The organism is Pararhizobium sp. O133 (genome assembly GCF_051669845.1).
Classification (GTDB): domain Bacteria; phylum Pseudomonadota; class Alphaproteobacteria; order Rhizobiales; family Rhizobiaceae; genus Pararhizobium.
This window is the reverse complement of sequence record NZ_CP196430.1, coordinates 1-56,636: the sequence shown is the minus strand read 5'-3', so window position 1 is coordinate 56,636 and position 56,636 is coordinate 1. Positions and strand designations below refer to the sequence as shown.

The window sequence follows — 56,636 nt, the reverse complement described above, 5'->3', positions numbered from 1 at the left end:
CAGGACAACAAGCGATCCATCGTCAATCTCGTCCTGCACAATCCGTTTCAGGACGTGCGCCGCGCCCAATCCGCGTTTTGCCGCCTCCTTGATCGCGGTCGCCGAATCCAGATCCAGCCGGCCTTGGGGCTTAACTTCAAGCCCGCTTGCGAACCGGACGGGATAGGGCCGACCCTGGATCGAATACCGTGCAAAGGGGATCTCGCGAAGATCATTGATCGTTTCGACGCTTCCGCAGCGCTCCATCAGAGACGGAGCTGCCACCAGAACCATATCGAGATGCGCGAGGGTCTTGGACATGAGGCCATTGTGGTCGGACTGGCCGGCCCGGAAGGCGATATCGTAGTTGTCCCGCAAGATATCCACGTGACTGTCCGTCATGCCGATCTCAAGCGTTATGCCCGGATAGGACTGCATGAAGTTGCCAAAGATCGGCCCCACCAGAAGGCGGCCCATTTCTCCGGGCAAGCTGATACGCAGATGGCCGAACACGGCTCCATGAGATTGCACGGCATCGGTCGAGTTTTCGATGTCGCGAAGCAGGGGCATGACGCGCTCATAAAATGCTTCTCCCTCGGGGGTCAGCATCAGAACACGGGTCGACCTGCGAAACAGCTTCGCCCCCAACAGGGTCTCCAGACGGGAGACACTTTTCGAAGCCGATGAAGGCGTCGCACCCAGGCTTTTGGCGGCTGCACTGAAGGAACCCGTTTCGACGGTCCGTACAAACGTCACGAGTCCCGCGGTTTCTGACAAAAGTCCTTGCATGCTGGTGCCCTCGCTCGATCGTTGAATACCTGTCTTGAATTGCCCCTAAGCCGGATGCTCCTGACGCTCTCTATTCTCGTCAATCGGTCGGGGGGACGTAAACGCGGTGACCTTCGGCACTTCCGTGGCGAGGAAATCGACGAGAGCACGAACGGCGGGAAGCAGCCCATTCCGGTATGGGATCAGCGCACTCATACGCGCATCGTCGGCGATCCATCCGGGCAAAATCTGGCGCAGTTTGCCGGCCTCTATTTCCGCACGGCAGATATATCCGGGAAGTGCGACAACTCCCAGATCGGAGCAGGCCGCTTCCTTGAGCGCAATCATGTTGTTGCTCAGAAATCTTGGCTCGATCGGGATATTGATCTCCTCGTTTGCAGGCCCCTTCAGACGCCAAAGATCAGCACCATGGTAATCCAGAGACAGGGTTGAATGGGACGACAAGTTTTCGGGTTCAACTATTGCGCCGGCGCGCTTCAGATATCCGGGGCTGGCGAACATGTGCCATGGTACGCTGGCAATTCCGCGCTGTACGAGCGTGGAATCTTGTAACGAACCGACATGTCCCCTGAGAGCCAGATCGAAGCCTTCGCCGACCAGATCGACAAGCCGGTCAGTGGCAATTTCCACTATCCTGACTTTCGGATAGCGATTGAGAAACTCGGGGATGAGGTCTTTCAATGCAAATTGGGCAATCTCCACCGCCGTCGTGATCCTTATCGTGCCGCTTGGCTCGACCAGGCGCTGACGCACGAATTCTTCTGCCAGGTCTGCGCTGTGCAGAACCTGCAGGGCATACTGGTAAAACTCGGCGCCGACATCTGTCGTTCCGAACCGGCGCGATGTCCTATTGATAAGACGCACGCCGAGCGACATCTCCAGTTCGCGCACCCGATGGCTTAAGGTCGATTTCGGCACTCTCAGGTTGCGGCTGGCGGAGGTAAAGCCTCCCCGGTCTACGACCTGAACAAAGAAATAGACGTCTTTGAGATCAAGCATCGGTATCCCCCTCAGGCGCTGCCGAATGCAGACCGGATTGTCCGGATCAGGTCCGCTCGGGCATGGTCGGACACGACAGGAACGCCTCCATTTGCGCGCATGGTGCGCGCCTCGTTCATTCGGCACAAGAAATCCTCGGCAATCTCGGATCGCTCGGAAAAAAGCCTTTTAAGCGCGTCCTTCTCGATCTGAAAAAACGTAACGCGCGTCAGTGCCTTGGCCTCATGAAACTCCGGCTCGTCTCGGAGAATGCTTCTCGCCCCCAGATAGTCCCCCGGTGCAAGCCGCGTGATCTCCTCGCTGCCATCCATCAAGGTGACGACCCCCGAGCCGATAAAGATGAGTTGGCGTGATTTCTCTCCCTTGGCGATGATCGTCGCACCCGCGATCGCGTCTCCAAACCTCGCCGACGTTGCCAGGAAGCCGCGTTCCTCCGCAGTCAGGCCGGCAAGAAGCGGGGCCGATTCAAACAATCTTTCGACTGCCGAGGGCTGCGAATTCGTCGCCTCGACACTGCCCGACATCGGTGCACCCAAAGGCTTGGCCAGCATCAGACCGTTGGCACTGCAATGTTGGTAAACCAGGTCGATGACTTCGTTTCGTGCGATCGCGCGCTGGGCGGGTCCCCTCACCCGAAACTGAAGCTCCAGCTCGAGCGCGGCGCCGTTTAATCCGACAAGGGAGGCAGTCGGGGGCGGTTCGTGGACGATGCCGTTACAGTTGTTCAATGCCTCGTGCAAAATATTGATGACGAACTTCGGCCTCTTGGTCGGCACGATACTGATCGGCAGCATCATCTGATGGTTTTCGTCGGGCTTGCTGACATTCGTCAGCCCCTGTTTGGCGAGAACGCTGTTCGGCAAAACAACCAGATTGTGCATGCTGGTAAAGATGTATGTGGAGCGCCAGTTGCTCGCCACGATCCTCCCCTCCGTACCATCGCCGAGAACGATCCAGTCACCGATGACATAAGGCCGCCCCAACGTGAGCGCGATGCCCGAAAACACGTCGCCCAGCGTATTCTGGAGCGCCAGACCGAGGATAATCGCAACGACGCCGGATGTTGCCAGCAAGGTGCCGATCGGAACGCCGAAAACAAACGCCATCACCGACAGGAATACACCGAGATAGACCAGCGCGACCAGAAGGTCCTGAATTAATCTCGCCTCGTGAGGACGCCCGTCCAGCACGATGTAGAGCCTTAGAAACCCGATCGTTGCCCACGCCATGTGGGTCCACCACAGAATTTTGGCGGACACGATGAGTGTTCCGTCATTATCCGCCTGCGCAGCATCGAAATGGAATGGATTAACCTGAGCAAAAATCAGGCTCCCGGTCATGGCCGCAAAGAATGCGATCTGCGCAATGAGCCGCCCGGTCGGCCGCGACCGGCCTTGAAGGTGCCAGACGATGATCCCCGCAACCCCAAGGACATCCAGCAGGATTACCCACAGATTGTATTCCGCCATGAATTGCTCTCTGCTTGAGGTTCGTTCGACACTGTCGGCGTCCGGGTTGAACCCTCACCTCGGAAAATATCTCAACCAAACTACCCGCGGAAAAAGGGGCCGTATATTAACCGTATTGGTAGGGGCTTCGTTCGAAGAGACCCAGCCAACCCGGCTGCGACCTAACGCTTTCCAGCCACCGATCGATGGATTGAAAGCGCTCCATCTGGTAGTTACCTTCATGAGCCAGTGAGACATAAGCGAACACCGCCAGATCCGCGACCGTGTAACGGTCACCCGCCAGCCACTCGCTTTTCTGGAGCCAGCGGTCGAGTTTTTCGAGCCCGACATAGCCATCGGCATGCAGCCCGTCGATCCGCCGAGCCATTTTATCCGCGATACCTTGGAGGTGATAGACGCGGGCAAGGGCAATGGACTTCTGCAGGTCCCCCTGCTCAAAAAACAGCCACCCGGCAACCTGCGAGCTGAGGTACGGATCGTCGAAAAGATAGTCCGTTCCTTCCGCAAGATAGAGCAGGATCGCAGCTGACTCCACGATCGTTCTGCCATCCGGCAATTGCAGAACCGGGATGCGGGCAAACCGGCTAAGATCGATGAACGATTCTGTTTTTGCTTCCCCGGCACTGAGGTCGAGGGTAAGGCGCTCGAAAGGACGCTGAAGCTGGTTGAGGAGAATTCTGATCTTCCAGGAATTCCCGGAAAAGCGGCTGTCATAAAGTCGAAGCATAAACAGGCTCCTTGAATTGCCGGGCAATTCGCATCTTGATGATGTTACCCAAGGTTTGACTAACTCGCTGCTACGCGCAATCCCCGCTGCACGCAGATCGCTGAGAACAAACAAATTTCTTCTTTCAATTGCAATAAGATAGCAAACGTTGGTTTACTTGTGCGATCCGGATTGGCTGGTAGAATACAAGAACAAACGAGACCGCTATTCCGGTTGGAGGAACAACCATGCCAGCTGTTGCCACCATTCTCGAGAACAGTACTCCCCCGCGTCAAATTGTTCATATCGTGGAGGACGACGAGCAGTTTCGTCTATCGCTTCAGGATCTGTTTCAATCCTTGGGCATCGAGGCCGATGCTTTCGAAGACGCCGGCGATTTTTTTGCGCACGCATCCCGCGACACTGGCGGTTGTGTCCTACTGGACGTCCGTCTGCCCGGCGTAAACGGCATCGAGTTTCAGCGCGAACTCGAGACCAGAGGATACGAGCATCCTGTAATCTTCATGACCGCACACGGAGACGTGGCGACCAGCGTGAACGCGATGAAAGCCGGCGCCATCGACTTCCTCCAGAAACCGCTGCGCACCTACGAGCTCCTTGAGGCGATCAATGCGGCCTTCGCCATCGACACGAGACAACAAAAGCAGCGGGCGTATCGTCAACGGGTGCAAGAGCGCGCAGCAACGCTGACGCCTCGAGAAACTCAGGTCTTGGGGCTGGTGACCAGCGGCTTGATGAACAAGCAGGTCGCCTATGAACTTGGCATCAGCGAGATCATGGTGAAGCTGCACAGAGGCAGCGTGATGCGCAAGATGCAGGCGTCGTCCCTGGCCGAACTCGTGAGACAATTCGAGCTGATAGACTAGCGACGCCCAACCGTGTTGGATCCATCATCGGAACACAGCAGCTATGTATCTGAGGTCATATGAAGTCCGAGCCACAAAAGGCGGTAGCCATTGTCGATGACGACCCATTTCTGCTTGAGTCCCTGCATGATTTTTTCGATGCCGTTGGGATCACGAGCAGAACTTACAGCTCGGCCGACGTCTTCCTGGCCTCCGGTGAACTGCATCTCGCCCATTGGGTGCTTGCCGACCTGAAAATGCCCGGCACGAATGGGTTGGAGCTTTTGGAGTTCCTCGTAAAACAGGGCGGCCCGCCAGTCTGTATTATGACCTCGTTTTCGGACAATAGAACCAGGGCGGCAGCCGAGGCCAGCGGGGCGGCCGGCTTCCTCGAAAAACCAATCGGCTCGGTGGACCTGCTGACGTACATTGAGAGGTTTGGCGGAAAGTGACGCGCTCGCATAGCCCGCCGCTTCCAATTTGTGACCTAGCCCCATTAAATCAAGGTATTACAGACTGTTGAAGGAGATATCTGTATAGAGTGGCGGTGTTTGGCTAATCAGAGATGGAAAGCATGCCTTCCAAGTATGACGACGTTCGGAACGTGCTCCTTGGCTGGTTGTCCACGGGTGTTCGCGAAGAACCCAGCACGGCGGCCATTTTCCTCCAGCTTTGCAATCGCCTCCAAGACTGCGGTATCTGCCTCAGCCGTTCCACGCTCCATTTCCGTGTCCATCATCCGCAGTGGCTTGGCACACGAATTATCTGGTGCCGCGACCAGACACAGGTGGACGAGCAGACGGTTGCCTACGATGTCGAGGCGACCGACGCCTTCCAGCGCAGCCCGTTTCACCGCGTCATCCTGACCGGCAAACAGGTCCGGCAAAAAATCCAGATCGTCGGTCCCCATGTCTTCCCGATTTACGAAGAGCTGCGAGCCCAGGGACACACGGACTACTCGGCCTGGCCCCTGGATCACACGCAAGGCCGCCGGCATCTCACTACCTTTGCGACCGACCAGCCCGAAGGCTTTAACGACGATGAAATCGCGCTGATCTGCGATATCCTCCCTGTGTTTTCGTTGGTAACGGAAATCAGGTTGAAGAACCAGCTCGCCCGCACCTTGCTTCAGACCTATGTCGGACCACACGCAAGCGAACAAATCCTTGATGGCGCGACCACCCGGGGCAGCGGAGTGACCGTCAGCGCGGCGGTGATGATGTGCGATCTGCGAAACTTCACGCAATTGTCGGTGCGCAGGCCGCGGGATGAAGTCATCGCCATACTGAACGACTATTTTGACGTTATCGCCGAGCCCATCGAAAGACATGGCGGCGAAATCCTCAAGTTTATCGGCGATGGCCTGTTGTCCGTATTCCCGCTGGACCGTCCCGACGCCTGTGGCCGTTTGCTGTCGGCCGTGACCGAAGCCCATGAAGAAGTTGCCCGACGCGCGGCAATCCATCACCAGATACGTTTCGGGACGGGCGTTCATGTCGGGGAAGTGATGTACGGGAATATCGGCTCGACGAGGAGGCTCGATTTCACCGTTATTGGACCTGCGGTAAACCTCGCGTCGAGGCTGGAGAGCATGACCAAGGCCCTCCAACGTCCAGTCTTGATATCGGGAGACTTCGTCAGGGCGGCACAATGCGAACCGCGAACCGAATATCTCGGACTTCAGCACATCGTCGGTTTCGATGACGCAGTGGAAGTTCACGCGCTCAGTCTTGATCCGAGGCTTGGTATTCACTGAAAGAGGCGGGTTAGGAAAAACAGAGGCGCGCAAAAATCCGTGTCGGTCTTGGCATTTATCGATTCCAGGAAAGTAAAATTTATTGAATCCTCCGTGTGACGGTGGCTAAATTGAGCGGGCGCATCTACTGGTACGTCGCGACGTGCCTCTTCCTCAAATATATTAGAATAATCTTTCTCAGCAGGAAAGTGATAGGACAGGTGGTGATGAACGTCTGGTCTGCTCGTCCGCGACTATCGCACGCCGCTCTGTTCATTCTTGGATATATACTGGGCGGCGGGTTCGCGCAGGCCCTGGCGACCGTACCGGGAACCGGAGTATCAATCTGGCCCCCGAGCGGTCTCTTTCTCGCGACCCTGATCGTCGCGCCGAAGAAAAGCTGGCCGTGGTGGATACTGGCGGCGTGGTCTAGCGAGCTTTTCGGAAACCTCTTCTGGTTTCACAACCCGGTGTCTGCCGCATCGCTGATTTTCGCGGGAAATGCCGCAGAAGCGTCTTTCGGCGCATGGATACTCCGCCGGTTGTACGGGCAACCCATCAGGCTCCAGACGTATGGAGAGGTTCTTGCGCTCATCCTGGTGGCGCTTGCATCAGCCCGGTTATCAGCGCCACGGTCGGCAGCCTCACTCTCGCGGCCTACGGCATTCAACCGTTTGGCGCAGCCTGGGTCCTTTGGTGGATCGGAGACGCCACCGGGGTTGCGACGATCGCTCCCCTGGCGCTCGTCGTTTTCCAAAACTGGAACTCGACGTCTCAGGTCTCCACCGCCAGATGGGCTGAAGCATGCGTTTTGGCAAGCATCTTCCTCGTCGTCGCCATTCTCTCGGCCACCGGTTATGAGCCATATGCCTATATTGTCCTGCCTCCCCTGCTCTGGGCGGCCGTGCGTTTCGAGTTCAAGGGAGCGGTTCTTGCGCTGGTCCTGCTTGCGGTAATCGCAACGGTCGTCACCATATCGGGAGCCCACCAATTTGCCGATGACCCGGAATCGCAACGGCAAAAGCAGATCATGCTTCAGCTTTTCCTCGGCATTTCTGCATTTTCAGCTCTGATCGTGGCGGCCATCTCCCGGCAACATCAGCAGGCTCTGGCTACGCTCAAGAAGAGCGTAGCGGCTCTCAAGGAACGCGAACGAGAACTCTCGCAACTTGTCGATATGCTGCCCATTCATATCAGGCGCCTCACGCCCCGGGGTGATCCCATTTTCTTCAACAAGCGCCTGTTGGATTTTTTCGGACTGGGGGATGTATCCCAACTCGACCAGCCCGGAATAAGCCGCCTGGACGCGGCGACAAAATCGCTCGTACATCCCGAAGACGCCGACAGGTTTTCCGCAACGATGCGTCACACGCTCACAACCGGCGAACCCTACACGATGAGATATCGGATGAGGCGCGCGGACGGGGTTTACCGCTGGGTAGAAGGACGCGGCGAACCGCTGCGCGACGAGGAGGGAACAATCGTCCAATGGCTGGCGGTCTCGATTGATATCGATGATTCCGTGCATGCTCAGGAAGCTTTGCGGGAAAACGAGAGACGGCTTCAACGGCTTGTCGATGCGGTGCCGGCGCAAATCTGGTGCTCCAGCCCGGAAGGCGACCCGATCTATATCAATCAGCAGCTGCGAAAGTACCAGGGGCTGGAACTCGAAGATCTTGACGTTCCCGACGAGCCCCGACGCCAGGTTGCGCAACGCAAGCACACACATCCGGATGACGTCGTTGCGGTCAGCGAACGTTTGGCCGAATGCAGACGGACGGGCGAGCCATTCCATATGAAATACCGTATGCTCCGCGCCGACGGTGTCTATCGATGGGTAGAGGGCCGATCGGAGCCCTATCGCAGTGAGGATGGTTCGATCATCCAATGGTACGGTGTCCTGTTCGACATCGACGACCAGGTGAAGGCCGAGGAAACATTGCGGGAAAAGGAACGGTTTCTCTGGCAACTGGTAGAAACCCTGCCCGCCATGATCGATTGTGCCGGGCCGGATGGCGAACCGATTTTTCGTGGCAAGGGTCTGCGCGAATTCCTCGGTTACGAACTCGACACCCTGGACGGTGTCGGCAAATCCCGCCTGGACGGAACGCTCGATGCCGTTCATCCCGACGAAATCGAGGGTGTCAAGCAGCACTACGCCCGCTGCCTTGCGACAGGTGAGCCCTATGCGCGGCGCCATCGCTTCATGCGGTTTGACGGCCAATATCGCTGGATTGAGACCAGGGCTGCGCCCATGCGGAATGCCGACGGGGCGATTATTCAATGGAACGTGGTTTGCCTTGATGTTGATGCGGAAGTCAAAGCGGAAGAAAATCTCCGGCTGGCGCGCGAGGGGCTGGCGCGGGCAAGCCAGGCCGCCAGCATGGCCGAGCTGTCGGCTTCCATCGCTCATGAGGTCAATCAGCCTCTTTCCGCTGTGATCAATTCGACGACAGCATGTTTGAGCTGGCTACAGGCTAACCCCCCGAATATCGAGCGAGCGAAGAAATCTGCGGACCGGATCATTCAGAGCGCCCATACGGCGGTCGATGTCGTTCGGCGCGTTCGATCGCTGTTTCAACAGTCCATGGATGTGCGGGACTCCACGTCACTTGACGCTGTCGTCGGCGAGGTCCGCGACCTCGTTGCCGCTGACGCCGCCAAACATGGCATTTCCATACAGGCCGATATCGAAGGCGGGCTGGAACTCGTGGCTTTCGACCGTATCCAGATTCAGCAGGTGCTGATGAATCTCGTGAAAAACGGCATCGATGCGATGGAACCCGAAATGGAAGATCGTCTTTTGCGGATCCGGACATACCGGATGGATGATCGCGTCTGCATCGAGGTCAGCGACCGAGGCACAGGGGTTAAACAACCGGAGAAGATATTCGATCCCTTTTTCACGACGAAGGTCAAGGGAATGGGCATGGGGCTTGCCATCTCCCGCTCTATCATCGAGGCGCATGGCGGAAAACTCTGGGCGGAAGACAATCAGCCAAGCGGGGCAAAATTCATCTTTTCCCTGCCCGCAGCGGTGATGGCTGTGGCGTAAGGACAGGAACCGGCGCGGCCCCAAGGTTTGAACCTCCGCGACAGGTCCTTGCTCTTGTTCTGTCGCGCGCGTAAATGCGTATGGCATGCACCAGCCGCAACCGACCAAAGACGCAATCCTCTCCTTGCTTCGTCATCGCAGCATGACGATCACGGAGCTATGCCAAGCCCTGAGCCTGACGAGAAATGCAATTCTGGTTCCGCTGAAGGATTTGAGGATGCGCGGTCTGGTGCGGCCACAGGACATCGTTCGCACTGGGCAAAAAGGAAAACCCTCGCTTTCCTACGAGATCGTCCCGGAGCAAGTCGAACAGATGTCCGCGGCGTATCAGGCGATAGCTCCCCTCCTCCTCGAGGCTCTTTTGAGCCAGGCGGGCGAAGAGGCTCCGAAGGTCATGAGGCGATTGGGCGAGGATCTGCATGCTGCGTTGATGACATCGGTTCACGGCGAGGATCGAGGCCTTGAAACGGCGCTCCGCATTCTGGAGCAGCACGGCGCCCAGATCGAGACCTCGGTCGATTGTGGCCGGAAAACCATCGTAAGCCATTCCTGCCCGATCGGAAGACTTGTCCGGGCCGACAGGAGGATCTGCAGCGCGGTCGCGTCGTTCCTCACCGCCGCCGGCGGCAAGGACGTAATCGACAACTGCGAATACGATGAGAAGCTGACCTGCCGCTTTGAAATTGCGTCAGATCAAGCCGAATGAGCCGAAGCCGAAATCGTCGCAGAAAGCCGCCCCCCTCACAGCTTGAGCCGGGGCCGTTCATCGAACTGGACGTCGCATTCCAGCCGGTAACCCGCTCCTCGCTCGGTCAGGATCAACTGAGGCGCTGCCGGATCGATCTCGATCTTTCTTCGAAGCCGCAAGATGAGGGCATCAAGGCTTCGGTCATGGATTTCGCCGGAGTGTACACGGCTCGCCGATACCAGTTCCTCGCGCGTAAGCACCTGGCGGGGCGCATTCAGGAATGCCGTCAGCAAATTGAACTCTGCGGTCGTAAGTTTGATAGTCGCGACGTCCGGACGCGTCACAAGACGTGTTTGAACCGCAAGCTCATAATTGCAGAATTTATAGGATCGCCGCTGGCGCTCCGTTCTGGGGTCAAATTTCCTGCGCATTGCCGCATTGAGCCGAGCCGCCAGTTCTCGATATCCGAAAGGTTTGCAAACATAGTCGGTTGCGCCGGCTTCGAACCCACGCACCTTTTCATCTTCACTTGTCCGGTCGCCGCTCAGGATCAGCACGGGCACATCGGTAAGTGACGAAACGTATCGTACGAGTTCCACATCCTCGTCCGCCTTCACATCGATCAGAACGGCGTCGATGACGTCACGCGACAAGATGGGCCGTAGGTCCTGACGCTCGGCCAGTTGCGTCACTCTGAATGTCTGCAACACCAGAAACCCGGCCAGATCAACACGCGCAACGTCATCGCTATCCAAGACAACAATGTGCTTCATCGGCTCCTCCGTGAGATGCCACGGAGATATATAAGAGTCTTTAATTTATGACAATAAATATTGTCGTTTATGACGTTAACTCAAATGAACGCGCATTCTCGGTGTAGCGGCCCAAACCTCCGTATAGCTTCAGCAGCAACAAACATCCTCCTAACGTCCGCAGACGCGCGATGACCAAACTCGGCACATTACACGAAGTGGATACCGGGATGCCTGCCACGTCATATACGGACTACCTACGTGGCCTCAGAACGCTCCTTGACCGGGTTCGCGACAAGCCGTTCGAATACAGAAACGCCCTGATCGAGATGGCGATCTACCGGAACGGTTACGGCTACAGGAGCCGTGAATTGCTCAGCGGCGGGCGGCTTGTTTCCGAATACCACGCCGGTCCGCTCAACGCTCAAAACTGGCTGCCTGACAATAAAAGAATTGGCCGAACCGAGATTGAAGGGTTCTTCAACCTGCCCGAGATTTATGCTTATTCCGATAACGCTTTAGCAGTTCAGCAGAGCCCGCTGTCAACAGCGCACTGGAATGCGACGGTCGGATTATTCGATGTGCTCATATGTGAGCGCAACAGCACACCCAGAAGACAACGGATGCTGTTTGCAGGCTTTGCCGACAAAATCCACGCCGAGTTCTTCCTCGCAACCGACCATGACCTGATCGTGCATGATCATAGCACCGGCGCCCAGCTGTTTGAATGGCGAACGGACGAGCCGAACCAGATGCTACCCCAGGACGCTTGGGGCGAGCCCGGGACAGACGATCGACACTCCCCACGCCTGCTGATCACAACGGACTTCAGAGCTGCCAAGTTGGCCACCAAGGCCATATCGAGCGAAACCAACGTATAGTTTCCCTTGATAATACAAATTGTTAGCCTGAATCGCTACACCGCCGCCAGCACCATTTCCTGGCCCGGGTTAGCGCGTTTTCCAATTTCTCGTTTCAGGAGATCCAAAATGATTCTGCATTCCATTGCCTCCACGCGGAGGAATATGATGGCGGGGACGATGACCCTTGCAGCGACGGCCGCTGCCATGGGTGCCAAGACGGCAGAAGCCGCGACCAAGCAGACGGCGACGAGCGGCGCTTCCGGTAAAACCGGGCGCGTTACTGCAAAAGACGGCACGGTGATTTTCTACAAGGACTGGGGTCCGAAGGACGGCGAGCCGATCGTCTTCCATCACGGCTGGCCGTTGAGCAGCGACGATTGGGACAACCAGATGCTCTTCTTCCTGTCGAAGGGCTACCGGGTGGTTGCCCATGACCGCCGTGGCCATGGCCGCTCGGGCCAGGTCAGCGAGGGACACGACATGGACCACTATGCGTCAGACGTTGCCGCAGTGGTGGAACATCTCGACTTGCGCAACGCCGTGCATGTCGGACATTCGACGGGCGGCGGCGAGGCAACCCGTTACACGGCGAAACACGGCAAGGGTCGGGTTTCCAAACTCGTGCTGATTGGCGCCGTGCCGCCGATTATGATCAAGACTGCAGAAAATCCGGGCGGATTGCCTGTCGATATCTTCGACGGCTTTCGTGCAGCTTTGGCAGCAAACAGGTCCCAGTTCTACTACGATGTCGCCAGCGGACCGTTCTACGGCTTCAACCGCGATGGCGTTAAGGTCTCGGAGGCGATGATCCAGAATTGGTGGCGGCAAGGCATGACCGGTGCGGCGAATGCTCACTATCTCGGTATCAAGGCATTTTCCGAAACCGACTTTACCGAAGACCTGAAATCCATCGAGGTGCCGACCCTCGTATTGCACGGTGACGACGATCAGGTCGTTCCGGTTGCCGATTCCGCCGTGCTTTCCGCAAAGCTCCTGAAGAACGCAACCCTCAAGATTTACAAGGGTCTGCCGCACGGCATGGCGACAACCCATGCCGACATTATCAACGCGGACATTCTCAACTTCATCGAAGGCTGAGCATGATTAGAGGATGCCCGCGCCGGGCATCCTCTTTTTGGCGCGATGCGCGGCCGGTTTTCGTGCAAATGTTGCTTCATGGGAAAAAATGCAGAACGATCCCCTCGGCGGCCGGGATCAGAGACCCAAATGGCTGAACGACGGTAGGCAAAAGAAGAGGAGACCGCAGCACCTGCGATCCCCTCCGTCGATAATCTCCGATATCGACCCACATTCGCTGGTCCAGCGAATTTCGAACGCCTAGCGCGGCGGCGGCGGCGTGGCGGTCTTGACCCATTCGGAATAGGCCGTCTTGCCAACCCGCACGCCGATACCTGGCATAAGGGTCTTATCATCGAGCAATGCGCCGAAATACTTCGTCTTGTCATCCACGACAATCTCACGACGATCGCCGATCTGGCGCAGGTACTTTTCAACCGCGTTCGAAATGCGGATAGGTTCCGGGCCGGCAATCTCGACGAGTCCGTTGACCGGAGCGCCCAACACCAGATCGGCAAGCGCCTCTGCCACGTCATCCGAGAAGATCGGCTGCATCATCGCAGGCGAGAGATGGACCTTATCGCCCTGAGCACCGGATTGAGCGATACCGAACATGAACTCGAAAAACTGCGTGGAGTGAACCAGCGTGTAAGGAATCTTTGCTTCCTTGATAAGCTTCTCCTGAGCCAGCTTGGCCCGAAAGTAACCGCTGTCCTGAAGGCGATCCGTGCCGACAACGGAGAGTGCAACGTGATGCTTGGTGCCGGCGGCAGCCTCGGCAGCCAACAGGTTGCGGCCCGATGTCTGGAAGAACTCCATCACTGCCTTGTCTTCGAACGAAGGGGAGTTGGCGACATCGACGACAACCTGCGCCCCGGCAAGCGCTTCCGCCAACCCTTCGCCCGTGATCGTATTCACGCCCGATGCAGGCGACGCGGCGATGACATCATGGCCCTTGGCCTGGAGGCGCGTCACAAGCTTCGAACCGATCAGGCCGGTTCCCCCGATAACGACGATTTTCATGTCTTGCTCCTTTTGTATTGGCAATATCGCTGGAGGGCCGCGCCGATAGATATCGACGCAGCTCCCATGATCAGTTCAGGCCGGCTTTATCGAGACCGAGCATCGCATCCGATGAACCGGGAACGGTTTTGAAGCCGGCGTTGACGCGGGTCCAGGCGTTCGCGGCCATGACCACGAACGTCAGGTCCGAGATTTCCTTCTCGCTCAATTGCGTGCGCACCCGCTCGTAGATGTCGTCAGCAACGCCGAGTTCCGGCAATCTGGTCAGCACTTCCGCCCAGGCGAGTGCGGCGCGCTCCCGCGGCGCAAAAAGGGTCGATTCGCGCCACGATGCGAGATGGTAGAGACGCAGATCGCGCTCGCCGTGGATCTTCGCCTGCTTGATGTGCATGTCGAGGCAGAACGTGCAATTGTTGATCTGCGCAATGCGCACGTTGACCAGATCGCGAATGGACTCTTCAACCGCGTTCTCCTTGGTGGCCGCGACGAATTCAACGAATCTCTTCGTGATATCCGCGGATTCCTTCGCGAAATTAATGCGCTGTGTCATTGTTTCATTCCTAACTGAGTGAAGAGCCATGACCTTTGAAGGCCTTCCCCAACCCTAGGCGAATATCGCTCGTGGAATAGATAAACGTAGGTTTGGGGGCGCTTGCGCGGGCCGCGATCGGGGCTGGTTGACTCGACAAAACGCGGCTCGAACGCATCGCTTCATTCCCTGAGGGCGTCAGGGTTTGGCAAGGAAGGGGCGTGGCCTCGAGGTTCCGTGAACGCGACGATCTTCAGCCGTTCGGCACAAAGTCTGCCGTCGAAATAAAGCGGGTATGAGCAGCAATCAGCCTCTTGGCAGTTGCTCGGCCTTTCGAACCAGGTCAGCCAGAGATCGGCTCTGCATTTTCCGCATGACGCTCATGCGGTGAATTTTGACCGTCATCTCGCTGATGCCGAGCTGGTAGGCAACCTGCTTGTTCATCAGCCCGCTCACCACCGCCAGCATCACTTCCTGTTCGCGAGGGGTCAACGTATCGGCCAATACTCTGATGCGATCGAGTTCCGCATCGGTTTTCCGCCGTTCTCCGTCCAGCCTGATGGCGTGATCGACGGCTTGCAGCAGATCCTGATTGGCGAACGGCTTGGTAATGAAGTCGGTTGCACCAGCCTTCATGGCCCTCACGCTGGTCGGTATGTCCGCATAGGCCGTCAGGAAGATAACCGGCAGCCTGCTGCCGATCGAGATAAGCTGCTTTTGCAGGTCCAGGCCAGTCACGCCCGGCATTCTCAAATCGACAACGACGCATCCGGCTACACTGGTATCCGCGAACTGCAAAAATTCCGAACCGCTGGAGAAAGCGGAAGCGCGTTTCTTCGTGACAAGGAACAGGTCCAGAAGAGCTTCGCGCAATTCCTCGTCGTCATCGACGACATAGATGATCGGGTCCGCTGCCATTTCCGCATTAACCGGAACGTGTTGCATGGTGTAGCCTCGGTCAGAAATTCAGCGGCGTTACGATGCCCAACCCGGAAGCTGAACATTGAAGCCGCTTTGATATTGCTTATCACGAGGCAGTTCCACCGAAGCTGGTGACAACGCCCTAACTCTCACTCTTGTACTATGCTCAGCATACCATGGTTTAGGTTCGGGGAGATCATAAACCATCGTTTAGGTTCCCCGCCGAATTCGATTGCCACCTGAGCTGCGATTTCGTCGGAAAACCGCGCTCCAGCGTCGTAGCAGGCAACATCCAAAGGTTTTGCGCCTGCTGGAAATGCTCTGCCGGGGTCAACCCAACACTTGGTTTAGTCGAACAATGCGAAGAACGGCCTAAAATCGCAACGATCAATATTGGATGGAGAATGCGATGAAGGTGGTGGTTGTCGGCGCGAGCGGCCTGATGGGTTCGAAGATAGTTCGCGGGCTGGAGCGCGACGGGCAGGAGGTTGTAGAAGCCTCGACAAAGACCGGCGTGAACGTTTTGACGGGCGAAGGACTGACGGAGGCTCTGATCGGCGCAGACGTGCTGATCGACGTGACGAATTCAGGCTCATTCGGCGAGGGAAATGCGCTGGAGTTCTTCAAGCAGTCGGGAAAAAACCTTATCGCCGCAGCGAAGGCGTCCGGCGTCGGGCACTACATGGTGCTTTCCGTGCTGGGCACCGAACATCTGGTCGAAAACGACTATTTCCGTGCGAAGCTCGTGCAGGAAAACCTGGTCCGCGCATCCGGGCTACGTCATACCATCATCAGATCCGCCCAGTTCTTCGAGTTTTTCCACGGAATCGTCAATGAGGCGTCGGATGAAAGTGTGCTCCGCCTACCGGTGCTGGCGCTTCAGCCTGTCGCCGCGGACGAGGCCGCAGGCTGGATCGTCAAGTTGACCGGAGATGCGCCCCGGAATGTGACCGTTCAGATCGGAGGACCGGAGCCGGTGCAACTCGCCGATCTGGCGCACGAACTGCTGACGGCTACGGAAGATAACAGGGGCGTGATGTCCGACGCGGACACGCCCTACTTCGGCGTCAACCTTGCCATAGACAGTCTTCTGCCCGCCGGGGATGCCATATCCGGCAGGCTGACTTTCCACGAGTGGCTTTCCAGAACGGTTTACGCTTGATATTCACCACGCAGATCTATGCGAGGGCGACGAATGCGTCCCTCGCTGCCCGGTCAGATGCCGACCGGTGCGGCAGGCGCGGAGATGGGAGCACGCTGTCTTTGGCTGCATGCCCAAGCGGTCGCCGCAATGCCGAAAATTGCAGGGAGGCTGACTGCAGGAAAATCGCGGACGATGGCGGATGCGGAGCAGATCCCGACGGCCACCTCCCACAAATGAAACGCCCCATGTGCAATCAGCCAGAGGGTTGCTGCGGCCCACAGCTCGATCCGCCTATCCACGCGGTAGAGACCGATAGCGAAGGCGGCGGCGACAAATCCCTGGATTATCCCGATATCGCGGATGAAGTGCTGATTGAAGAAACCCGTGTCGGTGACGCCAGGGACGAAATAGTACCATCCCTCCGGATCATAGAGCATATGGATCGATAACCAGCCTGCCAGCACTATGTTGAACCATACCATGGCGAGCACAAGATATTTGGTTGCCTTCATTTCAGTCTCCTACGTTTGACTGACATGAAGGCTAACACCGCCTATTCCTCAGCACCTCCCAAACGAAGGTTTAGTGATGTCAAGCGGCATAGACAGCGCCTGCGGAAACCGTTCGTGCTGGACGATCGTGAACCCTGTCAGGTTACGGCTTTGCGGACGCAGGCGATGAGATCACGACTTGCCAGGGGCTTGGCCAGGAATGCCATCGCGCCGCCGGACAAGGCGCGATCTTCCATTCTCGTGTCTGCGTAGGAGGTCATGATCAGGACCGGCGGACAATCCGGCTTCGCCCGCAGAATACGGAGCATATCGATACCCGACATGCCGGTCATCCTGACATCAGCCAATATGCAATCCACCGGCTGCGAGCCGAATTGGGCCAGGAACTCCTCCGCGGAAGCATAGAGATAGCTTTCGAAGCCCTCCGTCTCCAGCAAGTCCTGAAGGGACTCCCTCAGGTTTCGGTCATCGTCAACAATGGCAATTGTTTTTCTTGTTGCTGCCGGCATGTCCTGAGCGAACTCTTTCCCGGAAAACGTCAGTTGCGCTGACTGGCACAGGGTCGTTTACCCTATCGATCATATTCGAAGTGCTTGTAAAGCAAATTCACCTTCTTGACCAATTCCGCAACCGAGGCCGCCTGCATCTTTTTCATCATTCGACTGCGGTGAAGCTTTATCATCATTTCGCTGACCGACAGCTCATGCGCGATCTGCTTGCCGAGGTATCCCCTGACGACGTAGCTCATGACTTCTTGTTCGCGCGGCGTGAGTGTTTTCGCACAGGTGACCGTAGCGAGGGTTTCGGCGGCCTGTGCACGCCTTTCCGCATTTCGCAGAACAGCCCTCTCCGTCGCCTGAATGATTTCGTTTCGATCCAGCGGCTTCAGAAGGAAATCGCTTGCCCCTCTCTTCATTGCCTGCACGGACATGGGAACGGTGGCTCTCCCGGTCATGAAGACGATGGGGAGCATGCTCCTGACAGTTTCTATGTGTTTTTGAATATCGAGGCCGCCGATTCCGGGCATATGGATGTCGAGAAGAATACATCCGGCCTGGTCGAGATCAGCCCGCTCCAGGAAATCGCCGCCAGCTTCATAGCAGACGGCAGGCATTTCAAGGGATTCGAAGAGATCCATCAGAGACGAGCGAATGGCAGAATCGTCGTCGACGATACAAATCGTCGGATGGTCCAATTCACGCTGAGAACCAGCCTCAGATTGCATATCTCGCTCCCGGCCGCACCATAACGCGAGTGATCGCGGCCAGATTCGATCATAACACTGCAAAAACGCGCCCATACCTATACGAAGGTTTTACTGGGCGCGGATTTCGCTGCGGGAGGCGCCGTTCGCGCCTCACATCATTTTGTGGCTGCCGCAGCTTCTTCGATCAACGTTGTGACCTCGATGGGGTGGGAAATCATGACGACGTGGGAAGCGCCCTATATCGCAACGGTTCCCCGCGCCTTCGCCCGTTCCGCCATCCATGCAAGCGTCAGCGGCGGAATATTCTTGTCGGCATCGCCATAGACGAACCACGAGGGGATAGCCTTCCAGGCCGCGTTCCGTGCTGGTTCCGCAAGCGCTGCGTCGGTAATCGGCCGTTGCGCCACAGCCATCAATCGTGCCGCTGCCAAGGGCACATCGGCGGCGAATTGTTCCGGGAATTTGCTCTGGTCGATGTAGAGGTCGTGCACCCCATTCTCTAGGGCGACGGGCGACGCCAGCGTCGGCGCAAGGGTACTTCCCGGATTCTTGCCCGAAAGCGTGGCGGCGGATTCGCCTGGTTCCGGTGCGAAGGCGGCTACAAAAACGAGAGCCTTCACATTGCCGACACCGGCCGCCGCCTCGCTGATAACCGAGCCGCCATAGGAATGCCCGACCAATATGACAGATGTCTTCAGTCCCTTGAGGACACGCCCGACATATTCCCCATCGGATTTCACACCCCGCAGAGGATTAGCGACGGCCAGAACGGGATAACCGTCTTTCTCAAGACGCGACACGACTTCATTCCAGCTGGACGAATCCGCGAAGGCGCCGTGAACGAAGACGATCGTCGGTTTCGATGTTGCCGCAGAGACGGGCATGAGCGAAACCGCATACAATGCTGCAGATGCTGCAAACTTCACGAGTTTACGCATGGGACATCCTTCTTATCCTGAAACAAAAAACCTGCTTTTGCCACCTGGACGTTAACATTGTCCGGAAAAAACAGACGCGACCTCATCAAAAAACCGCAGCTCAATCTCGGCGACCGACGAGCGGCAAGCAACCCAAACATTGGTTTGGTCGAACGCGGGCACCTGCGCATTTTTCGACGGCCGGCGAAATAAAATTACGGATGTTAAAACTCAGCCGGCGATTGCGGTCGCGCCGGCTGAGGTATCGGAATTGGCATCGATTAGACCAGCGACATTCCACCGTCCACATGCAATTCTACACCATTCACAAAATCATTTGATGCGAGAAGGAGTGCTGCTCGCGCGAGCTCGTCCGGGCGCCCATAACGCCCTGCGGGGATGGTGTTTGCCATATGCGCGTCGAGAGCGGGGCGATCCGCTTCGGTGATGCCCAGTTTACCGAGAATCTCCGTCTCCACGGGGCCGGGGCTCAGGATGTTCACACGAATACGCCGTTCCTTGAATTCAATCGCCCAGTTTCGGGCGAAAGCGGCAAGAGCAGCCTTGGAACCCGCATACAGGGTATGCTGCGGAAGAACCTTCGTCGCGGCAAGGGAGCTTGTGACGATGATATTGCCACCGTCACGGATCAGCGGCGCCATTGCCTGTACACCGAAGAACACCCCGCGGCTGTTTACGGCAAAATGCTGGTCGTACTCCTGCGGCTTGACGTTATCGGAACCCGTGAGATTAATAATTCCGGCATTTGCCATGTAGACGTCGAGGGCGCCGAAGCGATTTCGGATTTCTTTCGCCAGACGGTCATGAAAGTCGATGTCGGCAACGTCTCCACTGAACCCGCTTGCGCCGGCACCGATCTCCCTGACGGCGTTATCGACGACATCCGGCCGTCTTCCGGTGATGATGACCTGCGCACCCTCCTGCACGAAAAGCTGGGCCGTTGCCTTACCGATCCCGCTGTTGCCGCCGGTGATGACGGCGACCTTGCCTTTTAGAGAACTCATTTTTCCAAACTCCGTTTCGATATGCAGGAAATAGTCGCAGGGCGCGGCGCAGATTAGCGAGTGGTGCGGAACAACACGTATTCCCCGAACTGCCCAATCCATGAAGGTTGACGGCCTCGAACGCGGCCGAGCGGTGCGGTTACGTTGAAAGCCCCGAGCAAATCTCGCCGCAAGGGCCTGTGCATGTCTCACACGGATTGTTTTCCAGCCCCAAAGCACGCCCCAGGCGATCTCCATAGTCGCGATCCGCACGGCGGCAATGGGCGACGTGCCGGGATCGCACCTCGCGGGAAACACCCACCATCGCTCTCGCCGTATTGCAGATAAGCGCCGTCTTCTGATCCTCGGTCATCAGCCGGTAGAGATTGCCCGGCTGTTCGAAATGATCCTCATCGACCCGATGATCAAAACGGCCGGCAGGTCCATCCAGGCTGAGCATCGGTTCCCTGAAATCCGACTGATCATCCCATGCGCCAGCGGAATTCGGCACATAACTTCTGGTCGCCCCGTGGTTGCCATCGATCCTCATTGCGCCGTCGCGGTGATAGGAATGGACCGAACATCGGGGGGCATTCACCGGTATCTGGTGATGGTTGACGCCCAGCCGGTACCGCGCGGCGTCGCCATAGGAAAACAGCCGCGCCTGCAACATCCTGTCGGGTGAAAACCCGATACCCGGAACGATATTCGCCGGAGAGAATGATGCTTGTTCGACTTCCGCAAAGAAGTTTTCAGGATTGCGGTTGAGCTCCAGCTCGCCGACCTCGATCAGTGGATACTCGGCGTGGGGCCACACCTTGGTCAGGTCGAATGGATTGTGCTTGTGAGACATTGCCGCTGCCTCGGACATCACTTGGATGTACATCGTCCATTTCGGATACTCACGGCGCTCGATAGCGTCGAACAGATCACGCTGATGGCTTTCCCGATCCCGGCCGATAAGATCGGCAGCCTCGGCATCGGTGAGGCTCGATATTCCTTGCTGGCTTTTCAAGGTGAACTTGATCCAGTGCCGCTCATTTCCGGCATTGATCATGCTGTAGGTGTGGCTTCCGAAGCCGTGCATATGCCGGAACGATAGCGGGACTCCGCGATCAGACATGACGATCGTCACCTGATGGAGCGCTTCCGGAAGCAGCGTCCAGAAATCCCAGTTATTTTCCGCACTGCGCATCCCCGTCCGCGGATCGCGCTTGACTGCATGATTGAGATCGGGAAACCGCAGTGGATCGCGAAAGAAGAAAACGGGCGTGTTGTTTCCGACCAGGTCCCAATTGCCCTGCTCGGTGTAGAATTTGATCGCGAACCCTCGGATATCGCGCTCGGCATCGGCAGCTCCGCGCTCACCCGCCACTGTTGAAAAACGAATGAAAACCGGCGTTTCCTTGCCGATCTCGGCGAACACCGCAGCCTTCGAATATGTGCGGATGTCAGCTGTGACCTTGAACGTACCGTAAGCACCGGCACCTTTGGCGTGCATCCTACGCTCCGGGATCACCTCACGATCAAGATGGGCAAGCTTTTCGATGAGCCAGATATCCTGAAGCAGGGCGGGACCTCTCGGGCCGGCTGTCTCGATATTGAAATTATCGGGTACGGGTGCGCCTGCTGCGGTCGTCAACTTGTTGTTTGTCATGGTCTCACCGGTAAATTCATACCGCGCCACTAGGCCATGGGTCACCACCAGCAGATAGCTATACTGTCGTTCTAAAACAACCGCGCCTATCCATAGCCTCTCCCGGAAGGGCTTTCCCGTTAAATGGTTTCAACTGTAACGAAAGTCTCTCAAACGCCTCTCAGGCAAGTTTGAGGCAAGGCCTCGAAACCACCCTTGCGCCATCCGCCACAACCAGCAAGGGAAACCCGCTTTCATGAAAATCGGATCAGATAGCTCTCTTTATGCCTTGATCGCCCAGACCCGCCGGAACGCTCCGTCCGTTACTGACGAAAAAATGGCTATGGGAAATACTCCAGTCCCCAAGGCTCCCACTGTTCGCAGCGATCAGGAACTCATTGCGGAATTTCATGCCCGCATGTCGAAGCAAGCACTCGATTGGGCGGATACAGATCAGGACGGGAAAGTCACCAAGGCAGAATTCATGGATGGGCAGGCCCGCCTTGCAGAACTCAACGGCCAGCCACACGACACGGCCTATAGCGAAAGCAAATGGGCAAAGCTCGATGTCGGCGGCAAAGGCTGGGTTTCCGGGGACGAACTCGATGAAGGTCTGGGGAAAATCTTCCCGGTAAAGGTGGGCCATCTGGATTCCGGATACGCGGAACGCCTTCGCACACGCCAATCCTGACGCGCACCCAACGAGCCGCCGCCGGGTCACTACGCGGCGGCTATTGATGCGGTGTACCCTGCAGCATCCCTACGCAATCAGGGCGCTGGTTGTTGGCAATGAAAATGTGAATTTCGATCCTGCGAAGTCGTTTTTCTCAACCCATAGCTGACCACCATGCGCCTCGACGATGGAGCGTGATATGGCAAGGCCCATTCCCATACCCTTCTCCTTGGTGGTAAAGAAAGGTTCGAATATGCGGTCAGGAAACTGCACGCCTGCCCCCCTGTCGCCGACTTCGGTGTACACTTCGTCACCGACACTGAAGACTCTGATTTTCAGCAAACGCTCGAATGGAACCGTCGACATCGCATCCAGACCGTTGCGAACCAAATTCATGAGCACTTGCTGGATTTGAACGCGATCGAACGGCATCAGCTGGAGATCGTTTTCGACCTCCACTTCCAGTACGGCCCCGTATCGCGAAGCTTCGGCTGCCACGAAATCGCGAACCTCGGCGATAACGCCGTCGAGCGTGGTTGCATCGCGAACGTCGAGCGATTGCTGGAAGAGGGCACGCACCCGCCTGACAACATCGGCAGCGGAGTTTGCGCTCTGAATGATACGCTCCGCTGATTTGGCCGCGCGAAACAGATTGGGCGGATCGGCCTGAAGCCAGCGAAGGCAGGCATTCGTCGAGTTTATGACGGCCGACAGAGGCTGGTTCACTTCATGGGCGATGGAAGCCGACAGCTCTGCAAGGCTTGCAGCCTGACTGGCGTGCGCCAATGCTTCCTGGGCCAGTCGCAGGTTCTCCTCGGCCTTCACCTCTCCGTCGATATCGAGGCAAATCACATTCCATTGAATGATCCTGCCATCGCCATCCCGCATCGGCTTGGCTCGCGTTTCCACCCAGCGATACTCGCCATCGAAACGGCGAAGCCGGTGCCGGCGCGCATACGGTTCGCCGGTGCGAAGCGATAGTGCGTAGTGCTCCTTGACACCCGCCACGTCGTCCGGATGAACGCCAGCATCGAGAGTGCCGTTCAACCTCGATTTGTCCTGCCCGTCGAGCGCATCGAGATCGTAGCCCAGGAATTCCCTGAGTTGTTGGCCGCGAAAGATCGGCTCACCGTCCGGCGCCGCGCAGTCGATCATTGCCGGCAATGTTTCGACAAGCTGCCAAACCGCACGCTCCCGCTCCTTCAAAACATCCTCGGCCTTCATTTGATCTTCGATATCGTAGAGCACGCCGTACCATTGACGGATTTCGCCGCTATCGTCGCGATAAGGCTCCGACCGCCCTTCAAACCATATATAGACCCCATCCGATCGTCGCATGCGGTATCGCTTGGCGAAAGGCTCGCCTGTCTGCCGGCAATGGGAAAAACACGCGCGCACCGAAGTAAGATCATCAGGATGAATGAGGTCCTGATAGGCCAGGCCTTGTCGTGTTGCCTCCGTCGGATGGCAATCTTCGATTTCCATCCCCGCGAAGTCCCGCAGGCGTTGGTTGATCCCGATTGGGTTGCCTTGCGGGTCCGAACACCAGATATTGGCGGGCACGGTATCGACCAACCTGCGGAGTCGACTTTCGCTATCGTGCAACGCATGCAGCGCCCGCACCTCGTCGTCGACATCGATAGCAACGAGCAGCCACTGGATGACGTATCCCGCCCTGTTCCTGATCGGCTCTCCGCGCACATCGATCCAGCGATAAACGGAATCCGCGCGGCGTAGCCGATACCGCATCGAATATGGATGGCCCGTCGCCAGCGATCGCACTGTTTCCTTGAACACGGCAATATCGTCCGGGTGCACCAATGAATGGAGGAACGTACCCAGTCGGGTATGATCCGGATGATCCAGGTCCGACAGGTCCGACAAGCCGCAGAAATCGAGAAGACGCCGGTTAAAATAGGTCGGCTCCCCCTCGGGCGATATCCGGACGACATAAACCGGCAGGAGTTCGACCAGCTTCATGATTTCGTCGAGTTCACCGCTGCATCCGGCCAGCTGCCGCCTGGAAATGAGGAGCTGCGCGATGGCAGCACCTGCTACAGCGACGGAGATGACGAACAGGGAGACGAAGGTTTCGGGCATCATTGAAAATGGCTCCGCATCGTAGGCTGGGGAGAGCGATCCGCCTGCCCGCTTTTTTTTCGAGGCCCACGGAAACCAATCGGTGGCTGGAAGCAAGACAGGTGAACTTGGACGCTGCGTCCGAGAAGCCGGCCTTTCGGCGATCACCCTCCGTACCTAGCTAGCGGCGAGATAAGTCCCACATCTCAAGGAGTGCCAAAGTGACAAAAACGTGGCTGGTAACAGGGTGTGCAAGCGGTCTCGGGCGGGCGCTTGCGGAATTGGTTCTCACACGAGGAGACAGTCTGGTCGCCACATCCCGCGATATCTCCCGCCTGCAGGACCTCAAGGCCCGGTTCGATAAACGCGTCGAACTCTATGAGCTGGACGTCAAATCCCCCATCGCATGTCAGGGCGCAATCGACCGGGCTATCGAGGTGTTCGGCAGGCTCGATGTCCTCGTCAACAATACGGGGTACGCGCAGGTTGGCCCCTTCGAACAAACCTCCGTGGACGATTTCAACACCGAAATCGAAACCAATTTCTTCAGCGTGGTGAATACTACGCGCGCCGCACTTCCCCTGTTGCGAAAGCAGCGTTCCGGCTATGTGATCAATATTTCCTCGTCCGCCGGGCGGATTGCCGCGGCCGGAACGGTGGCCTACTGCGCGGCGAAGTTTGCGGTGAGCGGATTCTCGGAGGCGCTGGCGAAGGAAGTCGGAGCTTTCGGCGTGAAGGTTATCTCGATTGAGCCCGGTAGCCTGCGCACCAATTGGACGTCCGCCGCGCTCGCGACAACCCCGGCACTTGAACCCGATTACGAGCCCATACTTGGCCCCAACATACAGTTCGGAAAAACGATCGTCGGACGGGAGCCGGGCGATCCAGGCAAGTGCGCCGCCGTGATCTACGATCTCTCAAGAACGGATGAGTTGCCACATCACCTTATCCTCGGCTCCGACGCGATGAAGCGCATCGAAGCCGGTGAACGCGAACGCTCGTTGGACGCGGAGAAATGGCGGTCCGTGAGCGAACGCACCGATTTTCACAGCCAATGAGCCATCTGGTAGCCGCACGCACAAGCGAGCGGTCGATACGGGCGCAGGAACCATAGGGGTTGAACAAAAAGAAGGGCCGTCTTTGGCGGAAAGACGGCCCCTTCAAAGCGGATAAGGTATCCGCGAACCTCGGCTGGCGGGGAAAACCGAGGCTACAGTCAAGTCAGTATCGCCGGGAGGGGAAAGCGATATCGACAATCAGATATTACGCTGTTCTTGGATCGGCGAAAATTATACATTGGTTTGTCCCTGTAAGACGTTGGCCGACATCCGGTTCTTGCCGGGATCATGTTTTGCGGGTCGGGTATCGTAAGCGTGTCCGGGCCGATCCGGGTTCTTCAAAGCATCCTTTTCTCCACGGATAACCGCCGGATGCGGCAATCCGCCCACGATACGATGCGGCCCTGGATGGAGATGTTTGCCGAGGCTCCTTCTCCGCGCGCGGTCTGTAGTGAGGGAGGCGGGCCTAGCTCTCGAAGGGAGCGTTCATGACGAGATCGACGGAAGACGGCCCACCATATCCCGGCACATACCGCATCCCGAAATCACGCAGGAAGTTGTCGTAGGTTGTTTCCGGCGCGGTCTCGACCATATGGCAAAAGCAGCCAGTCATTTTCTTCTTCATGCCCAGTCTCGGATAGGCGTCCGTGATCGCCTTTCTCATCGCCGCGGAGAGAAGACCATATTGAAACCCGACGACATCAAGACAGATGCCGGCCGTGCAAAGGGCAACCTCAGGCTCCTTGTATAAACCGATCGACGGGGTCGAATTGAGTGCGACGCTATCCCAGATCAATTGGGCGCGGCTGCGGCTTACACCCGCATCCAACGCAAACGTGCGAGCGATATCGGCCCCCTCGACCTCGAAACGACGGGGGCCTCGGAATGTGGTGTTGAGGGTGACATCATGCAGCAATGTTCCAAGCGCGACGATCTCGCCGTCATGTTCGATATTCTGGATTGCAGCCAGACTGACAGCAAATAACCATGACCTGTGTTGCTTCCCAAGAATAGTTCATATTCCGCAAACCGGCTAACGAACACATCAATTCGCTCCTATCTTGAGCTGGAAAGAATGTAGGCGCTACGCCATGTTTAGGAGCTAAAAATGACCATTGTTAACGATCAGGAAATCGTAGCGTTCATCGAGAAACTTGCCGAAACTGGGAGCAATTATCGGATGGACGAAATGGAAGATCTTTACACAGATGACCTCGGGTTTTTGGTGCTTGCCGTCGATGGAGGCATTAAGCGGTTCTCGAAGTCAGAGATGTTCGAAGAATTTCGATCGCGGCGTGACGCCGGTGAGAAAGCCTTGTCGACCGAGAAGCGGATTCTTCATATCGAGAAACAAGGCAGCGATGCAACCGCTATCCTTTATCGCCGCATGAGCGACCGCGCTGCGCCGGCATTCTATGAACTCAGGTTAAAACGTGTCTCTGGCTCGTGGAAGGTTGCTGGAGAAACCGTGCTACCTTGGCCCGAGCTTGACACGATAACGGGTTTTCTCCCTCCGCGTGAACACTGAGTTTTATCGAACAGATGCTGCGAGAGCAGCTTGTTCCTCCACCTGCGTGACAAAGAATATTTTCTGCAGCGCTGTGGCTTCTCACCGAAAGGAACAGGAACCGAGCGTTCAGATATCTCAAAGCCATCGCATGGCTAGGGACGGAGGGTACTTGTGCCTTCCGCCTCTGACAGCACCGGATGGATATTTTGCAAACCGTAGAACGCTGCTCGAAAGTGTTCCAAAGCCACTATTTGTACCTTCGTAGCTTTTTCGTTTATCGATGATCCTGTCAATCCTGCGTCGCTTATGCCCCAACTCTTGAAGGGATACGAACCTGAGGCCCCGAGAAATAGCTCGAAATGGCCTGTCAGCAGGCTATCCGCTCACTGAACAAAAGTAAAAAAAGGCGGGTAGCACCGCCTGGGCCGGTCCACGTCCGCTATTGGCTCGCGCGACTATTTCCTTGACCACTGAGGGCAAGCGCAAACCAAACCCAGTTTCCACCGCACCAAACGCGCGATCGATGGGTTTCCCGATTTGACCTTAAACCCGGACTTTAAAATCCTCCCACGATTGACCAGCTTATCAAGTGTGCTGAGCTGCGGCATTTTTCTCCTGCTTCTGTTGAAAGCAACAAGCGCTATTTGATCGTCTCGCGCCATGGAAAATGTTATGAACACCGCTCTGAACGTCACGCGCCACCAAACAGACGCCGCAGGTCTCTGCCTGATCGTGGGAGCGTCCCTGGCTGCCCTGACCGAGGCAATCTCGGGAACGGCCCTTTCGTTCGCACGCCTCGATATGATGGGTGACGTTGCAGCGACATCCGACGAGTTTGCCAGAATGGATTTCGGCTATACGGCCGCAAAGCTCATCGGGTTCGTCATGACTGCTTGGCTTTCGGGACGTTTCACCCTCGGCTCCTCCCTCGTTACGGCAACGGTCACAATGACAACCGCATCGGGGCTTGCCGCCCTCACCGATGATCTGAACACCTTTTTTGCGCTGCGCCTTCTCCAAGGCTTCTCGGGCGGCGTTCTCCTGGTGAGTGCCCAGTCATTGCTCCTGAAATCATTCCCATGGCCGCAGCAGCCGCTCATCCAGAGTGTCTTTGCGGTCGCCGCCGTGGTCGCCCCCGCCACGCTCGTTCCTTACGTACACGGCTGGCTGCTGGACAGTCATTCCTGGACATGGATATTCTTGGGCATCGTCCCGATCGGCATGATGGCTCTCGCTTTCCTGATCTTGGGTCCTTCGCCTGAGGATGAGGCGTCGAAGCGCATTGGAATGAACTGGCCGTCGCTTGTTTTGTTTGTGATCGCCGCATCTTCACTGACCTACGTGTTGAACCAGGGTAATCGTTGGGACTGGTTCGAAGAACCCACCATTCTCCTGCTCGCTATGGTCGGTATCGTTGCACTTGCCGGCGTCCTCGCCTGCCAGTTCCTTGGAAACCGGGATCACCGCCTGCTGGACTTCTCGGTGTTTATGAACGGTGGTTTCAGCTTCGGTTTTCTGGCCAGCTTCGCAGCAGGTTTCGCCCTGCTTGGCAGCAGCTACCTGATCCCCTCTTTCGCCATTTCGGTTCTTCGAATGACGCCGACGGAGGCCGGAGCGCTCCTCCTGCCGAGCACGGCCGCCTTCATCACCACACTCTTCGCCACCGCCTTTGCCGTTCGACGTGGTGTGCCACCGCCGCTCACCATTCCGCTCGGCATCCTCGGTCTCATGCTGTCAATGTGGATGCTGTCCGGCTCGACCAGTGGAAGCGGTATCCCGGATATGCTGCCGGGTGTCCTGGTTCGGGGATGTGCGCTTGGATTTCTGTTCCTGTCGATCACGCTGATCACGATGTTCGGGTTGAAAGGACCGGCAGTCGTTGTCGCTGTCGCCCTTTTCAACGTCGGCCGGCAAACCGGAGGTCTCGTGGGCATTTCGTTTCTGCAGACATTCCTGGAGAACCAAACCGCCCAGAACCGCGCCGTCCTCGCGGCCTATATCACACCCGGTCGCCCGGAAGTTATCGACCGTCTGTCCGGTGTCACACGGTATCTCTCGACCCATGGTCTGGAATATGGGGCGGGGAAGGCATCTGCATTGCTCATCGGCAAGTCCGTCGCGGTGCAGTCGACAACAATCGCCTTTAATTCCGCCTTCGTCTCTGTGGCCCTATTTTTCCTGGGAGCAGCACCTATCCTGATTGTTTCGAAGATCATTATCGGAAAGGTGATCTCAAAACGCCTTCAGACACCGGGTAAGACGGTGATAGTTTAGGCCATCCATTTCCGATGCTCGACGAAACGTTCGGCCAGTAGATCGATGAACAACCTGACTTTTGTCGGAAGCTGACTTCTTTCCGGAAACAGCGCATCGATAGAAAATTCCACGCCACGATAATCGGGCATGTTCGACACGAGACGGCCGGCTTTTAGATCGTCAAAAACCAGAAAGCTCGGCGCGAGGAACATGCCGTGTCCGGCGAGCGCCATCTCTCTTAAAGTCTGGGGGCTGTTCGAAACGAGGTTGCCCTGGACTTTCACGCTTTCCTCGACGCCCGCAAGGCTCTCAAAATGCCATGACGGCCCAAAGGCGTAGTATGAATATTGCAGGCAGTTATGGTTTGCCAGATCACTCGGACGTTCCGGCGCCGGATGTGATTTGAGATAGTCAGGCGAGCAGACGACAAAGTGCCGCCATGGTGTCAGTTTGCGCGCGATCAATCTGGAATCCTTAAGCGTCGTCCGGATGACGAGATCATAGCCCTCTTCAATCATGTCGATCATTCGCTCGCCGATATCCAGCTCGATCATCACTGAAGGGTATTCCCGCATGTACTCGCTGATGAGCGGCACGAGAAACGGCGCAATCGCCGTGTTCGTGTACAACTTAAGCGTTCCCCGTGGCGTGGACACCAACGCGCTGGCAAACTGATCTGCCTCCTCAAGGTCGGCAAGAATCTGCGAGGACCGTTCAAAGTAGAACTTTCCGGTTTCGGTGAGGCTTACCTTTCGCGTCGTCCGGTTGAGTAACCGAACACCAAGACGATCTTCCAGAGACTGCACGTGATTGGCCACCATCGTCGTTGACATGTTTAGCCGCCTCCCGGCTGCAGAAAAACCCCCACATTCAACGACTTGTCCAAAGACCGCCAGGCTCGTCAGCCGATCCATGCTTCTCTCCGATTATGTAGCTAGACTTTACGATCCTCACACAATTTCCGAGATTATCATATCAGACGTTAAGGCGCATTCTCATTTCACAGACACAACGCTCCCCGTTGGACAGGAACGAAGGAAATGGAAATGGCCGAACCAGCCCGCAACCCGCTGTTCGAAATCGTCGAGACACCTTCCGCCAAAATCCAGGATGAACCACCGGTTTCCACATCGGTCTCGACCGGTGGGAAGGGCAAGCGTACCATCAAGCGCGGCGTGCTCGCGCTTCTTCTGCTTGCCGGTTCTGCCTATTCCGCCGATTACGGATACCACTATTGGACGGTTGGCCGCTTTACCGAGACCACCGACAATGCCTACGTCAAAGCCGACTTTACCGCCATCGCCCCGAAGGTTTCCGGCTATATCAGGGAAGTTCTCGTCCAAGATAATGAGACAGTGAAGCAGGGACAGGTTTTGGCGCGCATAGACGACCGGGATTTCCAGGCGGCATTGTCGCAGGCCAAAGCCGACGTCAAGGCAGGCGACGCCGCGATCGCCAATATCGATGCCCAGATCGCCCTTCAGGTATCTCTCATCGCTCAAGCCACGGCCGCCCTGAATGCCTCGAAAGCATCTTTCAAATACGCGCATTCGGAAGCTGCCCGTGCGGCGGTGCTCATCGCCACTGGGGCAGGCAGCCAATCCCGCGTGGAACAAAGCCATTCCCTCCGAGAGCAGGCTTCGGCGGCCGTCGAGCGCGATGAGGCGGGTCTCGTTGCCGCACGCAACAAGGTTCCGGTGCTGCAGACCCAGCGGGACCAGGCTGTCGCGCAGCGTGACAGGGCCGCTGCAGGCCTCAGGCAAGCCGAGCTGAACCTGTCCTACACGCAGATCGTTTCAGCCGTAAACGGTACGGTCGGGGCAAGGTCGATCCGTGTCGGCCAGTTTGTCGCCGCCGGAACCCAGCTCATGGCGGTCGTGCCGCTGGACGCCGTGTATGTGGTGGCGAATTACAAGGAAACACAGCTTGCTCAGGTGCGTCCCGGCCAACCTGCAGCGATCGAAGTCGATGGTTTGCCGGGGGTGGCGATCAAGGGCCACGTAGACAGCATCTCGCCCGCGAGCGGCCTCGATTTCTCGCTGCTTCCGCCGGACAACGCCACGGGCAACTTTACCAAGATCGTCCAGCGCATACCCGTAAAGATCATCATCGACGACGTCGGATACATGGGGTCGTTGCGATCCGGCATGTCCGTCGAATCCACGATCGACACCAAGGAGGATGTCGAGACGTCATCGCAGTGAAGCTCGGAACGAGCCTTCCACATCGCCATTCGCATGAACCTCGCGGTTGCGATCGCAACAGGAGTCGCCGTGACCCGCCCTTACTCTCCATCAACGCATGCCAATGAATTCTTGATGTTGATCGAATGGCTGTCGGGCGACGAATGCCACGCGGTTGATGACGCTGGGCTTGTCTCCGCTCTCGGCAAGAAGCTCCGTGTGCTTGGTTTGCCGCTGGATCGGATAACACTTCACCTCACGACGCTTCATCCTGACCTCGTTGGAAGAACGCTTGCCTGGGGGCCTGGTGAACCCGTGGAGATCCACGACCGCGACCGAACGGGCTGGCTTCTTTTTGCCGACGGCCCAATCGGCCGAGTGATGAAAAGCCACGAGCCACTCGTTCTCAGGAAAACGACGGCGGACGAGGACAAGTGGCAGCACATCGACATCTTTGCAGGCCGATCGCTCAAGCAACTGATCATAGCGCCCCTGTGCAACGCCGATGGCCCGGTCAGCGTCGTGGCATTCGCCACCCGCAGTGAAGGGGGTTTCGGTCCCCGCAAGCAGCAATTGCTGGAGCGTATCCTTCCGGCACTTCGAACCGCATGCGAGCTTCGTGTGTTACGACAGGCGGAATTGTCGCTGCTGGACACCTACATCGGCCACATGACCGCCCAGCGCATTCTCGCCGGCCGCATCAGGCAGGGCGAAGTCGAAACAATTGAGGCGGCACTTCTCCTGTGCGATCTGCGCGACTTTACCGAACTGTCGAATGCTCTCGAGGCAAGCACGGTTCTCGAAATCCTGAACGGTTATTTCGAAATTGCTGTACCGGCTATTACCGCGAACGGCGGCGAAGTCCTGAAATTCATGGGCGACGCCGTGCTGGCATTTTTTCCCGGTCACTCAGCCAAGTCTTGTTGCGAGGCGGCGTTGCGCAGCGCACTCGAAATCCTCAACAACCTTTCAAGAACCAGTCTTCAAGGGGTCGAGTTGCATGCGGGCATCGCGCTCCATTATGGCGAAGTCAGCTATGGAAATATCGGCTCCGGGCGCCGTCTCGATTTTACCCTGATCGGTCCTGACGTGAATATGCTCAGCCGAATCCAAGGTACGTGCGGGGAATTGAAGCTTCCCTTGCTGATGTCCCGAAAGTTTAGCGAAGCCGTGGAGACGGGTACCGATCTCGTCGGAAGCTATCGCCTCAAGGGCTTCCACGATCCGGTTGAATTGTTCAGTTGTTCGTCGTGATGTGAAAGACTGAGATGAAGGTGCGTGCAGCTCAAGCTTTTGCACCTAGATCTTGGACAGATGTGAACCCACGACCTGCCAAATCGATACCGCAACTCTTGGGCAATATTCTAAAACTTTCTATCGCTTGTCTCGAGGATCGGCTGATGGCTGATCATCCTTACTCCCCTCTGATACTCCGATCCAAACGCCAGTGCCTTGTCGACAACGGCTTGATGTTGTCGGTATGTCGGGGATGGTCTATCGAAGCGGTGCGGACGCAGTCCGACAGCCGGTAGAGAGGCACCAAATCAATGGCACGCAAGTACAGAGACGATTTCGCTTCACAAAATGTCGAGTCGGAGCCCATTATCTGCCAGCTCTGCGAACGGAAGATACCTGACGACCAGATCGATAACCACCATCTTGTTCCTAAGAGTAAAGGTGGCAGGATCACCGTGCCTTTGCATCGGATATGCCATAGCCACATACATGTGGCTCAGACTGCTGACAAACCCGTCGATTTTTCTCGGCGGGTTTTCTTGTTTGTGGAGTGCGCGCTCAGGTAGTGTTTGTGCGGCCGGGTAGTGTTATCCGAAGCGGGCCATGGCCTTATCCCCAGGCGGGCTTTGAAGCCTTGGTCATTGCGGTTGCGATCTTTTTGATGTTCTGCGCGGCGGCGGCGAGAAGGCATTGCCATCTGACTTTGATCAGGCCGCGGAAGCGTGCATAACGATGGCCGTGAAGCTGTTTGGCGTCGGCAAAGGAGCGCTCGACCGTCTCCTTTCGCCGCTTGTAAATCGCCTTGCCCCAAGGCGTCTTGCGATGAGCGTCTGTTCGCTCGCGGGCATCTTGCCAGACATGGCGGGTGATGGTGCGCTCTGCTTTGGCGTTAGAGGTGCAGGAGGCAAGCAGCGGGCAGTCACGGCAGAGGGCGGGGTCGGAGCCGTAATGCTTGTAGCCGGTGCGGTCGGTGGTGGCATAGGTCAGCAACTGGCCCTGAGGGCAGCGATAGCCGTCCGTCTCGGGCTCGTAGACGAACTTCGACTTGCGCATCATCCCGGCCTTGGGCGGTGTCGGGTTGCGATAGCCGGTCACTCCGAGGATGTCTCTGTCCTCCAGTCCCTTGGCGATGCCCGACGTGGCATAGCCCGCGTCGAGCCCCACCGCACCGACGTTGAAGTCGAAGCGCGCGCGCTGCCGGTCGAGGCGTTCGAGGTAGACGATGCTGTCATGCACATTGGCAGGTGTCACATGGGTGTCGGTGATGATGGCATGGCGGCCATCCACCGTGCGATGATCCAAGTAAAAGAAGCCCTTGGGCTTGCCGTCGCGCACCATATAGCCGCTGTCCGAGTCGGTGCGGCTGACCTTGGTTTCCTTCACCATAGGCTCGCGCTCTTTTTCCTTCAACGGCTTCTGGCCATGGGCGGCGCGCTCCGCCTCGATTGCCCGGTCGAGATCGGTCCAGTAGTCGGCGCGTGACTTGGCAATCATCTCCAAGTCGTACTTGCCCTTGTTGGCATTGGCCTTCAGATGCGTCGAATCCGTGTACAGCACCGTGCCATCGACCAGGCCGTGCCGGATCGCCTGCTCGACGATCGCATCGAAGATATCCTGCGCCACGTCGGTATCCATGAAGCGACGGCGGCGGTTCTGCGACAGCGTCGAGGCATCAAAGACCGGGTCGGTCAGCTTCGTCCGCAAGAACCACCGATAGGCGACGTTGACTTCGATCTCGCGCACCAACTGCCGCTCCGAGCGTATCCCGAACAGGTAGCCGATGAACAGCGCCTTGAACATGCAGGTCGGATCGAGGGCCGGCTGGCCGTTGTCGGCGCAGTAGTGCCCGGCAACGCGGTCATGGATGAAGGAGAAGTCGATCACCGCATCGATCTTGCGAAGCAGATGATCCTTTGGAACCAGCCCATCGAGCGTCACCATCTCGAGAGCCGTCTGTTCGGGAGCAGGTTTCTTCAACATGTCCCACTGAATCACAAACCCCTGGCTGTGGCCAGAGGTTTGTCAGCAGTCTGGGCCACATACATGTGGCTCAGACTGCTGACAAACCCGTCGATTTTTCTCGGCGGGTTTTCTTGTTTGTGGAGTGCGCGCTCAGGTAGTGTTTGTGCGGCCGGGTAGTGTTATCCGAAGCGGGCCATGGCCTTATCCCCAGGCGGGCTTTGAAGCCTTGGTCATTGCGGTTGCGATCTTTTTGATGTTCTGCGCGGCGGCGGCGAGAAGGCATTGCCATCTGACTTTGATCAGGCCGCGGAAGCGTGCATAACGATGGCCGTGAAGCTGTTTGGCGTCGGCAAAGGAGCGCTCGACCGTCTCCTTTCGCCGCTTGTAAATCGCCTTGCCCCAAGGCGTCTTGCGATGAGCGTCTGTTCGCTCGCGGGCATCTTGCCAGACATGGCGGGTGATGGTGCGCTCTGCTTTGGCGTTAGAGGTGCAGGAGGCAAGCAGCGGGCAGTCACGGCAGAGGGCGGGGTCGGAGCCGTAATGCTTGTAGCCGGTGCGGTCGGTGGTGGCATAGGTCAGCAACTGGCCCTGAGGGCAGCGATAGCCGTCCGTCTCGGGCTCGTAGACGAACTTCGACTTGCGCATCATCCCGGCCTTGGGCGGTGTCGGGTTGCGATAGCCGGTCACTCCGAGGATGTCTCTGTCCTCCAGTCCCTTGGCGATGCCCGACGTGGCATAGCCCGCGTCGAGCCCCACCGCACCGACGTTGAAGTCGAAGCGCGCGCGCTGCCGGTCGAGGCGTTCGAGGTAGACGATGCTGTCATGCACATTGGCAGGTGTCACATGGGTGTCGGTGATGATGGCATGGCGGCCATCCACCGTGCGATGATCCAAGTAAAAGAAGCCCTTGGGCTTGCCGTCGCGCACCATATAGCCGCTGTCCGAGTCGGTGCGGCTGACCTTGGTTTCCTTCACCATAGGCTCGCGCTCTTTTTCCTTCAACGGCTTCTGGCCATGGGCGGCGCGCTCCGCCTCGATTGCCCGGTCGAGATCGGTCCAGTAGTCGGCGCGTGACTTGGCAATCATCTCCAAGTCGTACTTGCCCTTGTTGGCATTGGCCTTCAGATGCGTCGAATCCGTGTACAGCACCGTGCCATCGACCAGGCCGTGCCGGATCGCCTGCTCGACGATCGCATCGAAGATATCCTGCGCCACGTCGGTATCCTTGAAGCGACGGCGGCGGTTCTGCGACAGCGTCGAGGCATCAAAGACCGGGTCGGTCAGCTTCATCCGCAAGAACCACCGATAGGCGACGTTGACTTCGATCTCGCGCACCAACTGCCGCTCCGAGCGTATCCCGAACAGGTAGCCGATGAACAGCGCCTTGAACATGCAGGTCGGATCGAGGGCCGGCCGGCCGTTGTCGGCGCAGTAGTGCCCGGCAACGCGGTCATGGATGAAGGAGAAGTCGATCACCGCATCGATCTTGCGAAGCAGATGATCCTTTGGAACCAGCCCATCGAGCGTCACCATCTCGAGAGCCGTCTGTTCGGGAGCAGGTTTCTTCAACATGTCCCACTGAATCACAAACCCCTGGCTGTGGCCAGAGGTTTGTCAGCAGTCTGGGCCACATACATGTGGCTTTTACTTCCAGATTTCAATCCGGGGAATGTCATACGCCAGTTGGGTTCTGGCGCTAAACTGGGGACGATTTTCCGCTAATGATTTCAGCGAGGCCCTTTGCCAAAGCGATTTCACGATCGAAGTTCGCCGGCGGCGCGCCCGGTCTTGGACGAGCACTGGTCGATGGCGCGTCGAATGTCCCGCGAACTGGACAAAATCCTGGATGGCGGCAATCCGAAACAAGCTGCCATCAAACGCGCGGCGGCTGAACTGCGGCTTACCACCCGGCAAATCTACAACCTCCTCGCCCGTTATCGCGCCGATCGGACAGTGACCAGCTTGCTTCCTCGCACTGCGACCAGTCGGCGCAAGCGGCTGCCGGAACAGGTGGAGGCGATCATCGCCGCCGCACTTCGCGAGAAGTGGCTAACGCTCGAGCCAACCCCACTTGCTCCCGTGGTCGACGAGATCCGCGCGCGCTGCGAGGAAGCCGGTCTTGCCGTTCCCTCATATGTGACGGTCGCCCCGGCGCATTCCCATGTTGTTTTCGCAAGAAGAGATCGCGAAGAAGCGATCGGCCAATCCAAAGCACTTGCTGCGGCTGAAGCCGCGACCCGGCTATATCCATGCGCCGTACCCGCTCGCGGTGTGCCAAATCGACCATACGCCTACCGACATAAATTTCGTGGAGGTGGTCGATGCCGCCGGTGTGTTCGTCGGCCGCCCATATTTGACTGTTGTCTCCGACGTGGCAACACGGTCTATCGTCGGTTTCTGCCTCACCCTGGAAAAGCCGTCGGCTCTATCCGTTGCGCTTTGTCTCGCCCAAGCCATGTGCCCGAAAGATACATGGCTTGCAGCGCGCAATCTCAATCACGGCTGGCCGATGTTCGGTCGACCGCAGCTGCTCGTCACGGACTCGGCGATGGAGTTCAAGGGACACGCCTTCCACCGAGGATGTGACGATTATGGTATCCGGATCCGCTACCGCGATCGCGGCCGAATCCATCAAGGCGGTGTTGTTGAACGGCTGCTGGGAAAGCTCAACGCGGTCCTCGCTACCTACCCCGGCTCCTCTGGCCGTTCGGTGGCCCACCGCGATGAATACCCATCCGGGCGGCGCGCCTGCCTGAGCTTCGCCGATCTGGAGCGCTGCGTTGCGCTGGCCGTGATCGATCACAACCTGCAGGAAAACTCCAAGACCCTGAAGGTCCCCATGACGGAATGGCAGCACAACGCAACCGCCCTGTCTCGTTTCGACGATGACCCGCAGCGCGTGCTGTTGTCGTTCTTGCCGGGGACGGAAAGGCAATTGTCACCGCAAGGGATCAACATGTTCGCCATGCACTGTTATTCACCGTGGCTGAGCGCCGTCGTTCCCGAGCGTGACCGGCTCGGAAGGCTTGAGGTGCGATACGACCCCTGTGACATCAGCCATGTTTACATCCGCGACCCGGAAAACCGACAGTTTCGGCCGGTCGAGCGACGCGACAGCCAACTGACGTCAGTGACGATGTGGGAGCATGCGGCGGAACGCACCCGTCGGCGTGCGGCAAACCACCGCTCAAGCACTGAGAAGGTGGCGCTCCGCCGCGAGATCGCAGCCATTGTGCAATCGGCGAAACCCTCCAGGCGCCAGTTGCGTGATGCTGTCCGCAAGGCCCATGCCGCCGCGGCGGAAAAGCCTTATGCCATTATGCAGCAGCCGGCACTTCCTCCCGCCGAGCATCCCACGCGTCAGAAGACGCCGGTTGCCGGTGGAGGATTGGTAGCAACAGTGGATCATTTGATCGAGCATGCCCGGCCGTATCTTGATCGTGATCATGAGGCAAGGATCGCTTATATCCGCGCGCCACGGTGGATCGGGCATCATGCCGCCCAGGATAGCCATCGGCGACTTGCCGAGCTTCTGTTACGGCCTCCGTCTTTGCGAACCCAGGGGCTGATGTTGGTCGGCCCCTACGCCAACGGTAAGACGATGATTGCCGAGCGGCTCGCCGTCGAGCACCTGAGAACCTCGCCCAAGCAAAGGGTATGGATAGCCCAGACACGCGAAGGCGCCGGCCTTGGCCATTTCTATGCCAGTATTCTGCAGGCGCTGCGGGCGCCCGGCGCCGATATGTGGAACCTTGGCCGCAAGGCCGAACAACTCGACCACTTGCTGTTTAGCCTCAAACCGAAGGTGCTAATTTTCGACGAGTTCCACAATGCGTTGCGGGGTCGTGCGCGCGACGTCGAAGCCGTCTTTGCTTTCCTGCGGCGGATTGGCCGTCAATACGACATCTCGCCGGTGCTGATCGGTGAGGTGGCCGTCTGCGATTTCATCAATTCCACGAGCGAGATGGCGAGCCGCTTCGAGCTTGTTGCGGTTCCGCGTTGGCAATATGACGAGAGCTATCTCATGCTGCTCGACAGTCTCGCAGCAGCTTTGCCGCTGGCCAAAAGCTCGGATTTGTCGAACGAAACGTTGGCCCGGCGAATATTCAGCCTGTCGGAAGGTTTGATCGGCGAGATTGTCACCATCGTCACCAAGGCAGCTGTCGCGGCGATCATGTCCGAGAGCGAACGCATCAGCAAAGCCAACATCGACGCGCTGCGCTATGTGCCGATCTCACAGCGGCGCAACTCCCCTCTGCGTCAGAGCCTTCTATGATGGTCATCGATGCTCCCGGCCTGACAATCGGCATCCGCGAGCGATACCGCGATGTCGTTTCGGAAAAGTGGCCCGTCATCGTCACGCCGCAGGCTGACGAATTGCTATCGAGCTGGCTGCACCGACTTGCATTTGCGAACGGCATTGCGCCTCGACTGTTCGCCCGCGTACTCGGGCTTAGTGCAGGGATGTGGTCGGCCGCCCTGGACCTCAAGCTCCCGGCCGACATTGCAACCCTTCTCCAAGCCCACACCGGGATTTTGGAAGACCAACTCTCGGCCATGTCGCTAACTGGATCGCCGCTGAAGCCGCTCTTGCTGCCATTGCGAAACAACGGACGTCGCGACAGTTCGCGGTGGCTGCAGTTCTGTTCTCGATGCCTGGCTGAGGATGCACAGCCATATTTTCGGCGACGATGGCGGTTGGCAACCAAAGCTTGCTGTTCAAAACATGGTTGCGGGTTGCGCGATCGATGCCCATCGTGCCGCAGCCGTGTTGCGGCTTTCGATCAGACTGAACTCGTTCCGCAACATCATTGTGCCCGCTGCGGCTATGACCTGCGTCGGGCATCGATTGTCGGTGTCGGTCCAGAGGCAAAACGGCTTGACCGCTGCATCGACGATATCTGCCGACTGGAAGCGATAACCGGTTCGCTGCCAAGCGTTACCCTCGTTCGGCGCCTGCTTGGCGTGCCAAGTGTTGCCGGTATTTATGCGACATCGTCCCTGACCAGCCTGTCCACGTCGACGCGAATTCGTTGCATCGAACGGCTCGCAATGCGACCCAGTGACTGGTTGATGGTCGATGATGATGTTGTGATCACCCATTGGCGACGGCTCATCCTGTCGGCGGGTGGTCACCTTCCCTTGATCACGCTGCTTGCGGATGCCCTCAAACGCCGTAGGCAGCAACCTTCCATCGCACGCCCTCCTCCGGCGGCAGACATGTCAGGATTATTGGGTGCCTATGCGGGTATCAGAAGAAGTCCTCTTCGTCGGTCGGCTCGAACTCACGACCGGCCCCGCGATCACCCAGTAGCTGGCGGAAAGCGGGGTTAGTGGTGGTCCGGATGCGCGGTGTGGGACTTAAGCGCGAGCTGTCTTTGGTCTATGTTGACGCATGACAGGACTTTGGGAAGTGGACTGCGGCGTTGGCAGGTTGGGACGACACTTCTGAAGAGATTGCGCGGATTCGGCGACGCTTGGCTGATCTCGATGCTGAGCGTCTGGAGCTTGAGTGCACGTTAGAATCGCTGGAGAAAAAGGTCACATCCGATAGCTACTCGCCTGAACGGCCGTCGTCTGTCGATGCCCCTGTTACCAACAGCTCACCGTCGAGGGAGAAGGTGGAGTTATTCCGGCAGCTGTTTGCCGGGCGCCCCGACGTCTTCCCGATACGATGGGAAAATAGAAAGGATGGACGCACTGGCTATTCGCCATCCTGTTCCAACGAGTGGGCGAAAGGAATCTGCGGCAAGCCGAAGGTGAAATGTGGGGACTGCCCGCATCAGGCGTTCATCCCGTATTCCGAGGATATCATCGAAAAGCACCTTCGTGGCGGCGATGCCCGCTCAAGCGACTTTGTTGCTGGCGTATATCCATTGTTGCAAGACGAGACATGCTGGTTCCTTGCTGCTGACTTCGACAAGGAAAGCTGGGCGGACGATACCAGAGCGTTGCTGGCAACCTGTCATGCAAAAGGAATTGCCGCAGCCCTCGAACGGTCGAGGTCGGGAAACGGCGGCCATGTCTGGATATTCTTCTCAGAACCCGTTCCCGCGAAGATCGCCCGACAACTGGGGGCCGCGCTGATAACAGAGACGATGGAGAACCGCCCTGAGATCGGCTTCACGTCTTATGATCGCTTCTTTCCCAATCAGGATACGATGCCAATTGGCGGCTTCGGCAATCTGATCGCGCTTCCCCTGCAAAGGAAAGCCCGTGAAAATGGCAACAGCGTTTTTGTCGATGGCGACCTGCAACCCTACGATGACCAGTGGGCATACCTGTCGTCTTTACCCAGATTGTCGGCGGACGAAGTCTTCAGGATCGCCGACGAAGCCGAATTGTCGGGGCGGGTCTTGGGCGTCCGGATGCCAGTCGATGACGAACATGCCGATGAGCCGTGGAAGATGTTGCCGTCACGTCGGAGCGAGCCGCGGCGAATTGAGGCTGCGGTCCCGCAAAGCATCAAGGTCGTGATCGCCGACCAAGTTTACATCGATAGGACCGAGCTTCCGTCCGCGCTGATTGCGCAGTTCGTGCGCCTGGCAGCTTTCCAGAACCCGGAATTCTATCGCGCACAAGCAATGCGATTGCCGACATTCGGCAAGCCGCGGATCATCTCCTGTGCCGAACTTCACCCACGCCACGTCGCGCTGCCACGAGGCTGCTTCGACGAAACTGTAGAGCTGATAAGGAGCCATGGCGCGACCGCCATTCTGGAGGATCTCCGCGAAGATGGAGAGGCTCTACCCGCCGGCGTCTCGTTCCAAGGAGAACTGCGACGGCCACAATCGCGGGCCTTTGATGCTCTTGTCGCCAACGATAACGGCGTGCTCGCCGCCACGACTGCCTTCGGTAAGACAGTTGTCGCCGCCGCACTCATCGCACAGCGAAGCCGCAACACGCTGGTTCTTGTTCACCGCAGGGAGCTTCTCACCCAATGGGTAGAGCGTCTGAGTTCCTTCCTGAGCATCGACCCAAAGCAGATCGGCATCATCGGTGGCGGGAAAAGGAAGCCGACAGGGATCGTCGATGTGGCGCTGATCCAAAGCCTGGTTCGCAATGGCGAGGTCGATGATATCGTGGGAAATTACGGTCATCTGATTGTCGACGAGTGCCACCATCTGTCCGCTGCAAGTTTTGAACTTGTCGCTCGCAGATCCAAGGCGCGATATGTCGTCGGCTTATCTGCCACCGTTGCCCGAAAGGACGGTCATCATCCGATCATCTTCATGCAATGCGGCCCCGTTCGCCATCGGGTCGATGCGAGAGTTCAAGCTGCCGAGCGTGGTATTCGCCACCGTGCCCGCGACCGTTCGACGAAGTTTGAGTTGCCAGCGTCACTCGCCTCGGTCGAGCGCCCGTCAATACCAGCAATCTATGCAGCCCTTGCGCAGGACCAAGGCCGAAATGACCTGATATTCGATGACGTGTTGAAATCTCTCGAGGCCAGACGTTCGCCCATCCTACTCACGGAGCGTAAGGATCACCTCGATTATCTGCAGCAGAAGTTCTCGCCTTTTGTAAAAAATCTGGTGGTGCTACGCGGCGGCATGTCGGCGAAGGATCGCAAGCAAGCCAATGCGGCGTTGAATGTCGCAGACGATGATGAGCGTCTGATACTTGCGATAGGCCGCTATATCGGGGAGGGCTTCGATGACGCCCGACTCGACACACTATTCCTGACCATGCCGATCGCCTGGAAAGGCACTTTGGCGCAGTATGTCGGACGTCTGCATCGTCAGCATGATGGCAAGAAAGACGTCTTAGTCGTCGACTATGTCGATAACACAGTTCCGGTTCTCGCTCGGATGGCAGCGAAGCGACGCGCAGGATATCGGGCGCTCGGCTATGTGATCAAGTAGCGAGCGCGGATTGGGGATAGTAGAGCGGGACCATGGCATTCCGTCATGCTGACCAAATGCGCCTACAGCTAGTCTTGCTCGCCGCCATCGGCGCTTTCTTCGGCCAAATCATCCCTCGTAAGCGACCGCCGGCTGAGCAGCCCGGCATCCTCGAGCCCCTCCAGATCGGGCAGGTCACGCAGTGTCTGCAGACCGAAGGCCGATAGGAAATGCTTCGTCGTCACATAGGTGTAGGGCGCGCCGGGTGTCGGGCTGCGCGGGCCGGAGCTGAGAAACCCGGCATCGCGAAGACCGGCAATCGTGTCGCGGCTTATCTCCTTGCCGAACATGTTGGACAACTCGCCGCGGGTCACCGGCTGCAAGTATGCGATCGCCGCCAGCACCGCAGCCTCGTTTTCGGACAGCGACGCGGCGACGCTACGCGTTGGCGCCTGAGAGGCACGGATCGCAGACGCGTAAGCCGAACGGCTCCGATGCTGCCAGCCCCCGGCGACCGCAACGATGTCATAGGGACGTGACCGCAGATCCTCGCGCAAATCATCGATGATGAGATCGATGCTGCAGCCGCAACCGACCACGCGCGCCAAAATCTCACGGCTGACCGGCTCGGCGGCGGCAAAGATCACTGCTTCCACCCGCAGCATCCATTCGCGCCAGCGCAGCTCCGGCGGCAGATCTTCGAGCTCGCGATCGAGCAACACTTCGTCCTGCGGCCGTGACTTCCGTCGTGTTGCGCTTGATCCCGCCATCGTCACAACCCAAAAATCCGGAACGAAGTTCGGCCAGACAGTTCACGCACCGCACCAAAACCTTCCAGCCGCTCGAACAATCGCGTCGTCGCCCAGCGGGAGAGATGGCTGCCGGGCGCGGAGGCGGGCATGGCATCCTCGTTGAGCAGCTTTTCGATGACGACGCTGGCGCCTTTGGTTCGCACTTTCGGCGCCACCGCCAACAATGTCTCGGCACGCCGGCCGATGTCATTGGCCTGCCGCAAGGCTTCGACCGTGGCGGACACGAGCGCCAGGCACACCGCCCGCGGGAAAGCGGGCTCCCCGGGCCGCACCCGCCCGCGGCCACCGATGGTCTTGAACGCTACGCCATAACGCTCACCCATCGTGAGCGGCACGCCACACGTCCAGGCGAGTTTTTCTGCGAGTAGGCGGTCCGCCAGCCACCAGGCGAGGATTTCGGCATCGGGCCGGGCGGCGCAGATGTTGGAGACCAGGTCGGCGACGGGAAACGGCACAGCACGACTGGACTGAAGCGCACTATCAAACAAATCGGCAATCTCGCTCAGGCCCTCGCGGCGCAACCCCATCAGCGCCGCCAACTCCTCCAGACCTTTGCTGCTGATCGGCCGTTTCTTTGCCGCCAGTTTCTGGAATGCCAAATATATCGTTCCGGCCGGTCCGGGATCGTTGCCAGGCGCGGTGAGCAGCACCACATCGCGCAAGCCCGCCTCGCCTTCGTTTCGGCCAATCATCTGCACGGCCGAATGCGAGGCCCTAAGCGCAAGGCGCTGGCGCCAGCAGCCCGCCCACGGCAGGTCGGCGCGAACCAGATCGTCGAGCGATTTCAATGCGATGCCGGCGGCGAAGGCGGCGTCTGTATCGCTCGGATCTTTGCCGCGCAAAGTCACCCAGCCCGGCATAGGTGGCGCGGTCGATGGCGGTACCGGGGCGGCGGAAGGAGCGGAGGCGCGGAGGCGCGAATCCATGCTTTCGAGCATAATCGATGCGCGCTCTTTTAGCCACATTTTTCGGTTAAAACCGCACAGCATGTGAGCACTAGATTATGTCCGATAACCTTCCATTACCGGACATATGATGATAGGCTCCCGAACTATGCAAAATCCCCCGGCCAACACGCCCAAAATTGACGATTCTGCCGACAGCGCCCTCCCCGCCGGCGTCGAGCTCATGGTGGAAATGGACGCCGCGTCCCGGCCGGCGCGGCTGGAAGCGCTGGTCGAGACCGCAACAGCCTACGCCAACGCCGCCAGTTCAGAAAACACCCGCGACGCCTATGCCAAGGACTGGCGGCATTTTACCGCCTGGTGCCGCCGGGAAGGTTTCGAGCCGACGCCGCCGACGAGCCAGGTGATCGGCCTCTATATCGGCGCCTGTGCCTCAGGCGATCCGAAGCGCAATACCCCTGCCCTGTCGGTCGCGACGATCGAGCGGCGTCTCTCCGGGCTGGCCTGGAATTTCACCCAGCGCGGCGCGCCGATGGATCGCTCCGACCGGCATATTGCCACGGTGCTCGCCGGCATCCGCCGCAAGCACGCCAAGCCGCCGCGGCAGAAAGAGGCGGTGCTGGGAGAAGACATCAAGTCGATGGTCGACACGCTCGGCCATGATTTGCGCGGCCTGCGCGATCGGGCCATTCTGCTGCTGGGCTTCGCCGGCGGCCTGCGGCGCTCCGAGATCGTCGGTCTCGACATCGTCCGCGACGATCACAGCGACGGCCATGGCTGGATCGAGATCTTTCCCGGCCAGGGCGTTCTGCTGACGCTGCGCGGCAAGACCGGCTGGCGCGAAGTCGAGGTCGGCCGCGGCGCCTCCGAGCAGACCTGCCCCGTCGTTGCCCTCGAGCGCTGGATCCGCTTTGGCCGGATCGCCAGAGGCCCTCTCTTCCGCCGCATCTTCAAGGACAACAAGACCGTCGACGTCGAGCGGCTCTCCGACAAGCATGTCGCCCGCCTGGTCAAGCAGACCGCGCTTGCCGCCGGCGTCCGCTCCGACCTGCCGGACGGGGAACGGGCAGGTTTGTTCGCCGGCCACTCCCTGCGCGCCGGCCTTGCCTCCTCGGCCGAGATCGAGGAGCGATACGTGCAGAAGCAGTTGGGACACGCTTCGGCTGAAATGACGCGCAAATATCAGCGCCGGCGCGACCGCTTCCGCACCAATCTCACCAAAGCGTCAGGGCTTTGACAGGCCCCTCCCCTGCCGCGGGGATGAAATCGTTAGGTCAAAAATGCGGGCTGGGTTTTTAGCTTAGCGCTTCAGTTGAAATCGGGAAGTAAAAGCCACATGGGGCTTTCAACTATCGATAAGTAACCCTTATCGGAAGTTAGCCATCTATGGGTGATTCCTTGCTATCTCGCGCGGCAGACGCTATGTTAAGGCCATCATTCAACGAGGCACGTCATGTCTGAACCACAGCTTTCCATCCGCAGCACTAAGGCGAGAGATTTGGCGCATGCGCTTGCGCGTCGCACCGGTCAGCCGATCAACCGCCTCGTCGAACATGCGCTTGAACGCTATGATCAGGAACTACGTGAAAAACCGGCGCAGACGCCCGCTGATGCCCTGTGGGAACTTATGGCGGAGGGCCGGCGCTCGGTGCCTGCTGGCACCACCTCCGCCCACGATGATCTCTACGACGAAAACGGCCTGCCGATATGATTGCCATTGATACGTCGGTTATTTTAGCCTCGTCATTGAACGAGCCGGAAGCCGAACTATTCCATTCTCCCGTTGGTCGAGAAGAGATCTTGATCGGCTGGCCGACCCTTCTTGAGGCGCGTATGGTGCTGGCGGGTAAAAACTTTCGGAACGCTGCGGCAATTATCAAGCAGCTTGTAGACCTGCCAAATGTGACCACAGTTGCCTTTGGCGAGCGGCATTATTACGCTGCTGAGAAAGCTTTTGACCGATTTGGCAAGGGCCGCCACCCGGCCAGCCTGAACATGGGCGACTGTTATTCTTACGCTGTTGCCGCGATCGCCAAGGCGCCGCTCCTGTTCAAGGGGCATGATTTCGGACAAACCGATTTGAAGCTTCATTCGGCATCGTCGATGTTATGAGCAAATCCAGCGGCAATGGCGTAGATCGGCGCGCTCAACAACTCGACACCGTCGCCGCCGTTCTGCCGCTTGAGCGTCGTGACGAACTGGCGGAGTTGCTGACCGACCAGGATGTCGAAACGCTGCGTCACCTGGTCAACGAAGGCATGGGCGAAAACACGCTTCGCGCCCTGACCTCTGACCTCGCCTACCTGCAGGCGTGGTCGCTCGCGACGACGAAATACATTCTTCCCTGGCCGGCGCCTGAAGCATTGCTCCTGAAATTTGTCGCCCATCATCTTTGGCAGCCGCAACAGCGAGACGTCGATCGCGATCACGGCATGCCTGATGTCGTCGCACAGAGCCTTCGCGAGCAGGGTTTTCTGCGATCCATCGGACCGCATGCGCCCGACACTGTGCGCCGGCGTCTGTCCAGTTGGTCGACGCTGACAAAATGGCGCGGACTGACCGGCTCTTTTTCTTCCCCTGCCCTCAACACGGCAATTCGGCTGGCCGTGCGTGCAACTCCGCGACCACGAAAGCGTAAGAGTGCGAAGGCGGTGACAGGGGAGGTGCTGACCAAACTGCTGGCCACCTGCGCTGGCGAAAATCTTCGCGATATGAGAGACCGCGCAATCCTGATGGTCGGCTTCGCCTCCGGAGGCCGGCGCCGCACCGAAATTGCCGGACTGCGGACAGACCAGTTGACCACCGAGGCCCCGGTAACTGTCGATGGCGGTTCCCCCCTCCCCTCTTTGTCAATCCATCTTGGCAGGACCAAGACAAGTGGCGCTGACGGCGATGAGGTCGTTTACCTGACCGGCCGGCCGGTGGATGCGCTGAACGCCTGGCTTACCGTGGCTAAAATCGAGAGCGGCGGCGTGTTCAGGGCAATCGATCGCTGGGGCAACGTCTCCCGCCGGGCGCTCGATCCGAAGGCGATTAATGACATCCTCAAGCAGCGGGTGGCTTTGGCCGGATTGGAACCGTCGGAGTTTTCCGCACACGGACTGCGCTCGGGATACCTGACCGAAGCCGCCAACCGGGGCATTCCTCTTCCGGAGGCGATGGAGCAGTCTCGCCACCGATCTCTGCAGCAGGCGTCGAGTTATTACAACAGCGCCACGCGACGGAGTGGAAAGGCCGCCCGTTTGCTTTAATATTCCCAAGTCGCCTTCGTCTCTATTCACCCGGTAACCCGATTCCTGCACATTGATACTCGGCAATCTGACACCGGCCGACTTCCCGGACGGTCCTTCCACCGACCAGTCCTTCACATGAAGGGCTCGACGAACAGCCGCAATCGTATCCACTCGCTTCAACTCTCCCCCGTCCGCCAGCGAAAGCCGGATGGTCAGACGAAACAGATTGGGGGCCAAAATATTCCATGCCGGAACACAGCTATCCAACCGACCCCGTTACACTTTGTATTTGACGGAAATAGCGAGCGGATATTTCTGCGTCTGCCACAGGCTTACTGAACAGATATCCTTGAAGCAGGTCGCAACCGCATAGCTTCGCCATTGCGGCTTGAGTTTCCGTCTCGATACCTTCCGCCGTCACCGGGATTTCCAAGGCGTTTGCGAGCGCTACCGTTGCTTGGAAAATTCCCGCGACATTCGGATCATGCCCGAGATTGGCCGCAAGCGATTTATCAACCTTCAAGCGATCGAAGCCGAACTCACGCAAGGCCCCAATGCTTGCGTAACCAATGCCGAAATCGTCTAATGCGATCTTCACACCAAGACGTCTCAAGCCATTAATGGCCCGGTGGGCGTGCTCCGGCTGTGAGATCAGTACGCCTTCCGTGATCTCAAGAGTCAATCTAGGCGCATCAAACTCGAAACGATCCAGAACTGCCGCAACACGTTGAACAAAACTCTGATCCTGCAATTGCAGCGGTGAAACATTCACGCATATGCCAATTCCTGGCCAATCGGCAGCGGCGGCTATCGCCCTTTCGAGAACCTGCATTCCCAAGGCATCGATGAGCCCCGCCTTTTCTGCAAGGGAGATGAAGATATCCGGACGAACAACCCCCAATGTAGGGCTGCTCCACCTCGCCAGGGCCTCGACCCCTTGGAGCACGTGGGAATTCGCGGTCAGTAGAGGTTGATAGTGGACGCTAATTCCCTCGTTGCTCAGCGTTTCTCGGAGCTGTTTTTCAAGTATTGCCTGTTCATGGCGTTTCTCGTCCAACGCCTGCTCGTAAACAACTGTCCTTCCGCGTCCAAGGTCCTTGGCCTGATAAAGAGCAATGTCCGCTGTCCTCATCAGCTCTCCAATCTCAGCGTCGTTATCCATGACTGCGGCTACGCCAACGCTGCCACCGACCTGAATCAGCCGCCCGTTGATGGGGAATACTGTTGAGACGGCGCGCTGAATGCCCTCCGCTACGCCGCTACTCTCCACAGTTTCATCATTACCAACGGTGACAACAGCGAACTCGTCACCGCCCAGCCGGGCGATAAACGCGTTTGGAGAAAGCTCGGCTCGAAGTCTGCCCGCGACTGCGACAAGCAATTCATCGCCAGCCGCGTGTCCCCACGCATCGTTGACACCTTTGAAACCGTCGAGATCCAACAAGCACAGTTGGATGACCGAGCCGTCAGCGCCGGCAATGCATTTCTGTAGAAATTCCGCGAGGGCGGCGCGGTTGGAAAGGCCGGTCAGATTGTCGTGAGTCGCTTTGAATCGCGACGCTGCTTCGTCCTCACGAAGTTTGCGGATAATCGCGAAACCAACCATACCGATGGCGGCAAGGAAAAGCGCGAGAATAGTACACCCGACGGCCAATTGAGTTTTCACTGCGAGAAAACTGCGGCTGCCAGGAAGCTTTGAAGGCCAGCTTAAATATGCAACGTCTCTTCCCCAAACATCGTAGAGAGGAACGTTGAGCAATTTATCGTCCTTTTCCACATTAAGCTTCATGTCATCAATACGAAAGGTTTCAGAGAGTTTCTTGACAACAGCCGATGTGAGATGACGGGCAAAGATCAACACGTAGAGATTTCTTTCCTCTACACGGGCCTTCGCTGAATTCGGGCGGATTGTCGCCGCTCCCACGACCGCAACCCCGCCCTGTGTCGTTATGAACTGCACTGGAACTGCGCCATGTCTCTGCTTAACGTTATAAGCTTGCGCGATTAGGGTTTGTAAATCGGGGCCGAAATACGACGCGGGACTTTGGCCGAGTTCTTTACCGTCCTTGTAGGCGACGATTACCTTACCTCGCACATCGATCACCACCGCTGTGTCATAAAGCAGATTGTCCGAGCCCGTCAGCGCCCAGTTTTCGATGATCCAATACTGGCGATTGATTGAATTGAGCTGCTTGTAAGCCCCGTCCCATGTTGCGTTGTCGTGAATAGTTCCGGAAAGTTGGCTTCGCAGCGCGTCGACCGCGCCAAGCGCCGCATCGACAGCACGGGCATCATCGATCTGGTTGGCTGTATTCTTGATAGTATCGATCGAACGGAAAACAATGAACGCGAATGCCATGGCGACCGCAATAAATGTGACCGCGACCGCAGTAACTATGCGCCGTCGCCGATTTGTTGCCGGGGTTACCGATCGGGACATTCAAAGGCTCCCGTCAAAAAAAGACAATCCATTCGCGCAACCCTCCCAGACCGCCCTCGTGCAATGTACCGCAAAACGACTAACAATCTCTGAGTGCATTTCTGGAGAAAGCTTCCGGCTGGAATCGCGTCACACCAGCGGTGATAAGCTGAGAGGATCTGTTCCCGCATGCAGACCATGTGGGATCGATGATTGCGAGCATCTCAGGATAGAAAAGATTGCCTGAGTAGCTTTGGGTTGGCGGCGTTTTGAGGATACACATGGCTACCGGGACAGTTAAATTTTTCAATCAGGACAAGGGGTTCGGTTTCATCACCCCAGACAACGGCGGGCAGGATGTGTTCGTCCATGTATCTGCGGTCCAAGGTGGCGACCTACGAGACGGCACCAAGGTGAGCTTTGAAATCGGGCAGGATCGCAAGACCGGAAAGTCCAAGGCAGAAAACGTTCAGTCGATTTGATTGGACTGTGACGACAGCAGCCGTCGGCAAATTTCGGCCATGTCGTTCATTCCAGGGTGAACGAGAGCACGGCCAGTCTCGACCCAGCTCTGCAATCTATGCCATGGCACGGGCGCCGACTGCTACAGTTGCCTCTGTATGGCGCTCCACTCGTAAAACCCGCGGCAACAATGCTGCCGCGGGTTTTCATTCGGAATTGAACTCATAACGTCAGGGTTCAGTGCTTCTCCCCAAACTGATCGCGCTAATCTTGCTCTTCGATCTCCGTTAGCGAAAAGCCGTCGATATCGGCGACATCCAACCGTATTTTCTCCAACATGGTTTGCGTCGTCTCGATGTTCTTGTCTGCATCAACATAAGATTGGCGTCTTTTAAGCTGGTCAACATATCGGTGCTGAACTTCGGGCATTGTGATGCGACCAAAAATCCACTCTTCAATCCACGCCAGAAACTGGGGATCGCGCTCGAATGGAAATCCTGCAGCTTCTTTCGCTACAACTGATCGTTCCCAGCGCGAGCGCCGCTCGTCCGGTGTCCACTTCGTCATTTCACAGGACCACCCGTCTGTGCTTCCGTCTCCTGCCGACGCCCTTGCTCATGAGCGGGACGAGAACTGCAGCCTGGCATACTACCGCGAAGTTGTTCGCGGTGGCGGACACCACCGCCGCTGTCATGCGGTGGCATATGACACCGGATGTTTGTCACGCCATGAGCTTGCCATTCCAACAATCATTCAATCACGTATCCAACGGAGAAAGGTCGACCTGCAAGGGTGCTGCCACGCGGCGAAGTCTACGCAGATCCCTGTCCGCCCCTACCTCAATTCGTATGATCTCTGGGATGGTGAGACCACATGTCTCTGCGAGATCGTCCAGACTGTACCCGAGCGCCTCTCGGGCCTGCCTGATCACCTCGCCAGGTTCCGCGGTTCGCGGCGTTGCGATTTCGGATTTTGCAATATCGCGAATGGATAGCGTCATTCATCGCTCTTTCTGTCTGCCGCACAAGCTGATGCGCGAGAAAGTGGCTCAAAACCATAGGGAATCTCGAGGCGGAAAGCTTCGAAGAGAATGGGAGATAGGAACGGCCCCATTTGCTTCAAGATCACTCTCTGCTGTTTGCGCTCGACTTCTGTGCGTTTTGAGCTCGATCTCTCGAATGCAACTGCTATCTTCGTCCTAGCCAATACACGCGACGCTCGCCCAGTCCCAATCCCCTCACGATCGCTGACACCCGTTCGGGGCTCGCCGTTTGATCGCACAGGCATATCTGTAGATGCAGCGGCCACGACAAGTCGTTCACTGGGAGGAAGAAAGAATGGCAGAAGTCGATAATGAACTCAGGACGCTGCGTAGCGCGTTGCGGGTTCTCGAAGAGAAGAACAGAAGAACCGGTGGCGACGGCTATCCTCTACAAATCGCGCAACTGAAGCATTTGATTGTCGAAAAGGAAGCCAACCACCACCCTCGAATAGACGTCGGCATAACGCCTCCTAAGCCTTGAATCGATCGAACGCCGAGAGGCTCTGCATGGGCGGGTTTGCGTCATACCTGTAAATGTCAGTTTGCAGCCAAGCCAGTTCGTCATCAGCAAGATGCTCATCCACCTCGATCCACCATGATTTCGGACGACCCTCACTGCCATCTGACCAGCGGTATCCTCTTGCCTTCAGATGCTCTTTGAGATCGAACGGGCTGTTCTCTGCATAAATGCGAACACGTGATTTCTGGCTCGCCAGATACAGTTCGCTGAAGGGTGTGCCCGACGAACCTTCTACCGTCTGGTCAAGAACCTCAAGAAGCGCGTGGCAATCATCGACTGCACGATGCCCCTCATGAAAATATCCCGCCTGGCCGATGAGATAGCCAAGTTTGGTGCCTTCGAACCCGCGGCTGGCCCAGTTGACCTCAGAAACGGAACACGCCCAGGCCTTGTCGGCAAAAATCGGCGAAAAGGCTTCGCAGAATGGCCTGTCAAACCCGGCATTATGGGCGATGATCAGATCCGCCGGCCCAACGAGCTTTCTCACCTGAGCCATATCGATCATCTGGCCTGCGACGTCGGCATCGGTAATACCGGTCAGCTTTGTGATTTCAGCGGGGATCGGGCCAGACGGTTCCTGCAGCCCGCCGTAGACGGCGTGAACCTCGCCGACCTCGCCGGCCTCGTTAAAACCGAACGCCACAAGCCCGATCTCGATGATCTCGTCCTTGCGAGCATTCAAGCCAGTCGTCTCGGTATCGAGTACAATCCCCCGTAAAGGAAACGCCGCATCGAAGTCGGTGGCGATACGCCGAGGCACAAGCTTGCTGAGAATGCGGTAGCGACCGGTCGCCTGGAGATAGTGAGCCATATCGTGTTCCGACAGCCCAAGCGGCCAGCGCGGTCCGGAACGCTTTCTCGTTGGCGCCGGGCGATGCACGATCTCAAACATATCGTACTGTGAGCTCATTCTGTTCGTCCCATACAAGTATTGTTGAACCCTGTGTCCACCGTCCTCAGCCCGTTTTCTGGTGAACCGTCCCGTTGAGCCGCAGCAGCGACATGAGCATCGGTCCGATCGAGAACTCCCCTCGCCGCGCTCGTGCCGTCAAGTCACGCAAATAGCCGCCGGCCGAATTGATGTGCCCTGCCCGCTCGAGGATGCAGGCGATCGCAACCGCGGCATTCTCGGCCCCCAGCGCTTCGCAGGCCTCCTCGTAGGCCGAGGGACTGACACCCAACATTGATCGCACTACCACGGCGGCCGTTCGCATGTCGCGCCAGTTCTCGATCCGCCCCCCCTGCCCGTAGGCAGACATCTCGGGGCAAGCCCGCAACACCAGCCCCAACGGAAACACCTGCGGCGCCTCACGCTTCGGTTCGTTGTCTCGCACGTCCGGTTCGCCCTGCTCTTTTTCAGAGCGAGGTTCAAGTTCATTGCTGGATTTGGTTTTTGAATTCTGTATGTGCTGACGGTATTCGTTATCAATGGTGACGGTTTTTTCCGAATTTAGCTGAATTTCCAGCAAGTTGATCACTTCTTCATGCAGAAGGTCGAGCTCTTCGGCAGATCCAGACAACTCCAAGGCGGATTTTGCCTTCGAAAGACGTCCGACAGCAGCGATATAGTGGTCTTCAACCATGCCCCAATCACCGCAAGCCCCCTCCTCCATCGCGGCAGAGATCAGTTTGCGGATATCCCTGCGGCGCAACGATATCCGTTCTTTCAGAATTTTAAGGTGGCGGCGCTCTTCAGCGATCTGCTGCGCCATCAGCGCCAGCTCTCCGGCGCGCGCCAGAAGCGGCGCCAGGCTGAAACCATAGGCGGTTTCGATTGCACCATCCCTGCCCTTGCGAGCATAGCGCTTGCCGTTCGGGCTGTCGTTCCGATGGATCAGACCCGCATCGACCAGCAGTGCCAGGTTCTCGCGAAGGGTTGTGCCGGCAATGCCATTGGCGCGCGCCGTCAGTTGCGCATTCGACGGAAACACCACGAGGTTTTCGTCGTCGCTCAGCGCTGTCTCCGGATAAAACGTCAGCAGCGCATTGAGGACCGCCAGGGCACGGTCCCGCAGGCCCAGCATCGTGCGGGCATCGCAGGCGTCACGATAGATTTTCCATTTGTCGACCGATCTGCCCTGCTGGGTCGCCGCTGTTTCCAACTGTCCCCTGATCAAGGCAAGCGTTATTGGCCGCCGCCCAAAGGGCGTCGTCACACTTCCATTCTGCATTTCCATTCACCTTTCAAAAGGCAAAAGAAAACTGCTCACCAAAACGATGCCGAAGACTCTTGACTGTGATTCGGGGAAATGCGATTCTCGATCTTGCTACAGATGTGAGGAAGGCTTCCACGACTTCGTCGTTTGGGGGCCTTTTTCTTTTGGCGTTTACTCTCCTTGTTGATCCAACTTGTTCCTGTACGCACAATAAAGATCGCCCAAGCTCTCAGCGACAAAATCGCCAAAGCCCGTGGCATCCTTTGCTTTCAAGGCGAGTGTGTATGTCTTGCCATCTGCCTTGATGTCGGCGGATACGAATTGATCTTCTGAAGCCCATTTGCGCGTTCTCGCCGTTTTCGGACGAGCGCGCTTTCCTACTGCCTTGACGAAGGCCAACAAGGTGTTGAAACGGTCGTCACCGACTTTCGATTTGAAGTCGCCAGTTTGTACGTAGGCTGTCCCCTCCTCCAGGGTCGAAGGCCGCTCCAACAGGTTTTTGAGTTCATACCAACGGTCGCGTCCGATTCCCCTGGCAACGCCGACGGCATCAAGGATTTCCCTCGGGATCGTCGCGACGGCCAGCATCTTAGACAGAGTGGCGCGGTCAATGGACAGTGCAGAAAGCACTATCGCATTGTCGCCGTCTAGCTGGCGGCGGGAGATTTCGGCTGCAAACATCGCCTTCTCGAGAAAGGAAAGGTTTGCCCGCGCGGAGTTCTCTTGGCCCTGCGCGACTAGATGATCGCTGTCCTTAAGGTCTTTGACGACAGCGCGGACTTTCCGCTCAAGCGCCTTGGCCGCCTGAAGGCGTCTGTGCCCGAAGACCACCATATATCGCCCTGCGGCGGACGGGTGCGGCCTGACAAGGATAGGAGTGTCCTGTCCTCGATCTCGGATTGCTGCCAGGAGCTCGGCGAAATCCTCTTGGTCGTCTTCAAGACGATCCCGCACGAATGAGCCGTCGATAATCGCGGGGTCTAGTTCGACAACGGCCTGCCCTTCAAGAAAACGATCTGCTTGCGCCGCCATTTCGTCCAGGGAATGGATAAGTGATTTCGAGGCACCCTTGTTCGTATATTCGAGGATTACCTTGGAGTTATCCGGCGCGTCCTGGCTCATGACGTTCATGAATGGGTTCTTCCGAGCCATCTCGCTATCCTCGAAGCTTCAACTGGTTGATTCCGATAATTTCTTTCCGGCTTTTGACGGCGGTCAACATGATCACATCCTGCCCCACGCGCGATGGATGAGACCCTGAATTTCAAAATTCACGGCATCCATACATTCAATTGCGCGGTCGTAAGTCCCCCGAGTGAAGTTCGAGCGATCAAGCTCGTAGAGACTGCGCTTAGTCAGCCCAGCGTCTGAGATCGCTGTAGTTTTGACCATGGGTGTTTTTAAGATTTCCTCGGCCAACATGCTCTGCATAAAGCCGAGCATCTGCACCTGGGGGACATCTTGCGGTTCGAAGCGTGTGATCAAATAGCGAAGCCAATCAAGCCTCACATCAGCGCCAGCCTGCTTGATCGTTTTGGTAATGTTGCCCAGCATCAACAAGAACTGCGACATCGACATGAGATCGAGCATCTGCGGATGAACCGTGATCAGCACCGATGTGGAGGCAGTAAGGGCGGTCAACGACAAATAACCAAGCTGAGGTGGGCAGTCGATAATCACCACGTCGTAGCGCTCATCGACATCTAAAAGGGCCTTGCCAAGTCGGGTGAAAAATCGCTTGCCCTCGCTGCCTGCCTGCATCGCGAGCGGGGTATCATATTCATATTCTTGAAGCTCGAGGTTCGCTGGGATGATGTCGAGGCCGGGGAAATTCGTCGGCAGAATGACATCCGCGATTGGCTTCCGCTCGTCGTAGCGGATTGTATCATAAAGAGATGGGTTCTGGTCGAGCTCCGGTTGGAAACCGTGCAGAGCCGAGAGCGATGCCTGCGGATCGAGATCGATAGCGAGGACTCGATGCCCCGTGAGAGCAAGATGCTGCGCAAGGTGGGCGGCGCTCGTCGTTTTGCCGCTGCCGCCCTTGAAGTTCACAACGGCAATAACCTGAAGTTTGTCGCTCGGCTTGCGCTGGGGGAGATATCGCTTTGCTTCGCTCTTCCCGGTTTCGGCAAGGTAGCTCCGAAGCTCCAACATCTGCTCGGCTGTGTAATACTTCCGGTTGCCTGACATAGTAGTCGGGATCGGCCCCTTGCCGTCCAGATAAAGCCGTTTCAGATTGCTTGGCGTAACGCCGAGATAGTGGGCAACCTCAGTCACTGAAAATTGGCGCAAAGTCTTCTTGGCTGACGGAGGAAAGTTTTCAAGCCGCAGTTGGTTGAGCCTGCGGGAGATTTCCGCACCTTGCATCAGTATCTTGTCGTCGAGTTCGAACGACGGAAGCGGGAACGCATTCAT

General features: G+C 57.7%; 49 protein-coding genes and 4 pseudogenes (1 of these 53 running past the window's edge). 25 read left to right on the top strand and 28 right to left on the bottom strand.

The features are described 5' to 3' along the window. The 4 genes from ACST81_RS27420 to ACST81_RS27405 all read right to left on the bottom strand — a co-directional run. Positions 1-768, bottom strand: partial view of a LysR family transcriptional regulator gene (locus tag ACST81_RS27420; RefSeq protein WP_438754933.1) — the 5' portion only. Its footprint begins 123 nt before the window's first position; 768 of the gene's 891 nt are visible here — the first part of the coding sequence; it begins with the start codon at positions 766-768; its stop codon lies beyond the left edge, outside the window. A 45-nt stretch (positions 769-813) separates the two neighbouring features. Continuing rightward, positions 814-1,767, bottom strand: a complete 954-nt coding sequence (locus tag ACST81_RS27415) for a LysR substrate-binding domain-containing protein (protein ID WP_438754931.1) — start codon at positions 1,765-1,767, stop codon at positions 814-816. An 11-nt stretch (positions 1,768-1,778) separates the two neighbouring features. Beyond that, the gene (locus ACST81_RS27410) at positions 1,779-3,236 is read right to left on the bottom strand and encodes a cyclic nucleotide-binding domain-containing protein (RefSeq protein ID WP_438754929.1); all 1,458 of its coding nucleotides are present in this window, start codon (positions 3,234-3,236) and stop codon (positions 1,779-1,781) included. Positions 3,237-3,342: 106 nt separating this feature from the next. Then, positions 3,343-3,963: a glutathione S-transferase family protein gene (locus ACST81_RS27405; protein ID WP_438754927.1), complete on the bottom strand. Its 621-nt coding sequence runs from the start codon at positions 3,961-3,963 to the stop codon at positions 3,343-3,345. A gap of 227 nt (positions 3,964-4,190) precedes the next feature. Between ACST81_RS27405 and ACST81_RS27400 the strand changes: the two genes are divergently transcribed. The 6 genes and pseudogenes from ACST81_RS27400 to ACST81_RS27375 all read left to right on the top strand — a co-directional run bounded on the left by ACST81_RS27400 (position 4,191) and on the right by ACST81_RS27375 (position 10,304). Beyond that, positions 4,191-4,829 (top strand): response regulator transcription factor, encoded by a 639-nt coding sequence (locus tag ACST81_RS27400; RefSeq protein WP_438754925.1) that lies wholly within the window; start codon positions 4,191-4,193, stop codon positions 4,827-4,829. A 59-nt stretch (positions 4,830-4,888) separates the two neighbouring features. Further along, positions 4,889-5,260 carry a response regulator gene (locus ACST81_RS27395; protein WP_438754923.1) on the top strand — a complete coding sequence of 124 codons (372 nt, stop codon included), beginning with the start codon at positions 4,889-4,891 and terminating at the stop codon, positions 5,258-5,260. Positions 5,261-5,373: 113 nt separating this feature from the next. Then, on the top strand, positions 5,374-6,564 hold the full coding sequence (locus tag ACST81_RS27390) for an adenylate/guanylate cyclase domain-containing protein (protein WP_438754921.1): 1,191 nt from the start codon (positions 5,374-5,376) through the stop codon (positions 6,562-6,564). Between the two features lie 206 nt (positions 6,565-6,770). Next, positions 6,771-7,097 (top strand): annotated as a pseudogene (locus ACST81_RS27385) (MASE1 domain-containing protein); the annotation flags it as partial. Next, a complete protein-coding gene (locus ACST81_RS27380) occupies positions 7,070-9,598 on the top strand; it encodes a PAS domain-containing protein (RefSeq protein ID WP_438754919.1) in 2,529 nt (842 codons plus the stop codon). The pseudogene ACST81_RS27385 and the gene ACST81_RS27380, both read left to right, overlap by 28 nt. An 85-nt stretch (positions 9,599-9,683) precedes the next feature. Continuing rightward, positions 9,684-10,304, top strand: coding sequence for a helix-turn-helix transcriptional regulator (locus ACST81_RS27375; RefSeq protein ID WP_438754917.1), 621 nt, complete (start codon positions 9,684-9,686; stop codon positions 10,302-10,304). Positions 10,305-10,339: 35 nt separating this feature from the next. Here ACST81_RS27375 and ACST81_RS27370 read toward each other — a convergent pair whose 3' ends face one another. Further along, a complete protein-coding gene (locus ACST81_RS27370; RefSeq protein ID WP_438754915.1) occupies positions 10,340-11,059 on the bottom strand; it encodes a winged helix-turn-helix domain-containing protein in 720 nt (239 codons plus the stop codon). A 170-nt stretch (positions 11,060-11,229) separates the two neighbouring features. On the opposite strand from ACST81_RS27370, the gene ACST81_RS27365 reads away from it, so the two are divergent. Together ACST81_RS27365 and ACST81_RS27360 are read left to right on the top strand one after the other, a co-directional pair. After that, the gene (locus tag ACST81_RS27365) at positions 11,230-11,919 is read left to right on the top strand and encodes a hypothetical protein (RefSeq protein WP_438754913.1); all 690 of its coding nucleotides are present in this window, start codon (positions 11,230-11,232) and stop codon (positions 11,917-11,919) included. A 108-nt stretch (positions 11,920-12,027) separates the two neighbouring features. Then, positions 12,028-12,999 carry an alpha/beta fold hydrolase gene (locus tag ACST81_RS27360; RefSeq protein ID WP_438754911.1) on the top strand — a complete coding sequence of 324 codons (972 nt, stop codon included), beginning with the start codon at positions 12,028-12,030 and terminating at the stop codon, positions 12,997-12,999. Between the two features lie 240 nt (positions 13,000-13,239). Here the strand turns inward: ACST81_RS27360 and ACST81_RS27355 are convergent, their stop codons facing one another. The 3 genes from ACST81_RS27355 to ACST81_RS27345 form a co-directional block, all read right to left on the bottom strand. Continuing rightward, positions 13,240-14,001, bottom strand: coding sequence for an SDR family oxidoreductase (locus ACST81_RS27355; RefSeq protein WP_438754909.1), 762 nt, complete (start codon positions 13,999-14,001; stop codon positions 13,240-13,242). A gap of 70 nt (positions 14,002-14,071) precedes the next feature. Then, on the bottom strand, positions 14,072-14,551 hold the full coding sequence (locus ACST81_RS27350) for a carboxymuconolactone decarboxylase family protein (protein WP_438754908.1): 480 nt from the start codon (positions 14,549-14,551) through the stop codon (positions 14,072-14,074). Positions 14,552-14,836: 285 nt separating this feature from the next. After that, positions 14,837-15,475, bottom strand: coding sequence for a response regulator transcription factor (locus tag ACST81_RS27345; RefSeq protein ID WP_438754906.1), 639 nt, complete (start codon positions 15,473-15,475; stop codon positions 14,837-14,839). Between the two features lie 385 nt (positions 15,476-15,860). Here ACST81_RS27345 and ACST81_RS27340 point away from each other — a divergent pair, with 385 nt between their 5' ends. Next, positions 15,861-16,613: an SDR family oxidoreductase gene (locus tag ACST81_RS27340; protein WP_438754904.1), complete on the top strand. Its 753-nt coding sequence runs from the start codon at positions 15,861-15,863 to the stop codon at positions 16,611-16,613. Positions 16,614-16,666: 53 nt separating this feature from the next. Here ACST81_RS27340 and ACST81_RS27335 read toward each other — a convergent pair whose 3' ends face one another. The 6 genes and pseudogenes from ACST81_RS27335 to ACST81_RS27310 form a co-directional block, all read right to left on the bottom strand. Beyond that, positions 16,667-17,107, bottom strand: coding sequence for a hypothetical protein (locus ACST81_RS27335; protein WP_438754902.1), 441 nt, complete (start codon positions 17,105-17,107; stop codon positions 16,667-16,669). Positions 17,108-17,244: 137 nt separating this feature from the next. Beyond that, positions 17,245-17,616: a response regulator transcription factor gene (locus ACST81_RS27330; protein ID WP_438754900.1), complete on the bottom strand. Its 372-nt coding sequence runs from the start codon at positions 17,614-17,616 to the stop codon at positions 17,245-17,247. Positions 17,617-17,678: 62 nt separating this feature from the next. Beyond that, positions 17,679-18,332, bottom strand: a complete 654-nt coding sequence (locus ACST81_RS27325; protein ID WP_438754898.1) for a response regulator transcription factor — start codon at positions 18,330-18,332, stop codon at positions 17,679-17,681. A gap of 137 nt (positions 18,333-18,469) precedes the next feature. Then, a pseudogene (locus tag ACST81_RS27320) lies at positions 18,470-19,252 on the bottom strand (alpha/beta fold hydrolase). A gap of 260 nt (positions 19,253-19,512) precedes the next feature. Next, positions 19,513-20,256: an SDR family NAD(P)-dependent oxidoreductase gene (locus ACST81_RS27315; RefSeq protein WP_438754968.1), complete on the bottom strand. Its 744-nt coding sequence runs from the start codon at positions 20,254-20,256 to the stop codon at positions 19,513-19,515. Between the two features lie 139 nt (positions 20,257-20,395). Continuing rightward, positions 20,396-21,892: a catalase gene (locus ACST81_RS27310; RefSeq protein WP_438754967.1), complete on the bottom strand. Its 1,497-nt coding sequence runs from the start codon at positions 21,890-21,892 to the stop codon at positions 20,396-20,398. Positions 21,893-22,127: 235 nt separating this feature from the next. Between ACST81_RS27310 and ACST81_RS27305 the strand changes: the two genes are divergently transcribed. Beyond that, positions 22,128-22,562: an EF-hand domain-containing protein gene (locus ACST81_RS27305; RefSeq protein WP_438754896.1), complete on the top strand. Its 435-nt coding sequence runs from the start codon at positions 22,128-22,130 to the stop codon at positions 22,560-22,562. A gap of 69 nt (positions 22,563-22,631) precedes the next feature. On the opposite strand, the pseudogene ACST81_RS27300 reads toward ACST81_RS27305, so the two are convergent. Beyond that, positions 22,632-24,530: pseudogene (locus ACST81_RS27300) on the bottom strand (PAS domain-containing protein); the annotation flags it as partial. 314 nt (positions 24,531-24,844) lie between these two features. Here ACST81_RS27300 and ACST81_RS27295 point away from each other — a divergent pair. Further along, positions 24,845-25,681 carry an SDR family oxidoreductase gene (locus tag ACST81_RS27295; RefSeq protein ID WP_438754894.1) on the top strand — a complete coding sequence of 279 codons (837 nt, stop codon included), beginning with the start codon at positions 24,845-24,847 and terminating at the stop codon, positions 25,679-25,681. 466 nt (positions 25,682-26,147) lie between these two features. Here ACST81_RS27295 and ACST81_RS27290 read toward each other — a convergent pair whose 3' ends face one another. Beyond that, entirely contained in the window at positions 26,148-26,597 is a 450-nt protein-coding gene (locus ACST81_RS27290) for a hypothetical protein (protein WP_438754892.1), read from the bottom strand. A 192-nt stretch (positions 26,598-26,789) separates the two neighbouring features. Between ACST81_RS27290 and ACST81_RS27285 the strand changes: the two genes are divergently transcribed. Beyond that, on the top strand, positions 26,790-27,209 hold the full coding sequence (locus ACST81_RS27285) for a hypothetical protein (RefSeq protein ID WP_438754890.1): 420 nt from the start codon (positions 26,790-26,792) through the stop codon (positions 27,207-27,209). A gap of 642 nt (positions 27,210-27,851) precedes the next feature. Then, on the top strand, positions 27,852-29,465 hold the full coding sequence (locus ACST81_RS27280) for an MFS transporter (protein WP_438754889.1): 1,614 nt from the start codon (positions 27,852-27,854) through the stop codon (positions 29,463-29,465). On the opposite strand, the gene ACST81_RS27275 is transcribed toward ACST81_RS27280, so the two are convergent. Next, positions 29,462-30,361, bottom strand: a complete 900-nt coding sequence (locus ACST81_RS27275) for a LysR family transcriptional regulator (RefSeq protein WP_438754887.1) — start codon at positions 30,359-30,361, stop codon at positions 29,462-29,464. The genes ACST81_RS27280 and ACST81_RS27275 overlap by 4 nt on opposite strands. Positions 30,362-30,493: 132 nt before the next feature. On the opposite strand from ACST81_RS27275, the gene ACST81_RS27270 reads away from it, so the two are divergent. Continuing rightward, complete coding sequence (locus tag ACST81_RS27270) at positions 30,494-31,651, top strand: HlyD family secretion protein (protein WP_438754885.1); 1,158 nt, start codon at positions 30,494-30,496, stop codon at positions 31,649-31,651. A gap of 114 nt (positions 31,652-31,765) precedes the next feature. Next, a complete protein-coding gene (locus ACST81_RS27265) occupies positions 31,766-32,884 on the top strand; it encodes an adenylate/guanylate cyclase domain-containing protein (protein WP_438754965.1) in 1,119 nt (372 codons plus the stop codon). Between the two features lie 591 nt (positions 32,885-33,475). On the opposite strand, the gene ACST81_RS27260 is transcribed toward ACST81_RS27265, so the two are convergent. Both ACST81_RS27260 and ACST81_RS27255 read right to left on the bottom strand, forming a co-directional pair. Continuing rightward, on the bottom strand, positions 33,476-34,846 hold the full coding sequence (locus ACST81_RS27260) for an IS1182 family transposase (RefSeq protein WP_438754883.1): 1,371 nt from the start codon (positions 34,844-34,846) through the stop codon (positions 33,476-33,478). A 183-nt stretch (positions 34,847-35,029) separates the two neighbouring features. Further along, positions 35,030-36,400, bottom strand: coding sequence for an IS1182 family transposase (locus tag ACST81_RS27255; RefSeq protein WP_438751402.1), 1,371 nt, complete (start codon positions 36,398-36,400; stop codon positions 35,030-35,032). Between the two features lie 234 nt (positions 36,401-36,634). Here ACST81_RS27255 and ACST81_RS27250 point away from each other — a divergent pair. From ACST81_RS27250 to ACST81_RS27235, 4 genes and pseudogenes are all read left to right on the top strand, one after another. Then, positions 36,635-38,223: pseudogene (locus tag ACST81_RS27250) on the top strand (transposase). Positions 38,224-38,228: 5 nt separating this feature from the next. Beyond that, positions 38,229-39,104: a TniB family NTP-binding protein gene (locus ACST81_RS27245; RefSeq protein WP_438754881.1), complete on the top strand. Its 876-nt coding sequence runs from the start codon at positions 38,229-38,231 to the stop codon at positions 39,102-39,104. Beyond that, positions 39,101-40,162: a TniQ family protein gene (locus tag ACST81_RS27240; protein ID WP_438754879.1), complete on the top strand. Its 1,062-nt coding sequence runs from the start codon at positions 39,101-39,103 to the stop codon at positions 40,160-40,162. Before ACST81_RS27245 ends, ACST81_RS27240 begins: the two co-directional genes overlap by 4 nt. Before the next feature lie 143 nt (positions 40,163-40,305). Further along, positions 40,306-42,693, top strand: coding sequence for a TOTE conflict system archaeo-eukaryotic primase domain-containing protein (locus ACST81_RS27235; protein WP_438754877.1), 2,388 nt, complete (start codon positions 40,306-40,308; stop codon positions 42,691-42,693). Between the two features lie 68 nt (positions 42,694-42,761). Here the strand turns inward: ACST81_RS27235 and scpB are convergent, their stop codons facing one another. Together scpB and ACST81_RS27225 are read right to left on the bottom strand one after the other, a co-directional pair. Continuing rightward, positions 42,762-43,442 (bottom strand): SMC-Scp complex subunit ScpB, encoded by a 681-nt coding sequence (scpB, locus tag ACST81_RS27230; RefSeq protein WP_438754876.1) that lies wholly within the window; start codon positions 43,440-43,442, stop codon positions 42,762-42,764. Positions 43,443-43,444: 2 nt separating this feature from the next. Next, a complete protein-coding gene (locus ACST81_RS27225) occupies positions 43,445-44,422 on the bottom strand; it encodes a DUF1403 family protein (RefSeq protein ID WP_438754874.1) in 978 nt (325 codons plus the stop codon). Between the two features lie 115 nt (positions 44,423-44,537). Between ACST81_RS27225 and ACST81_RS27220 the strand changes: the two genes are divergently transcribed. The 4 genes from ACST81_RS27220 to ACST81_RS27205 all read left to right on the top strand — a co-directional run bounded on the left by ACST81_RS27220 (position 44,538) and on the right by ACST81_RS27205 (position 47,640). Next, positions 44,538-45,626, top strand: coding sequence for a tyrosine-type recombinase/integrase (locus tag ACST81_RS27220; protein WP_438754872.1), 1,089 nt, complete (start codon positions 44,538-44,540; stop codon positions 45,624-45,626). A 216-nt stretch (positions 45,627-45,842) separates the two neighbouring features. Further along, a complete protein-coding gene (locus tag ACST81_RS27215) occupies positions 45,843-46,100 on the top strand; it encodes a type II toxin-antitoxin system VapB family antitoxin (RefSeq protein ID WP_438754870.1) in 258 nt (85 codons plus the stop codon). Then, positions 46,097-46,501 (top strand): type II toxin-antitoxin system VapC family toxin, encoded by a 405-nt coding sequence (locus ACST81_RS27210; RefSeq protein WP_438754868.1) that lies wholly within the window; start codon positions 46,097-46,099, stop codon positions 46,499-46,501. Before ACST81_RS27215 ends, ACST81_RS27210 begins: the two co-directional genes overlap by 4 nt. Continuing rightward, a complete protein-coding gene (locus tag ACST81_RS27205) occupies positions 46,498-47,640 on the top strand; it encodes a site-specific integrase (protein ID WP_438754867.1) in 1,143 nt (380 codons plus the stop codon). Before ACST81_RS27210 ends, ACST81_RS27205 begins: the two co-directional genes overlap by 4 nt. A gap of 241 nt (positions 47,641-47,881) precedes the next feature. Here ACST81_RS27205 and ACST81_RS27200 read toward each other — a convergent pair whose 3' ends face one another. Beyond that, on the bottom strand, positions 47,882-50,062 hold the full coding sequence (locus ACST81_RS27200; protein ID WP_438754865.1) for a bifunctional diguanylate cyclase/phosphodiesterase: 2,181 nt from the start codon (positions 50,060-50,062) through the stop codon (positions 47,882-47,884). 260 nt (positions 50,063-50,322) lie between these two features. Between ACST81_RS27200 and ACST81_RS27195 the strand changes: the two genes are divergently transcribed. Then, positions 50,323-50,523 carry a cold-shock protein gene (locus ACST81_RS27195; protein ID WP_438754863.1) on the top strand — a complete coding sequence of 67 codons (201 nt, stop codon included), beginning with the start codon at positions 50,323-50,325 and terminating at the stop codon, positions 50,521-50,523. Between the two features lie 244 nt (positions 50,524-50,767). Here the strand turns inward: ACST81_RS27195 and ACST81_RS27190 are convergent, their stop codons facing one another. Both ACST81_RS27190 and ACST81_RS27185 read right to left on the bottom strand, forming a co-directional pair. Then, positions 50,768-51,070: a hypothetical protein gene (locus ACST81_RS27190; protein WP_438754861.1), complete on the bottom strand. Its 303-nt coding sequence runs from the start codon at positions 51,068-51,070 to the stop codon at positions 50,768-50,770. A 190-nt stretch (positions 51,071-51,260) separates the two neighbouring features. After that, positions 51,261-51,503, bottom strand: coding sequence for a helix-turn-helix domain-containing protein (locus ACST81_RS27185; RefSeq protein ID WP_438754860.1), 243 nt, complete (start codon positions 51,501-51,503; stop codon positions 51,261-51,263). Positions 51,504-51,840: 337 nt separating this feature from the next. On the opposite strand from ACST81_RS27185, the gene ACST81_RS27180 reads away from it, so the two are divergent. After that, positions 51,841-52,026 (top strand): hypothetical protein, encoded by a 186-nt coding sequence (locus ACST81_RS27180; RefSeq protein WP_438754858.1) that lies wholly within the window; start codon positions 51,841-51,843, stop codon positions 52,024-52,026. Here the strand turns inward: ACST81_RS27180 and ACST81_RS27175 are convergent. From ACST81_RS27175 to repA, 4 genes are all read right to left on the bottom strand, one after another. Continuing rightward, positions 52,016-52,975: a 3'-5' exonuclease gene (locus tag ACST81_RS27175; protein WP_438754856.1), complete on the bottom strand. Its 960-nt coding sequence runs from the start codon at positions 52,973-52,975 to the stop codon at positions 52,016-52,018. The two genes, ACST81_RS27180 and ACST81_RS27175, sit on opposite strands and share 11 nt — an antisense overlap. Positions 52,976-53,021: 46 nt before the next feature. Continuing rightward, on the bottom strand, positions 53,022-54,236 hold the full coding sequence (gene repC, locus ACST81_RS27170; protein WP_438754963.1) for a plasmid replication protein RepC: 1,215 nt from the start codon (positions 54,234-54,236) through the stop codon (positions 53,022-53,024). A 156-nt stretch (positions 54,237-54,392) separates the two neighbouring features. Beyond that, a complete protein-coding gene (repB, locus tag ACST81_RS27165; RefSeq protein WP_438754855.1) occupies positions 54,393-55,373 on the bottom strand; it encodes a plasmid partitioning protein RepB in 981 nt (326 codons plus the stop codon). 72 nt (positions 55,374-55,445) lie between these two features. Continuing rightward, complete coding sequence (repA, locus tag ACST81_RS27160; protein WP_438754853.1) at positions 55,446-56,636, bottom strand: plasmid partitioning protein RepA; 1,191 nt, start codon at positions 56,634-56,636, stop codon at positions 55,446-55,448.

What these genes read in the sequence shown, in the direction of transcription:
- ACST81_RS27260 (WP_438754883.1), bottom strand. Translation starts at nt 34,846, where the DNA reads ATGTTGAAGAAACCTGCTCCCGAACAGACGGCTCTCGAGATGGTGACG.
- ACST81_RS27410 (WP_438754929.1), bottom strand. Translation starts at nt 3,236, where the DNA reads ATGGCGGAATACAATCTGTGGGTAATCCTGCTGGATGTCCTTGGGGTT.
- ACST81_RS27370 (WP_438754915.1), bottom strand. Translation starts at nt 11,059, where the DNA reads ATGAAGCACATTGTTGTCTTGGATAGCGATGACGTTGCGCGTGTTGAT.
- repC (WP_438754963.1), bottom strand. Translation starts at nt 54,236, where the DNA reads ATGCAGAATGGAAGTGTGACGACGCCCTTTGGGCGGCGGCCAATAACG.
- ACST81_RS27415 (WP_438754931.1), bottom strand. Translation starts at nt 1,767, where the DNA reads ATGCTTGATCTCAAAGACGTCTATTTCTTTGTTCAGGTCGTAGACCGG.
- ACST81_RS27180 (WP_438754858.1), top strand. Translation starts at nt 51,841, where the DNA reads ATGGCAGAAGTCGATAATGAACTCAGGACGCTGCGTAGCGCGTTGCGG.
- ACST81_RS27340 (WP_438754904.1), top strand. Translation starts at nt 15,861, where the DNA reads ATGAAGGTGGTGGTTGTCGGCGCGAGCGGCCTGATGGGTTCGAAGATA.
- ACST81_RS27200 (WP_438754865.1), bottom strand. Translation starts at nt 50,062, where the DNA reads ATGTCCCGATCGGTAACCCCGGCAACAAATCGGCGACGGCGCATAGTT.
- ACST81_RS27360 (WP_438754911.1), top strand. Translation starts at nt 12,028, where the DNA reads ATGATTCTGCATTCCATTGCCTCCACGCGGAGGAATATGATGGCGGGG.
- ACST81_RS27285 (WP_438754890.1), top strand. Translation starts at nt 26,790, where the DNA reads ATGACCATTGTTAACGATCAGGAAATCGTAGCGTTCATCGAGAAACTT.
- ACST81_RS27225 (WP_438754874.1), bottom strand. Translation starts at nt 44,422, where the DNA reads ATGCTCGAAAGCATGGATTCGCGCCTCCGCGCCTCCGCTCCTTCCGCC.
- repA (WP_438754853.1), bottom strand. Translation starts at nt 56,636, where the DNA reads ATGAATGCGTTCCCGCTTCCGTCGTTCGAACTCGACGACAAGATACTG.
- ACST81_RS27335 (WP_438754902.1), bottom strand. Translation starts at nt 17,107, where the DNA reads ATGAAGGCAACCAAATATCTTGTGCTCGCCATGGTATGGTTCAACATA.
- ACST81_RS27195 (WP_438754863.1), top strand. Translation starts at nt 50,323, where the DNA reads ATGGCTACCGGGACAGTTAAATTTTTCAATCAGGACAAGGGGTTCGGT.
- ACST81_RS27395 (WP_438754923.1), top strand. Translation starts at nt 4,889, where the DNA reads ATGAAGTCCGAGCCACAAAAGGCGGTAGCCATTGTCGATGACGACCCA.
- ACST81_RS27240 (WP_438754879.1), top strand. Translation starts at nt 39,101, where the DNA reads ATGATGGTCATCGATGCTCCCGGCCTGACAATCGGCATCCGCGAGCGA.
- ACST81_RS27265 (WP_438754965.1), top strand. Translation starts at nt 31,766, where the DNA reads ATGTTGATCGAATGGCTGTCGGGCGACGAATGCCACGCGGTTGATGAC.
- ACST81_RS27210 (WP_438754868.1), top strand. Translation starts at nt 46,097, where the DNA reads ATGATTGCCATTGATACGTCGGTTATTTTAGCCTCGTCATTGAACGAG.
- ACST81_RS27205 (WP_438754867.1), top strand. Translation starts at nt 46,498, where the DNA reads ATGAGCAAATCCAGCGGCAATGGCGTAGATCGGCGCGCTCAACAACTC.
- ACST81_RS27315 (WP_438754968.1), bottom strand. Translation starts at nt 20,256, where the DNA reads ATGAGTTCTCTAAAAGGCAAGGTCGCCGTCATCACCGGCGGCAACAGC.
- ACST81_RS27175 (WP_438754856.1), bottom strand. Translation starts at nt 52,975, where the DNA reads ATGAGCTCACAGTACGATATGTTTGAGATCGTGCATCGCCCGGCGCCA.
- ACST81_RS27185 (WP_438754860.1), bottom strand. Translation starts at nt 51,503, where the DNA reads ATGACGCTATCCATTCGCGATATTGCAAAATCCGAAATCGCAACGCCG.
- ACST81_RS27310 (WP_438754967.1), bottom strand. Translation starts at nt 21,892, where the DNA reads ATGACAAACAACAAGTTGACGACCGCAGCAGGCGCACCCGTACCCGAT.
- ACST81_RS27325 (WP_438754898.1), bottom strand. Translation starts at nt 18,332, where the DNA reads ATGCAATCTGAGGCTGGTTCTCAGCGTGAATTGGACCATCCGACGATT.
- ACST81_RS27330 (WP_438754900.1), bottom strand. Translation starts at nt 17,616, where the DNA reads ATGCCGGCAGCAACAAGAAAAACAATTGCCATTGTTGACGATGACCGA.
- ACST81_RS27220 (WP_438754872.1), top strand. Translation starts at nt 44,538, where the DNA reads ATGCAAAATCCCCCGGCCAACACGCCCAAAATTGACGATTCTGCCGAC.
- ACST81_RS27390 (WP_438754921.1), top strand. Translation starts at nt 5,374, where the DNA reads ATGGAAAGCATGCCTTCCAAGTATGACGACGTTCGGAACGTGCTCCTT.
- ACST81_RS27215 (WP_438754870.1), top strand. Translation starts at nt 45,843, where the DNA reads ATGTCTGAACCACAGCTTTCCATCCGCAGCACTAAGGCGAGAGATTTG.
- ACST81_RS27365 (WP_438754913.1), top strand. Translation starts at nt 11,230, where the DNA reads ATGACCAAACTCGGCACATTACACGAAGTGGATACCGGGATGCCTGCC.
- ACST81_RS27355 (WP_438754909.1), bottom strand. Translation starts at nt 14,001, where the DNA reads ATGAAAATCGTCGTTATCGGGGGAACCGGCCTGATCGGTTCGAAGCTT.
- ACST81_RS27270 (WP_438754885.1), top strand. Translation starts at nt 30,494, where the DNA reads ATGGCCGAACCAGCCCGCAACCCGCTGTTCGAAATCGTCGAGACACCT.
- ACST81_RS27255 (WP_438751402.1), bottom strand. Translation starts at nt 36,400, where the DNA reads ATGTTGAAGAAACCTGCTCCCGAACAGACGGCTCTCGAGATGGTGACG.
- ACST81_RS27375 (WP_438754917.1), top strand. Translation starts at nt 9,684, where the DNA reads ATGCACCAGCCGCAACCGACCAAAGACGCAATCCTCTCCTTGCTTCGT.
- ACST81_RS27405 (WP_438754927.1), bottom strand. Translation starts at nt 3,963, where the DNA reads ATGCTTCGACTTTATGACAGCCGCTTTTCCGGGAATTCCTGGAAGATC.
- ACST81_RS27345 (WP_438754906.1), bottom strand. Translation starts at nt 15,475, where the DNA reads ATGCAACACGTTCCGGTTAATGCGGAAATGGCAGCGGACCCGATCATC.
- ACST81_RS27400 (WP_438754925.1), top strand. Translation starts at nt 4,191, where the DNA reads ATGCCAGCTGTTGCCACCATTCTCGAGAACAGTACTCCCCCGCGTCAA.
- ACST81_RS27350 (WP_438754908.1), bottom strand. Translation starts at nt 14,551, where the DNA reads ATGACACAGCGCATTAATTTCGCGAAGGAATCCGCGGATATCACGAAG.
- ACST81_RS27305 (WP_438754896.1), top strand. Translation starts at nt 22,128, where the DNA reads ATGAAAATCGGATCAGATAGCTCTCTTTATGCCTTGATCGCCCAGACC.
- ACST81_RS27280 (WP_438754889.1), top strand. Translation starts at nt 27,852, where the DNA reads ATGGAAAATGTTATGAACACCGCTCTGAACGTCACGCGCCACCAAACA.
- repB (WP_438754855.1), bottom strand. Translation starts at nt 55,373, where the DNA reads ATGGCTCGGAAGAACCCATTCATGAACGTCATGAGCCAGGACGCGCCG.
- ACST81_RS27190 (WP_438754861.1), bottom strand. Translation starts at nt 51,070, where the DNA reads ATGACGAAGTGGACACCGGACGAGCGGCGCTCGCGCTGGGAACGATCA.
- scpB (WP_438754876.1), bottom strand. Translation starts at nt 43,442, where the DNA reads ATGGCGGGATCAAGCGCAACACGACGGAAGTCACGGCCGCAGGACGAA.
- ACST81_RS27380 (WP_438754919.1), top strand. Translation starts at nt 7,070, where the DNA reads ATGGATACTCCGCCGGTTGTACGGGCAACCCATCAGGCTCCAGACGTA.
- ACST81_RS27275 (WP_438754887.1), bottom strand. Translation starts at nt 30,361, where the DNA reads ATGGATCGGCTGACGAGCCTGGCGGTCTTTGGACAAGTCGTTGAATGT.